Raw genomic sequence first — 43,641 nt, 5'->3', positions numbered from 1 at the left:
CGCTCTTCTTCGTCAGCTTCTCTAACTCGCATCCTCACGTATATAAATCCGATCCGGTGCTCCTTCGATCGCTTCCTCGAATAGCTTGCTTCAAATTCACTTCATATTTTACTGAATGAATTACTCATTCAAAACTGAACAAAACATAAGCGCCACACTTAATATCCTTAGAAAGGAGGTGATCCAGCCGCACCTTCCGATACGGCTACCTTGTTACGACTTCACCCCAATCATCTGTCCCACCTTAGGCGGCTGGCTCCTTAGAGGTTACCTCACCGACTTCGGGTGTTACAAACTCTCGTGGTGTGACGGGCGGTGTGTACAAGGCCCGGGAACGTATTCACCGCGGCATGCTGATCCGCGATTACTAGCGATTCCGGCTTCATGTAGGCGAGTTGCAGCCTACAATCCGAACTGAGAATGGCTTTATGAGATTCGCTTACCCTCGCGGGTTCGCAGCTCTTTGTACCATCCATTGTAGCACGTGTGTAGCCCAGGTCATAAGGGGCATGATGATTTGACGTCATCCCCACCTTCCTCCGGTTTGTCACCGGCAGTCACCTTAGAGTGCCCAACTAAATGCTGGCAACTAAGATCAAGGGTTGCGCTCGTTGCGGGACTTAACCCAACATCTCACGACACGAGCTGACGACAACCATGCACCACCTGTCACTCTGTCCCCCGAAGGGGAACGTCCTATCTCTCTAGGATTGTCAGAGGATGTCAAGACCTGGTAAGGTTCTTCGCGTTGCTTCGAATTAAACCACATGCTCCACCGCTTGTGCGGGCCCCCGTCAATTCCTTTGAGTTTCAGCCTTGCGGCCGTACTCCCCAGGCGGAGTGCTTAATGCGTTAGCTGCAGCACTAAAGGGCGGAAACCCTCTAACACTTAGCACTCATCGTTTACGGCGTAGACTACCAGGGTATCTAATCCTGTTCGCTCCCCACGCTTTCGCGCCTCAGTGTCAGTTACAGACCAGAAAATCGCCTTCGCCACTGGTGTTCCTCCACATCTCTACGCATTTCACCGCTACACGTGGAATTCCACTTTCCTCTTCTGCACTCAAGTTCCCCAGTTTCCAATGACCCTCCCCGGTTGAGCCGTGGGCTTTCACATCAGACTTAAGGAACCACCTGCGCGCGCTTTACGCCCAATAATTCCGGACAACGCTTGCCACCTACGTATTACCGCGGCTGCTGGCACGTAGTTAGCCGTGGCTTTCTGGTTAGGTACCGTCAAGGTACCAGCAGTTACTCTGGTACTTGTTCTTCCCTAACAACAGAGCTTTACGACCCGAAGGCCTTCTTCGCTCACGCGGCGTTGCTCCGTCAGACTTTCGTCCATTGCGGAAGATTCCCTACTGCTGCCTCCCGTAGGAGTCTGGGCCGTGTCTCAGTCCCAGTGTGGCCGATCACCCTCTCAGGTCGGCTACGCATCGTGGCCTTGGTGAGCCGTTACCTCACCAACTAGCTAATGCGCCGCGGGCCCATCTGTAAGTGACAGCCGAAACCGTCTTTCCGTCTCTTCTCATGCGAGAAAAGAAATTATCCGGTATTAGCTCCGGTTTCCCGAAGTTATCCCAGTCTTACAGGTAGGTTACCCACGTGGTACTCACCCGCCCGCCGCTAAATCATGGGAGCAAGCTCCCAATCATTCGCCCGACTTGCATGTATTAGGCACGCCGCCAGCGTTCGTCCTGAGCCAGGATCAAACTTTCCAAAAAGTGTTTGACTTGCTCATTTGTTTTTATAGTGTGTTCTCACTTAAATTAAAACGTTGGCGCTTTGTTTTGTTCAGTTTTCAAAGAGCAAATCAATACTTCTAAATCTCAAAAACGACTTTATTAAATTAACACGTTATCGCATGTACTGTCAACATGTTTTTTTGAAAGTTTTCTGAGATGTATCTGCGCCGCTGTGAAAGCTTGTGTCCCTCAGCGACGTATATAAATATATCATTACAAAAACATTAGGTCAACAACTTTTTTAAAAAAATTATCGTACTTTATAATTACGATGATAAACTTCATTTCCCTTAGTCTCTGTTTTAACAACTTCAATAATAGTCTTATCTATTAAGTATTCTAACAAAACACTTAAATCAACAGCATAATGAACGAGTTCAGGATGATCCATTAATTCTGATATGCTCCAGTATCCCTGTCTTTCTTTCATTATTTCTAATAAATGCTGTGAACCTGTTTTGGTTCTAGAATAGATAAGAAATTCACTAGCGAGAAACAAAAGTTCAAGCCTTTTCTCGATTGTTTCCTCACTGTTTACGAGTTCTTCATACAATTTAAAAATTTCAGGTTCCATACATTTAACCTGATTCCAGACCGTTACTTCTGGATAAAACCCTTGATCAATCACTTCTAATCTAGCGAGATGATGCAAAGAATGGACCACATGATTATATGCATCTAAATAATGACCATCTTCAAAAAATGCTTTTCCATCCATATATCTTCTTATTAACTTAGCAAACTCTATACCGATCTTAATTTTCCGTCCATAGAAAGGAAACTCCCGAAGCTCAGTCTTAAGTTTGTAGAGATATTCATTATGATCATAGAGAATTTTACCATTTTGAAGCCAATCGACTACTTTTCGGTTCGTGCCCAGCAATAGCCATTCTTTTAGTTGTTTTTCCTCAACAATATGCAGAGCTGCTTTTTGATTTTTGTATGTATAGTGCTTTAAAAAAACCGGTTCATCCGCTTCATTTACAATTACAAATAAAATATAATCGAAGGTGTCTGTATTTGAACTTGTGTTTTTCCTTTTTTCTATTAAAAGTATGCCAAGTGTTGACTTTATGCTTGCCCGCTCTTGATAAATCGGACGAAGAATATCTTCCATCTCTTAATTCCCCCAATAAATTGTGGTATGTTTATTTGTTCGACATTTCAACTATAATCCCTGCAATGGAACAATCTTTTATAGATTTTTTCCTTTACTTTATTCTCTACATTTTTACTGAATATTCTCTTCTTTCCCAGTGAAATATGATATAGTAAAATTTCAGGAGGGACAACTATGGCGAAATATTCTAGTAAAATAAATAAAATCAGGACATTTGCTCTGAGTCTGGTCTTCATCGGTTTTATTGTGATGTATGGAGGGATATTTTTCAAATCTCATCCAATAGTTATGACGATTTTCATGCTGCTTGGTCTTCTATTTATTGTAGCTAGCACAGTCGTCTATTTCTGGATTGGTATGCTCTCAACAAAAACAGTGCAGGTCATTTGTCCAAACTGTAATAAGCCTACAAAAATATTAGGCAGAGTAGATATTTGTATGCATTGTGACGAAAGTTTAACGCTTGATAAAAGTCTTGAAGGTAAAGAATTTGATCAAAAATATAATCGTAAACAAACTCAACAAGAACAATGAGAGGCGTCTCCGTCTCTTTTCTAATGCTATCAATTAACTCACTATGATCGAACCATTTAGACTGTGTAAGGTCATTATGTAGATAGTTTTACTAGTTACTACACTAAAAAAGGTTCCTGCCTTAGTTAAGGCGGAACCTTTTTTAGTGTAAGCTTTTTCCTTGGCAAGCTGGACAATCTCCGTAAACTTCTAAACGGTGGGTATTCACTTTAAATCCAGTTACCTGTGAAGCAAAGTGCTCAACTTCTTCTAACGCCGGATAGTGAAAATCTACAATTGTCCCGCACTTTTCACAAATCACATGGTAATGGTTTGTTGTGACAAAATCGAAACGTGCAGAGGAATCCCCGTACGTTAATTCTTTAACCAGGCCAACTTCACGAAATACTCGAAGATTATTATAAACTGTTGCCACACTCATATTTGGAAATTTACCTTCCAATGCTTTATAAATATCGTCTGCAGTTGGGTGAGACATCGAGTTTATTAAATACTCAAGAATTGCATGACGTTGAGGGGTGATACGTACTCCGGTATCTTTCAATGATTCCAACGCTTCTTTTAATATCTCTTGGGACACCGTTATGCACCTCTTTTTCTTATCAAGTAGATATTCTTACTTTAGAATATTTATAATTAGTGTACCTTTGGTTGGCTTACTTTGTCAATGCTTCTCGTATGAAACAATCGCATTTCCTAGGATATCGATTTAATTTTATCATACTGGCTCCTTTTCTTTACAGCCAAATCAATATCCTTTTTCTGGATCAACCTCATTCACAAAATTTGATTTTCCTTCGAGATAAATAGCCAGATTTTGTTCAAAAATCTGGAACGCCCGTGGAAGGTACTTATAAGATCTGCTTGATAAATGAGAAGTCACAGTCACATTATCCATTTCCCAGAATGGATGATCCTTCGCTAGTGGCTCAGGATCGAATACGTCGAGAACCGCATGAGCGATTTCTTGATTAGCAAGTGCTGAAAGCAGGATATTCTCGTCTACTACGTCTCCTCGGCCAATATTTACAAATACCGCAGAATTCTTCATCGCCTTAAAGTGTTCTGATTTCACGAACCCCTTCGTTTCATGTGTGGACGGTAAAATGGATATAATATAATCCGCTTGCGAAAGTTCAATTAAGATATCCTTTTTTTGGACGATATGATCCATATATTCAGTTGGCCTACCACTTCTATTCAAACCTACCGTCTTCATATTAAAAGCTTTAGCGATACGGGCAATTTCACCACCGATTGCACCTGTCCCTAGGATAAGCATCGTCTTTCCATTTAATTCGCCTACCCTAACATCACGATCCCATTTCGCATTCCTTTCATTTTCAAGCAGCAACCTTCCTTTTTTTTCGTGGAGAAGCACCATAGCGAATGTATATTCAGCCATCGGGATTTTATGTATGCCACGGGCATTTGTTACAAGAATATCTCTTTCGATAATCACCTCGAAAGGCATTTTTTCAAGGCCTGCAGACATGACCATGATCCATTTAAGCTTGGGCGCATTTCGAATATGTTGATTTTCTAAATCTTCACCGTATGTAATTAAAACTTCAGCCTCAGATAATGCACCTTTTTCAAGATCCTCTTGAAAGTGAAAGTCAATATCCGGGAACTTTGTTTCTAAATCTGTTTGAATTGTTTTTGATGGCACAATTGTTGATAATACTAACATATGAATTCCTCCCATAAATTATTGTTTTCTATTTAGAAGATTTATGGCACCATCCTTTATTTTTTTCATAAAAAACCGCGAGCACTAGGCCCGCGTAAGTTATTTCGAGGAGGTATTCCCATACTTTAACATATTCAATGATAGAAATATTGAGTTGGACAAAAGCCTTTTCCAAGAAAAATAGGCAGGCTATATTAATTGATCGGGGTTTAATCCTTCTAGCTCCGGCAACGTAAATAGGCCGTCCTTGCGGATGCAAACATCGTCAAAATAGATTTCGCCTCCACCATATTCCGGACGTTGAATTAATACCATATCCCAATGAACGCTAGAGCGATTTCCATTATCTGCTTCTTCATAGGCCTCACCCGGTGTGAAGTGAAGACTTCCGCAAATTTTTTCGTCAAAAAGAATATCACCCATTGGTTCTGTAATAAACGGGTTTACTCCAATAGCAAATTCACCAATATAGCGGGCACCTGCATCTGTATTAAAAATTTCATTCATTTTTTCCGTTTGATCAGACTTAGCTTCGATCAACTTACCTTCTTTAAAGGTTAATGATACATTCCGAAAAGTCATGCCTTGATATGGACATGGAGTATTAAAAGTAATCGTTCCATTGACACTATCCTTGATCGGAGCGGTAAATACTTCCCCATCCGGAATATTATTTGTACCTGCACAAACAACAGCTGGAATACCTTTGATTGAAAAAGATAAATCTGTTCCTGGTGATACAAGACGGACTCGATCAGTCCGTTCCATTAATTGTTTTAAAGGCTGCATAGCACGGTCCATTTTTTCATAATCAGCCGTACTTACTTCCAATAAAAAGTCCTCAAAACGACTTAAGCTCATCCCCGCTTTTTGTGCAAGACCCATTGTTGGGTAATTGAGCAGCACCCAACGACGATTATTGACATAAAAGAATGTCGACTGCTTCATCGCTTCACCACGAATTCGATGCTTCTCTGCCGGGACTTCTGAAAGCTCGGCATCATTTTCTTCTCCGTAGGCAATGATGACTGCATCTGTATCTTCATATTTTTTTAACATCCAGGATGCTAGCGTTTCAAGCTGTTCCCTTTCATACCCCATTGCTAAATGACGGTTTAATTCATCATCCATAATATCAATGTATGGATAGGCTCCTAGTTTATACGTTTCATCAATTAATTCTTTCATCAACGGTTTTGCATTGTAATGCCCTCTTATTAATACTCGCTCACCCGCTTTTAGTTTTATCGAATGTGTCAAAAGGAGCTTTGCCAGTTTATTTAGTCGTTCGTCTCTCATCGTATCCCTCGCTTATTCTGCTTTGTTTCGCAAGTATTCGAGTGCTTCTTCAACATGGCCTTTAACCTTTACTTTACGCCATTCTTTGACTAGCGTTCCTTTTTCGTCGATTAAAAAGGTCGAGCGTTCTATTCCCATATATTCTTTGCCGAAATTTTTCTTTAACTTCCATACTTCATATGTTTCAGCCACTTCATGATGTTCATCCGCTAATAATGTAAATGGCAGGCCGTGTTTGTCGATAAATTTTTTATGGCTAGCAATAGGATCCGGACTGATTCCAAGGATAACCGCATTAAGCTCTCCAAACTGTGTATGCTGATCTCTGAAATCACATGCTTCTGTTGTACATCCTGGTGTCATATCCTTCGGGTAGAAAAAAAGAACGATATTTTTCCCTAGGTAGTCAGATAATGAAACTTCCCCGCCTTCACTTGCCTGTAGTGTAAAATCCGGTGCTTTTTCTCCTACTTGTAATTTCATTTTGATAGCCTCCAGTTTCTATACTATATGTTCTATAAATTAGGGTACCTAATTTTATCAGCAAAGACAACTTTCACCTCTTATTTCGTTCATACTGATCCATCTCGCTGCTCACCGTTCGAATTACGAAGGCTACCGGTAGTGCATAGCCGACGAACGCTTGAATCGTCGCTACCATTCTTCCGATCCCGATCGGACTGATATCACCGTAACCGACAGAAAACATTGTCATCGCACTGAAATAAAATGAGGTTTGTAATTGTTGGAAGAAGTCCCCTTCTACTCTCTTGCCATTATCAAGTATGACTGAATGATTTTGCAGTTCAAATAAAAGATATATTAAAGCAAAACCAATTAAGATCGTGGCATATAGATTAATCGCCCATCCAAGTGTTTCCATCGAAAACCGTTTCTTATCACCGGTAGTCAAGAATAATGTACGAATACTCATGACCATACAAAAAATAATAGCAATGAATAATGCATAAAAAGTCATTCCCATTCCTCTTTTCACGATAAAGTGAAACTTCAATCAGTGGGTTTTTACGGGCAGTAACCCCCACCTACACTTCTTCGATTACTCTCTACACCTTAAGGTGGGGGTTACTGCCCGTTAATGCGGGATAAAGTGAAACTTTCTTCGGATATACCAGGATAAAACTCCCTCATACTATACCTACTCCTTGTCCAGCCCATATATGCGAAAAGGAACGAAATTGGGGTCAGACCCTATTTCCCAAGTTTCTAAAAACTCAAAAACCCTTGTTATATCAAGGGTTTTTGAGTTTTATGCAGGGGTCAGACCCCATTTCCCGATTTAATTCCCGGCACCTCGGTATTTGCGTACCCCTTTATTCCAGATAAGGATGGCTAGCATAAAGAAGATGATTCCGATTAATGGTGTTGCAAAGGAAAAAGCGTACCATTCTTTTTTCCCAAGGAAGTAGGCGGCTGGATATACGCCTACAAAGGCGAACGGTAGTACCCACGTTAACAGAAAGCGGATGACTTTATTGTAAATATCAACCGGATAGCGGCCATAGTTACCGATATTGTACATCATTGGCATAATGGAGGTTTTCGCATCCGACCAAAAACCAATACTCGCAATAGCAATGAAAATAGCCGCATATGCTAGTGCTCCACCAATCGCAAATAAGATAAACAAAAACGGATCGTACCAATTAATGGATAGGTTTAAAGAAGTCCCAGCATACACGACAATCACGAGTCCAGTCACAACACCAAAAAGCGATTCAAGCTCCATTCGCTCAAGAATAACTTGAAACAAACTATGTATCGGCCGTGTTAATATCCGATCCATCTCCCCTTTCACAATATATCGTTCATTGAAGTCCCAAATGTTAAAAAAGGAACTGAACAAAGCAAACGGAATAAGAAAAAAACCATAAATAAAGATAATTTCATCACGGCTCCAGCCGCTTAAAAATTGTGTATGTCCAAATACAACAAGGATAAAAACTAAGTTCACTGTCTGATTTAGCAAGTCAGAAATCATTTCTACAACAAGATCAGCTCTGTATTCTAACCGAGTTTTCATATATTGGCTCATATATTGAAAAAACATAGTTACATAAAACATAATTTCAACCTCCCTGTATGATCAGCTGTTTTTTCGCAGCTGTCCAAAGTAGTCGAATAGGTACCAACAAAACAAGCACCCAAACTGATTGTTGAAGTAGTGCATAAACGATTTCACCGCCAGTAAAACCATTGGTAAAAATCATACTTGGGATATAACTAATCCCTTGAAACGGCAAATATTTCATAATGTCCTGAGCCCAAAATGGATAAAAGCTAATCGGTAATATCAAGCCTGAAAACAGGTCAATGATAACCCTTTTGGCCCGAATTAATCCTGCGTTATTATAAAAGAAGAACGCTGTAATCCCTGTGAGTAAATTAATCTGTGTGTTAATAATAAAGCTCAACAGCAACGATAGACCGAATAACCCCCAGCTTGCCGGGTGATGAGGAACCTGAATTGGAAAAATAAGTGCAACCAAAATCATCCCTGGAATTGAAAAGAAAAAAAATCGAAAAATTCCCTCTCCCAATCCTTGCATCGTTTTCATACCTAAATAGTTGTATGGTCGAATCAATTCAATCGCTACTTTTCCCTCTTTAATTTCAAGCGCGATTTCACGATCGATATTATTAAAATAAAATGCACGTGCCATCCATGCAATCGCTACATAAGTTGTCATTTGGATGCTCGTTAATCCTTCAATAGAGGATTTTTCTCCGTAAATCGCATTCCATAAAAAATAGTAAGCACCAATATTAATGCTGTATATTAATATTCCCGTATAATAATCAGTTCGATATGCCAGCATCATTAAAAATCGCATGCGTATCATCTCTAAATACTTTTCCAAGATTTGAGCTCCTTTCTATTGAGTACGAACGAGATTTTTCACGTAATCAATTCATACCTTTTTCATAAATATTACGAACAATCTCCTCAATCGATGTTTCATGAATTTTCACGTCTTTAATTTTAAAATGAGAAATTACAGCAGAAATCAGTTGAGAGATATTTTCATCTTCTCCTTTTATATTAGCAATATAGGTTTGATTTTTTTCGTCATATTCCCAATCAGTAGAAAACTGAAGTGGAAGAGAATTAAGCTCAGATAGGTTTACATGATTCATAAACTGAAAGTGAATTTCTTTTTCTTCAGCCCAATTGTTTTTCAAAGCATCAAGCTCACCATCATACACAATTTTCCCTTCATCTAGCATAACAACACGGTTACACAGTGCTTCAATATCCCCAAGGTCGTGTGTCGTCAATAAAATGGTCGTATTGTATTTCTCATTAATTTCTTTAAGAAATTCACGGATTTTCAATTTAACGAGGACATCTAGTCCGATCGTCGGTTCATCCAAAAACAATAGCGGTGGATTATGTATCAATGCTGCAGCTAATTCACAACGCATGCGCTGACCAAGGGAAAGCTTCCGAACGGGTTTATCTAATAAAGGGCCAATGTCTAGCGTTTTTATGACATGCCCCATATGCTCGTTATATTGCTCGTCCGATACTTTATACACTTTCTTCAGTAATCTAAATGACTCTTGAACAGCAATATCCCACCATAATTGAGATCGTTGCCCAAATACAACGCCGATCGTCCGTGTAAATTTTTCCCGTTCCCGATGTGGGTTCATTCCATTTACGCGCAATTTTCCTGAGGTGGGTTCTAGGATTCCCGTCAGCATTTTAATCGTTGTCGATTTTCCCGCCCCATTTTCCCCAATATAAGCTACCATCTCGCCTTGTTTTACAGTAAAATTAATATCGTTTACTGCTGGGACAATTTTATAATTCCGTGTCAATAAATCACGAAATGCACCTTTTAATCCTGTACGGCTGGAATACGATTTGAATTCCTTCCGCAGTTGAGATACTTCAATTGCATTATTCATGTAATATTCCTCCAATTGCCTTAGTTACCCAATGAATTAGTCTATCCAATGCTCTGTTGTAAAACAATAAAAATGCCTAATAGGATGTAAAACCCGTGAAAGAGAGTTGAGTAGATTGAATGAAATCGGTTCTGTACAACAATTAATATTATCACAAGTTGAAAAGTTAGCTCAAAACAGTGGTTACGATTTTCTTTTTGAAGAAAATTACGGAGAGTTATTAGCACAAATTATCGAGAGAGATGATTCTGGTTCTATCACCGAAACTCCATTCAGTTTTAAGTTATTTGTTAATGAAGAAAAAGGTACAGGTAAAATTATACCCTACAACCCAAAAGGTGAACTACGGCACCAGGAATTCAACATCGACAAGCCACAAACCATTATCGCACTTCTCACCTTCATCCAGATGCATCTTTAGGGATCAGACCCTATTTCCCGGATTTTCTCCCCCTCGCAAACTCACTTGCAGCAAGGGTTTTTGGATGTAAATGCGGGGTCAGACCCCATTTCCCGAATTAATGGTATGATAGGAATGAAGTTATATTAGGAGGTTGATTTAAATGAATTTTACGAATTCAGAGAGTTTACATAAGGAAGCGTTAGAGCATATTGTCGGGGGAGTAAATAGCCCTTCTCGTTCATATAAGGCCGTTGGCGGAGGGTCGCCAGTAGTAATGGAGCGCGGTGAAGGTGCATATTTCTGGGATGTAGACGGTAATAAATATATTGATTACTTAGCTGCGTATGGCCCAATCATTACGGGGCACGCACATCCCCATATTACAGAAGCGATTAAGAAAGCGGCTGAGACAGGAGTCCTTTTCGGAACACCTACTCCCCATGAAGTAAAGTTCGCAAAATTGCTTAAAGAAGCGATGCCATTTATGGATAAAGTTCGTTTTGTCAACTCAGGCACTGAGGCAGTGATGACCACAATTCGTGTAGCGCGGGCTTATACAGGGCGCGATAAAATTATTAAATTTGCCGGCTGCTACCATGGCCACTCTGATCTTGTCCTCGTCGCTGCTGGTTCTGGACCAGCAACACTTGGCACACCTGATTCTGCTGGTGTAACGAAATCAATTGCAAAAGAAGTTATCACTGTCCCATTCAATGATATCGAGCCTTTTAAAGAAGCACTAAATAAATGGGGAAGCGAAGTCGCAGCTGTCCTTGTCGAACCAATAGTCGGTAACTTTGGCATCGTGGAACCGAATCCAGGGTTCTTAGAAGAGGTTCTTGAATTAACACACGAAGCCGGTGGACTGGTTATATTTGATGAAGTCATCACTGCATTCCGTTTCTGTTACGGTGGTGCCCAAGACATGCTCGGAGTTCAGCCAGATTTAACTGCGCTCGGAAAAATCATTGGCGGCGGACTGCCAATCGGAGCATATGGTGGTAAAAAAGAAATCATGGAAACTGTCGCGCCGCTTGGACCAGCCTATCAAGCTGGAACAATGGCTGGTAACCCAGCTTCAATGTTATCGGGTATTGCCTGCCTAGAAGTTCTTAAACAAGAAGGCATTTATGACGAATTAGATCGATTAGGCGCAATACTTGAAGAAGGTATCCTAAAAGCGGCCGAAAAACATGGTACGGAAATTACGATTAACCGTTTAAAGGGTGCTTTAACGATTTACTTCACAAACGAAAAAATTGAAAACTACGAACAAGCAGAAAATACAAATGGAGAAGTATTTGCGAAGTTTTTTAAACTTATGCTTCACCAAGGTATCAATCTTGCACCTTCAAAATACGAAGCTTGGTTCTTAACGACCGCTCATACAGAGGAAGATATCCACGATACTTTAATTGCAGTTGAGCATGCATTTAAAATGCTTAAGGAACAAAAATGATCCTAAGGGGTTTTCTTTAACTTCTACTATTCCTCTAAACCTTGAGGTGGGCTTTATTGCCCGTTAAAACGGGTAAAACGTAAACACCTTATTTTTAAGTCAGCTCCTCTCATTTTGAAATGATGAGGAGCTCTCATTATACTTTACCTCCTTCTTTTTATCTATCTTTCCAAATTTAGCTATACATTTACAGATTGTACTTGAAACTACACTAATAACCCTGTATATTACATTATTGTTTACTTATATTCTTTTCCGTGTAAAGTAGTACATAAACGAACCTTTACTTTCATAATTAAATAATTACCGCATACATGTATAGAAAAGAACTGAAAAAGAAAGGAATTTAACTCATGAAGTTTGGTGCCCGCATAATTAAGACGGGAATCGCAATTGTTTTGGCTTTATTTTTAGCTCAAATTCTAAACCTTCCAGCTCCAGTGTTTGCTGGGATTTCTGCTATTTTTGCTATTCAGCCGACGATTTATCGATCTTTTAAGACAGTGATGGAGCAAATACAAGGAAATATCATTGGAGCAATCGTCGCCGTTTTATTTGTAATACTCTTTGGGAATCATATATTTATCGTCGGGTTAGCTGTTGTAATTGTCATTACGATAAACTTAAAATTAAAAATGGAAAGTTCCATAGTTCTGACCATAGTTACAGTCGTCGCGATTATGGAAAATCAGCAAGGTAACTTCCTGGAATTCGCATCGTTCCGGTTTCTGTCCATTTTATTAGGAATTCTTTCTTCATTCATTGTGAACTTGGTATTCATCCCGCCAAAGTATGAAGCTAAAGTATACTCACAAATTAGTAACACAACCGAAGATATCTTAAAATGGATTCGAATTAGTACACGCCATGCCTCAGAGCATACGCTACTAAAAAAAGATATCAGCCGTATCAAGGACGAATTATTAAATATGGAACAGCTTTTTTCCATGTTTAAGGAGGAACGTAAATACAAGAAGGAAAACATCTCTACATCCAGAAAGCTTGTCGTATATCGTCAACTAATCATCACGACAAAAAAAGCCTATGAAACCTTAAGACGGATTCATAAATTTGAAAATGAAATTAGTATGATGCCTGATGATTTTCAGTTGAGGATCATTCAGCATATTGATTGCCTTATTTACAAGCACGAAGAAATGCTCCTGAAGCATATTAGGAAAATTCGAACAGGGAGTTACGCGGAAGACTGGATGGAAAATTGCTTAACTAGGGAAGAACTTCTCGATTTATTTTTCAAACAGCATAATGAAATGGATCATGAGCTGGCTGAACTCTCCACTAGATTAGTTCCACTAATCGCATATATTAATGAGTATGACGAACAACTCGAGCATCTTGAAAAGTTAATTAACAGTTTCCAATCGTTTCATAAAGACGAAAACCATGTATCAGTAAAGCTAGATGAATAAGCAGTCTTAGATTATTAGATAACGAAAAAAGAGGATGACATCTGTCGTCCTCTTTTTGGTTATCGTTAAACTTGACATCAAATTCCCCATAATCTCTGCGTCAATTTGTAGAGTAATCTATTAAGTTGAGTTGTTGAACTTGAAATAATTGGTAATAACGACCTTGTAATTTCATTAATTCATCATGTGAACCTATTTCTGCTATCTTTCCTTGATCAATTAGAACAATCCGATTCGCATGAGTGATTGTCGATAATCGGTGAGCTACGATAAACGTAGTTCGTTCTTTGGCTAATTTTTCAAGGGCTTCTTGAATAAGATGCTCACTTTCTAAATCCAATGCAGATGTTGCTTCATCCAAAATAAGTAACGGCGGATTTTTTAGGAAAACCCGGGCAATGGCTACCCGCTGTTTCTGCCCACCTGATAGCTTGACTCCACGTTCACCAACCTTCGTATCGTATCCTTCCGTAAGGTTCATAATAAATTCATGTGCATTGGCAGCTTTGGCCGCCTCTATCACTTCTTCATCCGAAGCATCTGGTTTACCCATTAAAATATTCGCTTTCACAGACTCACTAAATAAAATATTATCTTGTAGCACCATCCCAATTTTGTCCCGCAAACTGCGCACCTTAAAGTCACGAATGTCTTTTCCATCGATTAATATTCTTCCTTTACTAACATCATAAAAACGTGGAATCAAACTAATCAGCGATGACTTCCCTCCTCCACTCATTCCAACTAAAGCAATCGTTTCACCTGCAGTTACATCAAGCTGGATATTAGTCAGTACTTCCGGCTCATTGTCTGCGTAAGCAAATGAGACATGATCAAAGGTAATGTTACCATTAACGTATTTTAATTCAGTAGCCCCTTTTTTATCATCAATATCATATTTTTCATCTACCAATTCAAACACTCGATCCATCGATGCTAATGTTTGCGTCATAGTCGTTGAAGAATTGACGAGACGACGCAACGGATTATAAAGACGATCAATAAAGCCAATAAATGCGACCATCGTGCCCAATGTCAAATTCCCATGAATCACCTCATAGCCTGCATAGCCGATTACAATAAGCGGAGAGATATCAGTAATTGTGTTCACTACAGCAAACGATTTCGCATTCCACCCCGTATGCCGAAGGGCTTTATCAAGGAAATTCTTATTTTGTTTATTAAATCGCTCTTGTTCATAATCTTCGATGGCAAAACTTTTTATCACCGGCATCCCCTGAACTCTTTCGTGTAAATGACTTTGAAGATCCGCAAGAGCCTGAGAACGAATTCTTGTATAACCACGCAATCTACCAAAAAAATACTTGATTGAGAAAACATAGAATGGCAACATAATTAAACTGACAATTGTTAACTTCGCATCCATTGTAAACATAATCGCCACAGAAAAGAATATCGTCGCAATATCAAGCCATAAATTCATTAACCCAGTTATGACAAAATTCTTCGTTTGTTCTACATCATTAATCACCCGGGAAATCACTTCCCCAGCTCTTGTGTTGCTATAATACTTAAAACTGAGCTTTTGAATATGGGTGAATAGGCTATTGCGAATATCATAGAGAATCTTTGTACCGGCCCATTGTGCAAAATATTGCCGATAATATTCAATCGGTGGGCGCAGCACAACAAAGACAAACAGCATAATCCCAATGACCCAAAACAGCTGATTTGTTTTTTCATCTACAGACTTAGAACCAGCAATAATGTCATCTACAACATACTTAGATAAAAGCGGAATCAATAACGGAATGGCAAATTTCAGCAAACCAATTAATATTGTACCTGCGATTTGCCACTTATAAGGTTTTACAAAATGCAAATATCTTTTTATACTCTCCACAGAAATCCTCCATTTTTACTATAGTGTAGTTTTCATAAAACCCACACTGATTGTTGATTCGAAAGAAAAACCTGTTGGATAGGCAACAGGTTAAGCTCAACGGTAGGTCAAATATCTTTCATACCACGAATCGATAAATTCTGCAGAGAAAGGACCTTTTCGTTGACGAATCATATAGATCAAATAATCAACATTCGTTCTCAATATTTGATCGATTTCTTCCGGGTAATTCATTTCTTTCCGATGTCTCTCATACTCATCCTCATCCAGCAGATTAAAGGTCATATCTGGAAACACCTTAATATCCAGGTCATAATCAATGTACTTAAGCGCTTCCGAATCATAAATAAACGGCGAGCTAATATTACAATAATAATAAACACCGTCTTCTCTCAGCATGCCGATCACATTGAACCAATACTTCGAATGGAAGTAACAAATAGCCGGCTCTCTTGTAATCCACGTTCTTCCATCAGACTCTGTTACCATTGTGCGATCATTAGCAGCGATGACAAGATTCTGTGTCCCTTTCAATACGGTGGTTTCTTCCCAGATTCGGTGGATATGACCGTTGTGCTTATAACTCTGAATTTGGATCCTTCCTCCTTCGGTGGGAATCTCCATATTAATTTTCCCCTACTTTCTTTTAACAACATCTGATTTAAGTTCATTTGTATATACCCTGTCAAGTTTCCTATATCTCCTTATTATAGCGATTTATCGCAAATTTTAAAACAAAAGAGATTAATCATTCAGTAAAAATGTGTAAAAAAACGGCGAAAGCAGTGAAAAACATTGATTTTCCATGTTTCTACTGCTTTTATTCGTTTTTACTCATCTTGACCAATAATTAATCTCTACATTATTATTTCACGGTTGCTAGTTCATTTTGATAATATTGGATAACATCTTCGGTTTGTTTTTCAAACTGACTTTGAATATCATTTAGCTCTTGTTTCATTTGCTCTATTTCGTCTTGTAGAGTACCTAACTGCGATTTTCGTTCTAAGTCATATAATTCTTTCTCAATCTCTTGGCATCGTTCCAATTCTGTTTGTATAAATAATAATTTATCCATCGTTTTTAATTGCTCATTAATCAGCCTGTCAAATTCTCGCATTTAGGATCCCACCTCACCGAAAGAATTTTTATCTATCGTAATGTATTCTTGGTTCATAGGCAATTTCCTTTAAAAGATTATGTAGAGTTAATAGAAGTTTTGTCGTTAGATTATTTATGTGGATAATCGGATTTTATCGAAATATAAACTTACACTTTTTGTTTAAGACTATTTTCCGTATACATTGTGATTTCTGTTACAGCTACTCGCTTTCCCCGAGCGGTCTCTAAAGCCTACTCAATGCTTCACGACAGGAGTTCCGTATCTTCCAATCAACATCTGTTCGAATTTGTTACTTGCTAAAAACACAATAGAGCCTTGTTTAAAAAGGAAAAGACATCCTCGAATAAGGATGCCTTTTCACAGATGCAAATGATTAGCTTAAAATTGGTTTTTGTTTTTTTGAGCTTCAGCTTGTTGATTTTGCTTTTTAACTTCTTGAACATTCGTTTCACTTGCAAATTCAGTACCATATTGTCCTGAACCTTGAGCGCCGCTGCTTTTACCAGCTGCCGCTTGTTGATTTTGTTGCTTTACTTCTTGAACATTCGTTTCGCTTGCAAATTCAGTACCGTATTGTCCTGAACCTTGAGCACCGTAACTTTTACCAGCTTCCGCTTGTTGATTTTGTTGCTTTACTTCTTGAACATTCGTTTCGCTTGCAAATTCAGTACCGTATTGTCCTGAACCTTGAGCACCGTAACTTTTACCAGCTTCCGCTTGTTGATTTTGTTGCTTTACTTCTTGGACATTCGTTTCGCTCGCAAATTCAGTGCCGTATTGCCCAGAAGCTGCACCACTATTTTGTTTTTGTACATGTTGAACATCTGTGCCTGCTTTTGTTTTCTTTGCCATTCGTAATCACCTCCACGAATAATAAGATAACCAGGAAGGCTGTTAGATATCCATAATTTTAAAACTAAATTTATCCAATTACTGTTTTCTTGTACACTAAGGCTCTGTTAAACTTGCCTGTTGGATTTCCAGTTCATGCGTTCGCTTACTGCTCCAATCAATATAGTGCCAAAATCAACAATGAGCTTTAACAAAGCCTACACTAAAAGAGAGATTCCACCATCTACAATAATAGTTTGACCGCGAATCATACTTGCATCTTCAGAAATCAAAAACATGATTGTTTTGACCATATCATCCATTGAAACAATTCTTCCAGCTGGCGTTTCAGCAGCAGCTTCTGCCAATAATTCCTCGCGATTCGGAAAATGCTTAAGTGCATCCGTATCAATAACACCACCTGATACCGCATTAACGCAAATATTCATTGGTGCCAGTTCAACAGCAAGATAACGGGTTAGTGCTTCCAATGCAGCTTTGGACACCCCAACAGCTGTATAGTTTTTTAAATAACGTATCGAACCGAGAGAACTGATACTAACCATCTTGCCACCGCCGTTTTTCTCCATAAGCTTTGCAGCTTGTTGTGCGCAGAAAAGAAAAGCTTTACTATTAATATCCATCGTCCAATTCCAGTGGGACTCCTCAAGTTCCATGACAGGTCTCTGAACGCCCGAAGCTGCATTGTTAATAAATACATCCAATCGACCAAACACTTCTTCGATTTCTAAGAACATTGCTTTAATTTTTTCAACATCGCCAACATTCGCCTTCACAACCAATGCCTTTCTGCCGATTGCTTCAATCTCTGCTGCTACTTCCAGTGCTTTCGATTTACTACGTGCATAATTAATCACTACATCATAGCCTGCCAATGCAAGCGCTAATGCAGTACTTCTTCCAAGTCCTTTACTACTTCCTGTTACAAGTGCTACTTTTTGTGTCATAAATTGATTCATCCTTCCAAAGTTAAGAATAAAGTTTGCGTTTAATATAAAAAATAGAATGATTTGCAAATCAAATATGGCGGTAAAACACCACCATTTACCAAAAAGGATCGACCCTGTAGCACGCTACACTCATTTATTCATAATGGGAGCGGCGCGAAGCAGGATTTCGGGGACCTTCTAAAGTAAAAAAGTCTACCTGCTAATTAGAGATTATTAGCAAGTCGAGAAGCCCCGTCCCATGTCCTTTATACAATACAATAAGGAGGTTGCAAATATGTATGTTGGTCGTGATATGACAGAATTATCGATGCTGCCAAAGTCAGAGTGGGAAAAAGATGAACTTGCTTTTTTTCATCACTCTCTTCAACAAATGGTACCTTATTTAAACCAAGAAGGACAAGTGATTCATCGAGAAATTGTGGAGGAAATCGTAAATCGCGGCGGACTGAATAGTCAGAACATGTGAAGAATGCGTTCTGTGCAATACTTTATGTTCCCTAATCACTTACAACTAGGAAGGTGCCTCAAAAAGGGGCTGACCTCGCACTAACTCACTTGGAGTCTGACCCTTCTTCTTGGGACGCCTTCTTCTAGTTTACTTTTTTTGCTCTTTATAAGCCGCCATCATTTTCTGATGTGGGACAGGAAATGCATACTGTTCAATGTCGATCTCACTTACCCACTTGAATTGATGTTTTATCATAAGATCCTCGTCCATTTCTGTTGAAATAACTCCAGTAAATGTATCAACATTCCAAACAAGATGTGAGAAAACATGCTCTATCTTTACTAAAAGCTCGCCCAGCTCTGATGTTACACCTAGTAATTCTTCCAATTCCTGATTGAAAAAATCGCGCTTTGCCAAAAGACCGGTGTGAATTTCAAAGTTAGGGAATTCCCAGAGATTAGCCAATAAGCCGTCACTTGGACGTTTATGAATTAAAAATTCACCATTATGATTCGTAAGTATTGCCGCTACAAGTGGTACCTTACGAGTTTTTTTCTTTTGAATTTTGATTGGTAGCTCTGATTGGACACCTTCTTTGAATGCTTCGCAATGCTCCTGTACCGGACATAATAAACAGGCAGGCTTTCCTGGCGTACAAATTAATGCACCTAGCTCCATAAGAGCTTGATTGAAAAAAGATGTATTATCATGGTCAATCAAATCTCGAACCGCTGCTTCGAAAGTCTTCCTCGTTTTTGGCTTAGCAATATCTTCACGAATTAGTAAAATACGTGAAAATACGCGCATCACGTTCCCATCTACAGCTGGTTCTGGTTTGCCATATGCTATGCTTAAAATCGCACCTGCTGTATATGGTCCTACTCCTTTTAATTTTGCAATTTCTTCAGGCGTATCCGGAACAACACCGCCATACGATGCCTTCACTTCTTTTACAGCGCTATGCAAATTTCGAACACGGGAATAATAACCTAAACCTTCCCATGCCTTTAAAACACGTTCTTCATCTGCTTCTGCGAAATCATCAAGTGTAGGAAACCAATCCATAAACCTATTAAAATAAGGAATCACGGTGTCTACACGAGTTTGCTGAAGCATAATTTCAGAAACCCAAACTCGATATGGATCTTTGTTCTCACGCCATGGCAAGTCTCGATGTTCACTAGCAAACCAAGAAATTAAGTCATGTTGAAATTGCTTTCTATCTATTGTCTTTAATGCAGGTATTTCTTCTTTCACATTTATGCCTCCAAGATGTTAACCTCATAAAAAAAGGGGAATATAAATAAAGATGAACGTACATTTTATTTCTAACAAAGTATATCATGTGATTGAATGATGTATAGTAGGATTAATGGGAAACTTCCCACCAGACGTTTTTATCCCCTCCAATTATTTAAAACTGGGATAAATACGTTTTGAAATATTCTGTGATAAAATAACGGTATATGATCATCGATAATTTAAATCCGGATGTTATTAATAAGCGATTCATCACACGTAAGCTACTACAATCAAATACAAAGGGGTTGGCTTTTTGGATACAGGTACTCACTTTGTCATGGGAATCGCTCTTGGAGGACTGGCCACTTTAGATCCTATCGTGGCAGACAACGCACTCACTGCTCAAGCAGTTATGTTTGGTACAATTATTGGTTCCCAGGCTCCAGATATCGATACCATACTTAAATTACGGAACAATGCTGTCTATATTCGAAATCATCGGGGAATTACCCATTCCATTCCAGCTGTATTACTTTGGCCAATATTAATTACCGGCTTTCTTTATAGTATATTTTCTTCTTCTAATCTTCTACACCTTTGGCTCTGGACCTTTTTTGCAGTATTTCTTCATGTATTTGTTGACATTTTTAATGCCTATGGGACGCAAGCCATTCGGCCGATTTCGTCAAAATGGGTAGCATTTGGCATTATCAATACATTTGATCCATTTATTTTCGGGATTCATGTTGCCGGTCTTATTCTTTGGGGCTTCGGTTTTCCGCCTGGCTACACATTTCTTACGATCTACTTTATACTGCTCATCTACTACATCGCTCGCTTCCGAGAACAACGTTTCATAAAGGCAGCGGTCAAAAAAGAAATACCAACTGCAACAAAGATTATTTTATCACCTACGATGCGCTACCATCGCTGGAAAGTTGCAGTTATCTCCGAGAAACATTATTATGTAGCTCGTGCAGAAAATGGAATTGTGACAATTCTCGATACATTTGACAGAATTCCGCTACCCGATAGTGATATTCTCCACGCAGCGAAACATGATAAAAATTTAGCCGCTTTCTTGTCTTTTTCACCAGTATATCGCTTCGAAATTGCTGAAATCGATGAATTTTTCGAGGTTCGGTTTATAGACCTTAGATACCGTAGCAACGGATTCTACCCTTTTGTGGCTGTTGTTCATCTGGACCATGATCTTCAAATTAAAAATTCCTATACAGGCTGGATATTCAGCGAAGATAAATTGCGCAAAAAATTGAAGCTCATTCCACTTTAAAAAAGAATGATCCAAAATGCAAAGGGTCAACCCCCCGCGACTACTATACACAGTGATTGCGAGGTCAGACCCTTTTTTTGACCTTCTATTTCGTGAACATCAAATCTCATTTTCCCCCTGCAGCAAATGACGATATTTCGGATTTTTCGCAACAAAATCATGTAGTCGCTCACCATAATTGTCAATCCATTGTGTGACAACCTTCAAAGTCATTTCCGCTCCTGCATATTCATGTCCAGCTTTCGCATAAGTTGCTTCAAAATCTTCCCAAAATAACTCTACCCAAGTTAATGCTTGATCATATGTGATTTGATTATTTTTTTGTAACAATCGTTCAATTAATTGTTCTTTATATTCTTCCATCAATCTACTCTCCTTTACCAATTTTTTAATTATAGAATTAATCATACTTCCTAGATGTTTGCCAATACTATTCTTACGCGCTTAAGAAGCGCGACGATAACTACTGTTTGAAGGAGAAAAAATATGAGAAATAAAGCGAGTAATTTCCAAAATCAAAACAAAAATAGGTTCGAAGGTGGACCTCGAGCAAAATCTGAATTTTCGTCAAAGCGTGCAGATGGAACGATTAATGACCATCCTCAGGAACGCATGAGAGCCTCAAATGAAAGAACCTCTGATAGCCTAGATAATTTTTAAAAAGCTGTTACATCCTTCTCAGTGGTGGGACTAACCTTGCATTTGCTGCGCGGAGAGATTAGCGACTCTAGAACGTGACTAACCATCAGTGGTGGATGAAGCACCGCCACTGATGGAAATTTCTCCTTATTTAATTGGTGTTAACATTGAAATTGGCAAAGCTTCATCTTGCTTTGTTCCGCTTAATCGATAGCCCCAGGCAAAGACCCCATTTAGATAATCAATTTTGAAATACGTTCCTGGATCCCCTTCAATGCTGTACATTTCACCAGGTATATAGTCTTTTGGATTAAGAAGGTAAGCTTTTGCCATAATCGCTTTCCGTTCAAGGACTGCAAATTCATTAACCATTCCAAGCTGCTCCGCTTTACGAGCTTTCTCATGTAAACTAGCAATTTCTTGTTGAAGCTCATACGCTGACATTTGGCTATATCTAGAATCACTCATCATTAGCACCTCTTTAAATACCATCCTCAATAATTTTTGGCATATTTTCTAAAAAATTGTGTACTCACTTTAAAAACTTTACTCTTCATCGGCTAAGTACCGTTCTATTATTTCAATTGCAAAGCCCTTACGAAATAACGCTTGCTTCATTCGCTGCTCATATTCATATCCGGTATACCCTTGATATTTTCGTTTAAGTTTTTCAGCCTGATACATGATAGATTGCCACTCTTCGTCATCATCTTTCTCAATTGTAATCTCTTGTAAAGCAATCGAGATTACATCCCTTGAAAACCCTTTACGAGATAATAGTTGGTCCAACTTTTGCTGTAAGGCCCGCAGAGAAAGCTTTGTCTCTTTCTTAATTGCTTTCTCAGCCATCACAACAGCATGTTCAATTTGCTGCTCACTCGGATATTCCATCAACGCTTGCTCAATAAGCGATTGCTTGATTCCTTTTTCGATTAATTCTTGCTGAATGATAATCGGCCCTTTATTACCACCATTCACATAGGTTCTTACAAATGCACGAGCAAACTCGAGGTCATCTAAATACTTATATTTATATAGTTTCAAAACTGCTTCTTGTATAATCGGTTCATCCACTTCTTTTTTCTTTAAATACATTCGAATTTCTTGCTCTGAGCGCATACGGTGCGATAAATAATTCAATGCGCTTGTAAAACTTTTCTGAATTTCATCGTACAGTTGAATATCGGCAAGGTCATATTCATTAATTTCCATACCTTTTTTTAATTGAAATTTCAATAATACTTCTTCATCAACACTAAAGGCGTACTCCTCACCTTTTCCTCTTCCATAGTCCATGAAGACATTATATCGGTCAGTTCGTTTTTGTTGAGTTGTTATTTTCGTAATAACCGCCAAGAATACCACCTCTTCATCTAATGTACCATATTTTAAAGAAGGGATATGCGAAAAAGAATCGAAATAAGTATAAGAATCTTCCATTATGGGAGGGTTTTACTGCTTGAAAAACTAGGATCAAGCTTGCAACGAGGAGGCTTATGATGAAAATTGCTATAGCAGGTGGAAGCGGCTTTGTCGGAATGGCTCTTATTCAAGAGCTTAGAAAAGAAAACCACGAAATTTATATACTTACAAGAAATCCAGAAGACAAAAAAACAGTTACTGGTGTTAAATATGTGAAATGGCTTGTACAATCTGCAAGGCCTGAAATTGAGCTTGCAGGTATTGAAGCATTCATCAATCTTTCTGGGGAATCCTTAAACAGCGGGCGTTGGACAGATAAACGAAAGCGTCAAATAGTCGAGAGTCGGGTTGAGACAACGAGAGAAATGATTCGAATCCTTTCGATGCTTACAAAAAAACCAGCGGTTGTCATTAATGCCAGTGCAATCGGATATTATGGAACGTCAGAAAAAGAGGTTTTTACTGAAAAGAGCGGAACCTTTGAAGAAGATTTTCTATCACGCACAGTTCAATTATGGGAAAAAGAAGCGTCAAAGGCAAAAGCATATTGCCACCGGTTAGTATTTGCACGTTTCGGGGTCATACTTGGCAAGAGTGCAGGAGCGCTCCCTATGATGGTCACCCCTTATCATTTTTTTGCTGGTGGGACAATTGGAACAGGACGACAATGGCTTTCTTGGATTCATATTACAGACGTAGCTAGAGCACTTTTGTTTTGTGTGAAACATGACGAGATTAAAGGACCTGTTAACTTTAGCGCCCCATCCCCCCGGCAAATGAAAAACTTCGGAGAAACAATTGGTACCGTGCTCAATCGACCTCATTGGTTTCCTGTGCCATCGTTTTTGTTAAAAATAATGCTTGGCGAGATGAGTGCCCTCGTATTGGAAGGACAAAAGGTGATTCCAGACGTTTTACAACGTCATGAATTCACCTTCACTTTCCCCAATCTAGAAGTAGCACTTCACGATTTATTAAAATAATTTATAAAAGTTAAGGACCATTTTGGTCTTTTTCTTTTCTTGTCATTCCAGACAAATTTCTACCTACTTATGATTAAATAAATAAATAGATCCGAGCATGAGCACGATTGCTACTGCTTTCTTTCCATCAAGGGCGAATCTCTCCCCTCCAAACAGGCCAAAATGGTCGATAATTGCCCCCATAATAATCTGCCCTGCAATAACCGCAAAGAGAGCTGAAGAAACTCCAAGCTTTGGAACAGTTAGCACCATGATCACTACATAAAAAGCGCCAAGCAGTCCGCCAACTAATTGCCCTTTCGGAACCTCAGAAATCGCCAGTAAATTCCCTTTGCCCAAAAAAAGCACAACGAAAAATAAAGCGGCTGTGCCGACAGAGAATGAAATAAACGAAGCTTCTATCGTCCCAACTTTTTTCCCAAGCCCTCCGTTGACCACTGCCTGGATTCCTACAGCAAGTCCACCAGCTAGTGCCATCAACAGGTATATCCATTTCACAAACTTCATCTCCCTTATGTACTCTAATTATGTTCTTTATAGAAAAGATATACTACATGATACAGCATAAAGAACATCTCATCCCCACTGATAGTTCGTCCGATTCCCAGTCGAAAAATGGTTAGCAAACGTTTTGATAATGTGACACAACGCACCCGATTAAGGGAACACAACTAAAAACGCCGCTGTATGATATGTTTCACAACAATAGGTTAATTAAACTTCTGTAGCGTTTAGTTACATTGAGTCTTATCATTCGGAGATTGTCGGTTCGGTCTTTTAAACCTTCAAAAAATGGCATTATTCCTAACAATTCCAATTATGCAGGAATCAATAGAAAATGTGAAGTAGTACTTCTGAATATGCACTTTAAGGACTAGTGAATCGATCCAATTCTTATTCTTCTTGATCTGTTACCTCTTCTAATCATTTTGAACAAAAGGCCGAGCATTAGCCGCCGAAGTAGACTACTTTTTCTTAATCCGGTAGACAAATGAAGTTATCCAAATTTCATTTGTTTCTCCTAAAAAACTCCTGAAGACAAGACCGCATATAATCTCGTCAAAAAGCTTTTGATCTTTTTTAAAGTTAAATTGGTAGTTCTAATAATTTTCTGAAGAACATGGAATATCACTGCGGATTAAGGATGGTAGGTAAGATGAGGACGATGGCGAACTTATTATTTTTCCGCAAAAAAAAAGCAATATTCATTAAGCTTTTTGCTTTTGAATATTGACCACTATTGGTTTAATCGTTTTATTACCACACTCTTTACAAATCTCATTCTTCTTTGTCAGCGTTAAACAATAATTGCAGTAGTATCGTTTCATAATTACCCTCCCTTTCATATGCTTAGTCTAATCCAGTATTATTTTATCTGTGTATGAATCTTGTAAATAAATTCTAAACTTTGTTTACTTACACAATACGCTTAAAAAGTTCATCGTATAAAATCAATTTGATTGGAAAAAATATGAACAACTGCTAATTAGGAGCTGATGAAGATGGGAAGCAAAAGAAAAGAAAAATTAATCAAGAACAAATTAACATCCACACAAGAATTTCTTTATTCAAGGGACTTTAAGAAAGCGGATCGTGCTGGTGGATACACGTCAAGCAAACTATATTAGACTGGATAAATTCCCCTATCATATTCTCATGATTTCTACAAAAGCTAAATGGGAAACAACCTTTATGAGGTGTTTCCCATTTAGCTTTTTGGGGGGAATAAGGATGGATAAACAGCAGAACCAACAGCCACATCAACACTTTAAAAATCAAATAAGCGATGGACTTGATATCGAATTTTCCCAAGAGCTAGCTGACCATGATGACTTAGAAGCACAAAAGCGCTCAGAAGCAGCAGATAAACGGGCAAAACAGAAACGCAATAAGCAATAAGAAAAGAATGTTCCAAAACAAAAAGGTCAGACCCCATATCTACTTTACATCGGATATATGACATATATATGATGTTAAGAGTGTGAGGTCTGACCTTTACGACATCCTTGCTATCTTAATGAGCAATTTCTCTTTTTCGATAAACCTTTCCCTTCCCCTTAAATTTACCCATCCCTGCTTTAATGAAAGGAAGTACAAAGCGGTCTACACCATAGTTGTATGCCCCGGTCCCCGCAAAAAGCAGAATGATTGCAATTGTGTAATAAACTGGGTTCGTGCTAACTGTCCCTGCCAATAGGAAGTTAAGATTCATGAAGGCTCCTGCAATTAATGCTGGAATTGTCGCCACTCCAAGAATTAGGCCAATACCTACTAGTAATTCCCCCCATTGAACGAAGAAGCTAAATAGATCTGCGTTCGGCAAAGCCACATTTTCTAAGAAACTTGCGTACCAACCTTGTACTGCCGGGTGGTCTCCTCCAGCATTCGCTATCGCTCCTTGAATAAATCCACCTGCATTAAATTCACCACTAGTAAGTTTGCTCCAACCACCCATTACCCATTGAATACCTAACCATACTCTTAACACTGTCCAAACTCCACTTATAAACGGACCGCTTTTCCAATTTCTTTTCATTGTAAACCACTCCTTAAACTGGATTTAATAAAAGTTTGTGAAATGTTTCACATAATTAATTAAAAAAATATTTCTCGTTCTATGGATTGTTTGTCTAGAAGTTTATTTGTGAATGTTTTCACTAACTTTCTATATCTTCATCATACTACCTCCAATCCACTTTTGCAATAACGTTCACAAAGTAGTAACAATCATCCTTTTTTCAATAAGTTGATTGATATATATTGCAAAATAATATCACATACGTATCGCGCTCAATTCGAGTCCCATAGTGTCATATCGAAAATATAATACTTAATCTTAAGTTCTTCGTATATTGAGCGCATCTAAATTCAAAACTTTCCTCTAACAACTGAACCTAAACTCAGACTCCACACCATCTAACAACCATTAGATGTATAAAATCAGCTAGATTTAGTTTTTTTAAGTTTTCTTTTCCGTAAGACAGCTATCACCAACAAAAACAGCGGAATAATTGTTTGAACGATTACTCCCAAAAGCGGGAAGACTCCAACACTATTACGTTCTATTTCCATTGTATTAGGTATCGACCAAAAGCCGAATACTACTAACAGAATCCCTAATGGCCATACAATAGGACGATATTCGGAAAGATTTAGCCATTGTGTAGTGCCTAAAGTAGCCACATAATAAAACACTGATATTTTGATAAACGTTCCTACTATCCAAATAGCCATGACAACAGACTCAAAATGTTCAAAAAATTCCGCGATACTGATGTATCTTGCTACGTTCATCAGCGGATAAACCTTTGAGGATGTTGCTGGACCGAGTACAAATAGGACGACCAGATTCACCACAACCAACGTCATCATTACGGCAAATGCCGTTATCATTCCATATTTCATTCCCCTTTTTTTATCCATTAAAAAAGGTAAGAGAAAAATAATCATAAAAAATTCCGTGAACCATCCACCTGGCACAATCGCCCCCTTCATTGGAGGCCAAATTCCATCCCCTAATATTGGGAATATATTCTTAAATTGGAAATCAGGTAATACTAAAATGATTAAGATGAGAAGCGGGAAGACAAAAAGAGGAAAAAATATTTGAGCTGCTCTCGCTATTACTTCTAAACCGCCGTATACAATATAAGCACATAAGAATACCATTAATACCATGATAACGATAATTGGGGTACGAACTAGAAACGAATCGACAATAAATTCTGCGTACTCTCTAAGAATTTCTCCCGCGGACTTGATATAAAAAAATAAAAATAATAAACCAAGAATTTTCCCAAGAAACCTACCTATGATAAGTTCACTAAATTGGATAACCGTTTGTTTTGGATAAAGTTTATGCAGTTTATAGGCGATGTACACCGTCACATACCCGATGAAGGATGCGAAGATAGGGGACAGCCATAAATCCGTTTTAGCATATTTCGCAGTAATGCTCGGCACACCAAGAATGGCAGAAGCTACAATCGTTGGATACATTATGATTGCCATCTGAAGAGCTGAAATTTTACCTTTCTCCATCTTCTTCCTCCTTTTTATAATAGGCTCTTTTCGTAAAGATTGTTGTTTTTAGCAAGAAACCAATTCGAACAGATGTTGATCTTCGTTACAGGTGCGAGACTCCTGCGGGAAAAGCGTGTTGAGGGAGACCCCGCAAGTGCAAAGCACTGAGGAGGCTTCTGAGACCGCCTCTACAACGGAAATCAACCCGGGTTATTAGTGTAAAAATGATTGAAAAGCAACAAAGTATGTGAAAACAGCCTTATAATAATATATAAGCGAAATCATGCCATTTACTAATACAATTACTTTTCCAAAAACCCAAAAGGTGGTTAAAAGAATGTCCATCCATGAAGTGGTCGGACATTCTTTCGAGATCGAATATGGATCGTAGCCAGTTGATGAACGCAGTGTAAAAATTGCTTTATTTCTGCTAACAATTCACCGATTTTTATATAGCCCTGTCTACAAACATGAGCCTTAATGATTGTACACTTTTTCGATTTAAGCCTTCACCGCTCCTAAATAGTCAGCTTTCATATCATCTTGCATTCGGTCAACTTGACATGCTTTTTTATACTCTTTTTCCAAACAATTTTTTATTTTTAAATTAAATATATCTACTATGTCATACGGTTTCTTTACTTTTTCTTTTCCGGAAAACTGCCATCACCACCAATAACAACGGAATAATCGTTTGAACGATAAATCCGTATAGGGGGAAGACCCCGATATTAAAACGCTCTATTTCCAATGTATTAGGAATTGACCAAAAGCAGAATACTACTAACAGAATCCCTATCGGCCATACAATAGGACGATAGTCCGAAAGATTTAGCCATTGTGCAGTACTTAATGCAGTCACATAATAAAACACTGATATTTTGATAAACGTTCCTACTATCCAAATAGCCATGACGACAGACTCAAAATGTTCAAAAAATTCTGCGATACTGATGTATCGTGCTACGTTCATCAGAGGATACACTTTTGAGGCTGTTGCTGGACCGAATACAAATAGGACGACCAAATTCACCACAACCAACGTCATCATTACGGCAAATGCCGTTATCATTCCATATTTCATACCTTTTTTTCTATCTTTTATAAAAGGCAGGAGAAAAATGATCATAAAAAATTCCGTGAACCATCCACCTGGCACAATCGCCCCCTTCATTGGAGGCCAAATTCCATCCGCCAATATCGGGAATATATTCTTAAATTCAAAATCAGGCAATACTAAAATGATTAAGATGAGAATCGGGAAGACAAAAAGAGGAAAAAACAATTGAGCTGCTCTCGCTATTACTTCTATACCTCCGTATACTATAAAAGCACATAAGAATGCCATCGATGCCATGATAACACTAATTGGGGTACGAACTAGAAACGAATCGACAATAAATTCCGCGTACTCTCTAATAATTTCTCCCGTGACCTGGATATAAAAAAATAAATATAAAAAACCAAGAATTTTCCCTAGGAATCTACCTATGATATATTCACTAAATTGAATAACCGATTGTTTTGGGTAAAGTTTATGCAGTTTATAGGCGATATACACCGTCACATACCCAATGAAGGATGCGAAAATGGGGGCCAGCCATAAATCATTTTGGGCATATTTTGCTGTAATGCTCGGCACGCCAAGAATAGCAGTAGCGACAATCGTTGGATACATCATAATTGCCATCTGAAGCGCAGATATTTTACCTTTCTCCATCGTCTTCCTCCTTCCTTTGATAGTATAAAAAAATAAGATGCCTCCACTGATACAATTACTTTTCCATAAACTCGCCAAACGGCTTGAAAAGCGTTTCAAGCCATGTAGTCGGTCCTGCCATATGGGATAGATCGAACATGGATAGCACCAAGCCGATGAGGAGCAATGTAAAAAAAGCCACTTTGTCTTTTTTAGGGTTTTGTTTCATTTTCGGCCATTCATACAAAATGATAAGTACCACGATGATCGTTGTACTTACAAAAACTCCCCATCTCATTGTTCTTTCACCTCTTTTTCAGGCATTCCACCTGGTTTGGTTATATAGCCCTGTCTACGAATATGAGCCTTTATTTCTGTTTCTAATTCTATCTCGGGGAATATCTCATTCCAGCGACCTTTGTTTTTTTTCCATTTATCAGGATATTTACGTGAGAACTCTTCACCGAAACCTAGAATATCGGTTTTCAACTCTTGTTGTGTTTGTTGAAAAGCTAGTTCAATACGCTTTTCTATTTCTTTTTCAAACGCTTTTTCTACAACCTTTATTGATTTTGGACTTGAAAGGTTCAGATTCGTTCCATTCTGGATTATAGTTCCTTCTGTATCAATCTTCACAACCATTATCCATTTCTTATTTCGAATTTCAGGAACCAACTTTACAGAAGCCTTAATGGGATTTATTGATATCTCCCCTTTTTCAGCACCTGGTTTAAAGGTAACTGTATATGCCTCTATTTCATTTCTTATCCACAATATTCCTCTTGTTTCTTTTTCCGTCAGATTACCTATCATTTTATCTTTTTTAAACACTGCTGTTCCGGCAATGTAAGGCTCTCCTTGTAATTTCTCTTGCCCCTTCCCTGGGGGGTGGATATCGACTATTGGAAGTGCGGCTGCTTGAACAATACCGATTAACTTTTCATCTAAATCCTGTAATGTTACCTTCATTCCGATATGTAAATCAGAAAGTTCCCGAAGTCCTTCCGCCGAATAGCGTTCAAGGGGAGCAAGTAATTCGAGAATAGGCTTTGCTTTCCCTTCACTGACATACACATACGCTCTCTCTCTTGGCTGCGGATGACGGAGCAAAAAATCCAAATGTTCTTGGATTCCTGCCTTTGCTAACTTTTCGCCGAATATAAACACTTTACAATGTCCCCAAAAAACTCTGCGTGGAAACTCACTTTGAAGCTTGGACAATGCATCTGAAATATTTGATCCTTTATGAGAAGCCACCATTGTAACAGCTCCTCCTCCGCTCATACCTCCCCCTCCTTCACTGCCTCCTCCACTTAATGCTTTAGGGATAAACACTTGTAGAGATAGTTCGATTTGATTGTCATCTTTTTTATCGATGGCTGCAGCTGTAACAATGGCCAAATCATTAACTTCCACTCGATCCCAGCAACCGCTTACTATTAAGGTTACACCGCATATTAAGATCAAAAGAAGGATGTTCTTCATGAAGAGACGCCCCTTTCCTTTCTCCAATTTTTAACCCGACTCCAACTTTTACTCCGTTTCACTTCCCCTTTTGGGATTGGGTGCCTGTTCTGGGGCCTGACGGTATAAGTTAGATTCCCCAGTGAGGCGTGGTCGTGTATCCATCATCCACCAAGGAGCTCTCCATAACACATCTTTCAGCTCACGGCCTTTTAATGGTGCTAGTGGTGATAAATAGGGAATTCCGAAAGAGCGTAAACTGCATAAGTGAATGACTATAGCGATAACGCCCATCATAATGCCGAGCAATCCTAATGTACCTGCAAGTAGGATCATCGGAAATCGCAGCATCCTCAACGCAATTCCTGCAACATAACGAGGCATCATGAAAGAAGCAATTCCCGTAATTGCGACCACAATGACCATCGGTGCTGAAACCAATCCTGCTTGAACGGACGCTTGGCCAATTACAAGCGCTCCAACAATGCTGACAGCCGAGCCTATTTGCTTCGGTAATCGAACCCCAGCCTCTCTCAGTGCCTCAAACGTAATCTCCATGATTAACGCCTCTACTATGGCAGGAAAAGGAACCGCTTCTCGAGACGCTGATATGCTAAGCAGTAGCGATGTTGGTACTGCCTCATGATGGAAGGTCAAAATAGCAACATAAAGTGAAGGAAGCAAAAGAGAAATTCCAAGAAAGACAAAACGTAACCATCTAATAAAGGTGCCCACCATAAAGCGTTGATAATAATCCTCATGTGATTGAATCAAAGAAAAGAAGGATATGGGTGCAATTAAAGTAAAAGGAGTACCTTCTACAATAATGACGGCCCTCCCCTCCAACAAATTAGCACAGGCGATATCCGGCCGTTCTGTTGACATAATCTGAGGGAATGGTGAATACGGATTGTCCTCAATCATTTCCTCAATGTACCCACTTTCTAAAATGCCGTCTATTTCAATTTTCTTCAATCGATTCGTTATCTCTTCAATTAATGTTTGATCTACAAGTCCATCGATATACGCTACAGCAACTGTCGTCTTCGTATAATTCCCGATTTTCATTGATTGGATTTTAAGAGCAGGGCTTTTAATAATACGTCGTAATTGAGACGTATTGATCTCTAAAGATTCATTAAATCCCTCTCGAGACCCCCTGATTCCCCCTTCTGCAATCGGTTCTTCAATCCCCCGTTTTTCCCATTTGGCCAATCCTAAGGAAAACCCCGCACTCTGCCCTTCAATGAGAAGAATCGGATTCCCAGAAGAGATTGATTCGATGCAATCCGCCAGCATATTCACTCTTATTACTGTAGAAACGGGCATTTTTTTCTCAAGAAACTCGTTTATTGAACTTGGCACATTATTTGGTTCATTCATGAGTGGAGAAAGGACATATTCTTCAATACCTTCAATATTTGTAAGACCCTTAATATAAATAATTGTTGCTTTCGTTTTTCCGAAAAGTAAGAATGGACGGAACATGACATCAGAACAATTATTGTAAACGGAGCGAAATGTCTCGACATTTTGATAATAATTTTTACGAAGGGTATCCTGTGGCTTAGAATCGTCGTGATTCTTTTGTACATGAGGTTTCTTTTCTTTAGTTTTCCTTACTAATCTACTCACATTACGAATCAAGTTGATCCCCCTCTTTTTCTGGTGACCCTATCTCCTTTTTTCTATAATTCTACATTTAGGGGATTCTATACAAGTAATCCTAAAATTGGTGTAAACAAATTTTTAAAGGCTCTTTCGTAAAGATTATTTTTATTAGCAAAAACAAATTCGAGCAGATGTTGATTGGAACGGATATGCGAGACTCCTGTTTAGAAAAGCGTGTTGAGGGAGACCCCACAAGTGCACAGCATTGAGGTGGCTTCTTTAGACCGCCCGCGGAAAGCGAGTACCTGCAACGGAAATCACCCCAGGTTGTTCGTGTAAATATAATTGAAAAGCAACAAAGTATGCGAAAACAGCCTTTTTAAAAGGGAAAAAATTCGTATCGGAATATTAACTCTCACTCCAATACATAAATTTCCTGTATGGGGATATGATATTTATTGTGATATATAAAATTTAAGTTGATCGTGGAGAATTGATATGTCGAACCTTTTATATTATTTTACTTTTGCAATGATAGCCGTAATATTTGTTTTCATTTTAGTTATGCTCATTGGTTGGCGATGGATCATAAAACAAATTGTGAAAAAGACGGGGAAAATCATTTTAACAGATAGTTATCAAGAAAATATTATCGAGTTGATGCCTGGTATTCGCCATATGGGCATACAAAATGTGTTTGAAAATAGCTTACGTGCAGAAACAGGCGATCTTCTTCACCGCCCATTAGGTTCTTCAAAAAAATGGCCCCATTTAGATCCAATTACCTTTATTCCTGCACAAACGACACCGTTTCCTATTGATGGTAAAGAAGAAGTTGATGTGAGCACAACCATTGGTCCAAAAGCAAAAAAACCGCTAAAGATAAAAATCCCACTCATGATCAGCGGCATGGCCTATGGAATCGCTCTAAGTGAACAAGTAAGACTATCGTTAGCAGGAGCAGCTAAAAATGTAGGAACTGCGATTAACTCTGGAGAAGGAGGCATCTTACCTGAAGAATTAGATACTGCAGGAAAGTATATTTTGCAATTTTCCAAAACAGAATGGTCCAAAGAAGAAGAACTTATTCAGCGTGCTGACATGATTGAAATTAAACTTGGGCAAGGAGCATTACTCGGGATGGGCGGGAAAATATCTCCCAAAAATTTAACAGGCCGCGCTCGTGAAATTATGGGACTTAAAGAAAACGAAGATGGAGTCATTTTTGAACATTTTTTTGAAAATCAAACACTAGCAGATTTAAAAGAACTTGTCTTGGAACTTCGTGACATAACTGGTGGTGTTCCAATTGGTGTAAAAATCGGTGCAGGTGGAAAAATTGAAGAAGATATTGATCATTTGATTGAGATTGGGGTTGATTATATTGCGATTGATGGAGGACAAGCAGCCACACACGGCGCCCCGCCTATTTTATCAGATGACTTCGGCATACCAACATTACATGCAGTTGTCCGGGCTGCCAATCATTTAGAAAAAAGAAACATGAAAGGACAAATAAGTTTAATTATTTCAGGAGGGCTTTTAGTACCAGGTCATTTTTTAAAAGTACTTGCCCTTGGTGCTGATGCAGTATATTTAGGCTCTACGTTATTATTTGCTGTTGCGCACAGTCAAACATTGAAGGCACTTCCATTTGAACCGCCTACACAAATCGTTTGGAATCAAGGTAAATTCAAAGACAAATTTAATGTAGATGAAGGAGTAAAAGCTGCAGAAAAATTTTTAACAGCGAGTATAGAAGAAATGAAAATCGCACTAAGAGCAATGGGAAAACGCTCTTTACAAGAGTTGTCTAAAAACGATATCGTATCTTATGACGAACTAACGGCTAAAATGATTGGCATTCCATTTTCCTTTGAACCTTGGAAAGGCAAACAAGAAAATAAATAAGTATGAGCAATCAACAAGATAGTAAACGCAGTGATTTTCTATTGCGAATTGGACAATACCTCGCTGCCAATAAGCCCTTAGTCATTTTGGATAGAGCAAGTATTAATGGAGATTCTAATAAGATATCGAAGTTTTGAAAAAGGGTGAAATCATGATATTTATCTATAATGATTATGCCGGCACACATAGTACAGCACTTGCGGCAGCATATCATTTAAACAAATTACCTACTGATCGAACATTAACAAAAGCAGAAATACTAAATGTTGATTTTTTTAATAAATTAACTAACCGCGATATGGGCAGAATCATTTTTCATGGGGTAGATGAAGAGGATAATTCTGTCTATACCCTGGGCCGAAAGAATGATAAGCTTGTCGTCCCAGCACTAAAAAACTTAGGTGAAATATTGCAGGATGTATATCAGGGAGATGAAAAAATTATTTTTTCCAACACTTCCCATACCGTACCATTTGCGATGACAATGGGAGGGCTATTTTCCAGGCGACTAAAAATAGATCGTATCGGTGTCCCATTATTAGTCTTAGGAGCAAAGCAATGCTATCCTAATATTATTCAATTGGTAAATTACACGAAACAAGCAGGACATTTAGCAAAAACTAAGACTGTTATTTTAGAAAATAAGAGTTTTAGCTAATGAGCTATCCCAACCTAAAACTGGTATATATAGGAAAAGTTATCCACAACTTTGTGGATACTGTGAATAAAAATTCTGATTATTTAAACAACTATTGAAAAGCACAAAGAGTTATCCACTTCCTTTTTACGTAATTATTGGATAAGTTTGTGGGTAATGTGGATAAGTTAGACTATTCCCTATTATCAGATATTTATAGATGTGGATAAGCATATTCCCTATATATTAGCTCTTACAAGAAACACTTCCCCCACTAGAAAATTTATTAGTACTATATTAAAACAGCAACGAAGCACATAAATACCTATAATTTGATCAAGCTAAAATAAAAAGAAAGGAGATTGAAGAACGATGAATACATGTGATTTTTCACCGATGAAACAAAGCATTGAAGCAGATATTAAGGGAATTATTAAGCAACTCGAGAAATCATTGAGCTTACTTCAAAAGGAAAGTAATTGTATATTGGGGAGCTTTGAGGAGATTAAAAATCGATTTGTTCAAGTACAATCAAGTGCAGCTGGCTTTTATATGAATTGTTATTTATCTGAATACACAGCAAAGTATGAAGATATTTCAAGAAGTATTCAACAACTTTCCTTGATTCGTCACGGGGCTCTTATTGTTATTGAACGATCAATCGCTGTAGATCGTTTCATCCAAAAAGGAACGATGATTCGTGCTGAACTGACACCACAATTATTAGCTACCATCTTTTATCCTGGAAATCCGTTACATGATGGGGCTGTCCTTATTCGCGGTAATGAAATTTTCTCAGCTGCCAACATCCTTCCTTTAACAAAACAACAGGTTGGAGATAAGAAAATGGGTACAAGACATCGTGCCGCTTTAGGATTGTCCGAACAATGTGATGCAGTAATTCTTGTTGTATCTGAAGAAACAGGGAAAATTTCCTTCGCTCTCGATGGTGAGTTTTACCCGCTAAGTACAAGCATCATCTAATATAAGGCCTTATTCTATTTTTCCTTCTTCTTTTAGGACAGATTCCAATGCCTCTACGACATTGATATCATAATGGGTTCCGGTTAACCCTTTAATTTCTTCCATTGCAAATTGGGCAGAGAAAGCTTTACGATATGCGCGATCCTCTGTCATCGCATCAAACGTATCGGCAACACCAATAATTTTAGCTGGCAAAAGGATTTCATCTTCCTTAAGAGCGTTTGGATAGCCTGAGCCATTTAACCGTTCGTGATGCTGCTCAATGATATCGGCTAAATACTTATAACTTGTCTCACTGACTATGTCAGCACCATCTTTGGAATGCTTCTTAATAATATCAAATTCTTCCTTCGTCAGCTTGCCAGGTTTCTGTAAAATTTCAAGCGGGATATTGATCTTTCCTATGTCATGAAGTTCAGCAGCTAAATATAAATCTTTCATTTGATCTTTAGAAAAATTCAATTTACTAGCAATTTTCACAGAGTAATTTGCTACTCTTATTCCATGATTATATGTATATTTGTCTTTAGATTCCACATTTAAGACAAGTTTTCTTAAGTTTTCAATGTCTTCACTTATGTGATGAAATGTAGGCTCAGTTATAATCCATAAATAACTCACATCTGTTTTAGCTTCAAATAAAATAGGCTTTTTAATATTTTTTGCTGAAAAATAATCATTCTTTTTTAGATTCGTTTTTCTTCCATTCTCTACATACTCTATTTGCCCTGACAAAATGTAGATAAATTCAAATACTTTTGGATTATCACTTGGATAAAGATAAAATACGCGATCTTTAAAAACGGTTTGTAACATAACTTCAACATTACTATTACTCTCTAAAAGACTAATAATCGTGGAATTATTCGTCACTTGTCCGATATATGAGCCCTCTTTCATTAATCTAAGACCTTCCACAATTGTTCATCCTTTCAAAAACAAAAATAGAGGGTGTCCCCATAAGAGTCTAACCTCGCACTCTAAATCAGTATGTTGTGTTTCGTATACTGTCTTTAGTTGTTGCGGGGTCTAACCCTTTACTTTTGGGACACCCACTTGTTTAATTTTACTCCACTACGAAGGATAAACTCAAGACAAATTTATGATCCAACCACTTGAATCGGATCAATCCATGCCCACTTATGAGCGAAATTTACATATTTCCAAACACATTCTGCTTTGACGCCTAATTCAGCGGCTTTTGCAATTCCTTCAGCAGATAGTTCTCTAGTCAGCACGTCGACATCATGGATAATTAAATTCAATGATTCGTTGTATGTAAGCGTGAGCTCTGCAAACTCTGATGATTGTTCACTAAGTACTGCCTCAAGACTAGTAACTTCAGCTGTTAATGTAGCTACTTGCTCTGAAAGACTAGCAATCTCACTTTCTTCCGTTGCAAATTTCAGTGCCTTTTCAAGATTTATTAATTCACTTCTTAATGCAATAATCGCTTCTGTACCTTCTATTGATTGTATATCAGCGAAATATGCGTCTTGAAGTACTCCAGCAGAATTTTGCGCTTGGACAATTTCCGCATCGATTACCGCGTTCGTTTCATCAATGATACGCAATGCCTTTTCTACATTTTCATTATCTGTTTCTGCTGCAAAAACACTGGTTCCGACAGTTAATGATAATAAGAATAGCAATACGCTTACACTTCTTTTTAACATTTTTGTTCCCCCTGTTGAAATTTTTCATGACGAGCTTAACAATTGCTCTCGACATTTATTAGTATTAATTCCCATTATATCTGGTATTTGGACATTTTTCTACATTTTTGTAGTAAAAGGAGGGGAACTATGATTATTTTTGAATGCTAGCGAAAATCAATAGATGAAGATAAGCCCCAGATCACTTACCTACTCACCTAGAACTCATTTTAATTACTGGATCATTGAAAAAGGATCGTATCAAGTAGACGGAAATCCACTTGATACGATCCTTTTTTCATTTGACTCTGTTTTCCTTAACGTTTGGTTTTTCGATATTTTTTGGTATTTCCAGCATATCAATCACAAAGATAAAGATTGGGATCCCAATGATCAATCCCCAAGCACCAAGGAAATGTTCAGATAAAAGCAATACGGCTAGAGTGAAAAATGTAGGTAAGTTTGTCTTGACTGACATGAACTTAGGATTAAGAACATAAGCTTCAATTGCATGAATTACAGCAATCATCACTAGAACCGCGATAACCTTTGAAAGGTCCCCAATGCTATAGGCGATCATGCAAAGAGGAATTAAGGAAATAATTACACCTGCTACCGGGATTAAACCAAGAAAGAATATCATAATTCCTAGCCCCAGTAACTGCGGAAAACCTAGAATCCATAAAAACAAAACAGACAGAACGGAATTCGTTATCGCAATCAAAAATTGTACTTCAATAACTTTTCCAAACGAATTCGTAAATTTTTTCCCAAAGTGTTCAAGATTTACGAAAAACTCGCCGAACTTCCCATACTTAAATTTTGAAGTGAAGCGGATTATTTTATCTTTTTCAAGCAATATAAATAAGCTTAAAATGATGGAGATAAGTACTTGAATGGCGAGTGAACCTATTCCAGATAAATAACCGTATAGGGCATTGAATTGCTTCGGAATATCAAAAGACGAGTCAGGACTATTAATGATATCTTTTATATAGCGAATCACTTGGTTATCTGGTGGGTGCTGATAAAAATGAAAAATTTGGCTAATTAATTCGGAAATTTGCATTGATATGACAGGCAGATATTTGTAAAGCACATAGGCGAGCGCAAGTACAAATAATGTGTATAATACGGCTAGAATCAGCTTAGGGTTTATTCTTACGTATTTATTTGCATAGGCTGACAAAAGGTTTTGAAGACGCCCCATAAGAAAAGTAAAGATAAACGTAAATAAGACGAGATTTACCATACTTCCCATACTATAGAGCACAATAATCAATATTAATAATGTTAAGAACCTGGTAAAACCTTTACTTTTTAAAAAATTCATTACTTCATTCACTTATCTATCTCCTTATCTCTACGGTGCTTACTAGTTTTTCCATTTTCATATTTTTTACACATTTTATGGATTTAGAACTGTATGTAGTACAATTCGATTATATGTTAAAAGCTGATTTCCGTTTTACTTGTTTAGCAGCAGGCTTGTATTTTCGCATCGGCCCGCGTTTAAGTATTTCCTGCAAATATAAGTCACCGTAAGGATTCTGTTTTTTGATAAGTTCTAGTAAATATGTAATGTCATCCATTGCTCTATGAGATTGAAAGTCCGAAATAGAGTGATGTTTCAATAATGTCAATAACTTACTGTTATACATGCCATAATCTTTCCAGGCGACACCTCTCATTGTGCAGTACCACTTCAGTTCATTAACATCCGGATACATTCGAACTAAAAAACTGCGATCAAACGATGCATTATGGGCAAAAACTGCATTTGCATGATTAAAGTATGTCTTAATCTTTACATCATAAAAACTTTTTCCACGGACCAGCTCGAACGGGATTCCGTGGACTTCATAAGCATAATCGTAGTTCCGCCTTGCACTCGTAGACATGGGCTCCCTAAGGAAGGTGTCTTCATCAATCACTTCCAAGACTTCCCCTGTTAACTCATTAAAAGAAAACAGCTTCATGGCAAGCTCAATCATTTCATCTTCATTTGGACTTAACCCAGTCGTCTCGACATCTAGAACCAAACCTACCTTTTTTTGAATGCTCAAACTAGACCCCCCTCGTATTTAATCTTCGTCCTTAATATCCAAATCCTCATGGATCGGTTCACTCAAATATTCCTCATACTGTTTTTTGTATGTCTCAAGCTGTTCGAAATGAGTCTTGAACTGATCCTTATATATTAAATATTGCTGACCGTCATGTACGGTTCGAATTTTATTTTGCGAAATCAAACTTTCAATATAAGATTCAGGCATTGATAAATATTCAGCTGTCTCTTTAATCGTTAAATACATGGCCTTCACCTCTTAATTTTCTATATTACTACTATACTAAAAATTATAGAGTAGGACTAAATATTTTGAACAAAAACTTTCTGGAAAATCGAAAACTCGCTATCTTTTATAGGTCATTTTATGCCCTCTCTTAGTTTAAGCAGACAAATGTAACTATTATTCTTTTTCAAAATAAGCATTGGCGTTCACCTCTGTTTTATTTTTCACCCTTCATGTAAACTTGCAAGTAGCTGCTTCAGCTCTTCGTTTGTTAGCTCACGATAGTCCCCGCGCTCTAATCCAGTTAATGTAAGATTCATAATTCGTATCCGTTCAAGCTTCGTTACTTTATATCCAAGCGCCTTGGACATTCTCCGTATTTGCCGGTTAAGTCCTTGTGTAAGAATGATTTTAAACTCATAATCATTCATTCGTGTTACTTCACATGGCTTCGTCTTAACGCCTAGAATTTCGACACCACTAGCCATTTTTTTAATAAAATCGTTTGTAATGATCCGATTAACTCTGACCAAGTATTCCTTCTCATGGGCATGTTCCGAGCGCATCATCTTATTCACGATACCGCCATCATTCGTTAAGAGAATCAAGCCTTCTGATGCCTTATCCAATCTTCCTACTGCAAAAATCCTTATCGGATAGTTGACGTATTCAATAATATTACCTGCTACATCGGGTGCAGCAGTACAAGTAATACCGATTGGTTTATTCAGCAAAAGATAGACCGGATCTTCTTTTTGCGGTATAGCCTTTCCATCAATCAACACGATATCACCTGGAGCTACCGTATCTCCTGGCTCACAAACTACATCGTTAATCGTAATTCTCTTTGCAGCAATTAATCGATCCGTTTCCCGTCTTGAACAGAAACCCGTTTCACTTATATATTTATTAATTCTCATTTCAGAGTAAATTCCCCCTAATCAGGACCTTTTTAACATATATCAGCCGTTTCTGAACATATATCGGCCGATTTTTTATTATATCAGGCATTTCACATAAATATCAGCCGTTTTACTATTATATCAGCCATTCTCATTGTTCAAATGATAAACCCTTCCTTTATTTAATCCTGAAAATGGTACACTCATTGAAATCAGCAGTTTGCGTGCAATTGAATCAGAAGATAGATTTAGATAAACACGACATTGACTATTTTTAATTGAGGAACCGATGAGGAGATTGTAATCTTGGAGTGCCTGTATATGCGCGTCCTTCTCTTTCGTTAAACATAATGGACAATACCAACTACCCTTTTTCCGTTCCATTATTGAATATGAGCATGTAGAACAGAAAACACCTGTAAGAACATCGGAGATCGGTACCGAGTAATTTCCCAATACATCCATTACAAGTGGCGTATCTTTTTTCATAAAAGATCGGGCAAGTTTTTTCATCTCTTTCCATTCGGCTTTTTCTTCATGATATATCCGTTCCAGATCGGCCCATTTATTCAGTAGATTAGCTGCATGGATGATTTGATCTTTAATCCGGTAATTGTGAGATGACGTTTTAATGATAGTAGCTGGATTGCTGATGATGATATACGATTTAATTGGCAAAACAGACATATGTTCTATCAGCCTGTTGGTCAACTGTTTTTCCTGACGCTGGATTTGTAGGAATGGATCTGGAAATGCGGTTTCCTTTTCATTATATGTTCGAATCATTTGTTGAAAATTTTCATCAAAATACAAGGTACCTGATATATTTTTAATTTCAAGTAAAAGGATAAAGTGATACTTCAATCAGTGGTTTTTTTTCATCCCCCACTGATTGTTAGTCCCGTTCTACTGTCGCTAAGATCTTCGCTTTCGCTTCGATCAATCGACAGTATAAACCCGATTGGTTCAACTAAACCGCTGAAGATCACAGCGGTAAGTTTCACTGTATCTCACCAATCGGGGTTTTACTGCCCGTTAATGCGGGATAAATGATTGCGTGAGAATAATGGTATCAAGTTGGAAATAGTGGGTGCTAGCCTTCAAGCGGAGGTCATGTAATATGAGGGATAGTTTATTCGAAACTTCTGTTAAATGGTAATCAACAGCCTTTTCGCCACGATAACCTGCCAGTCGTTTCGCCAAATCCTTTTCTACTAGCGGTCTTTTCGGATGATTTTCTGGCAATCTTCTTACTAAAGCATCTAATTTTTGCACAATCAGCGGTAGTTGTCTTTTTTTTAAAATCAATTCAACACGTCTATCTACATCAAATATTTGTTTTCCTGCTTTTTGAAATAATTCCCCAATTTCATTTCCTTTTAAAAAAGCGAAACTTCAATTAATCGGAATGAAGATGTCCCCCACTGATTGAAGTTTCACTTTGTTTATCTTACCTGTTTCACCAAATTTATTAAACTATCTTTATACGGAGGATAAGCAATTCCTTTTTCGGTAACAATCCCAGTAATCAGTTCATGGTCGGTTACATCAAAGGCTGGATTGTATGCTTTCACATTTTCAGGTGCCATTGGCTTTTCATACCATGACTTTGTTATTTCATCTGGATTTCGAAGCTCGATCGGGATGTCATCTCCCGTGTCACACTCGATATCAACTGTAGAGAGCGGGGCGCATACATAAAACGGAATCTGATAATGCTTAGCTAAAATCGCCAAGCCAGATGTACCTATTTTATTAGCTGTATCACCGTTAGCAGCTACTCGATCACAGCCTACTAACACAGCCTGAACTTTTCCTTCCTTCATAACAATTGAAGCCATATTATCACAAATTAAAGTTACATCTACTCCCGCTTCTTGCAATTCCCATGCAGTTAATCGAGCACCTTGCAGGAGGGGTCTTGTTTCATCTGCAAAAACTTTGAACTCATACCCCTGTTCCTTTCCTAAATAAATAGGTGCCAGCGCCGTACCATATTTGGCGGTCGCTATTGTTCCTGCATTG

47 protein-coding genes and 1 rRNA gene (1 of these 48 cut by a window edge) are annotated in these 43,641 nt (G+C 38.1%); 13 read left to right on the top strand and 35 right to left on the bottom strand.

Features of this window, described 5'->3' with window-relative positions; genetic code table 11:
- Nucleotides 1–171 precede the first annotated feature (171 nt).
- A 16S ribosomal RNA gene (locus tag V179_RS0103590) occupies nucleotides 172–1,724 on the bottom strand.
- Between the two features lie 271 nt (nucleotides 1,725–1,995).
- Nucleotides 1,996–2,862, bottom strand: a complete 867-nt coding sequence (locus V179_RS0103585; RefSeq protein WP_028390316.1) for a nucleotidyltransferase-like protein — start codon at nucleotides 2,860–2,862, stop codon at nucleotides 1,996–1,998.
- Nucleotides 2,863–3,039: 177 nt separating this feature from the next.
- Here V179_RS0103585 and V179_RS0103580 point away from each other — a divergent pair, with 177 nt between their 5' ends.
- Nucleotides 3,040–3,399, top strand: coding sequence for a YgzB family protein (locus tag V179_RS0103580; protein ID WP_028390315.1), 360 nt, complete (start codon nucleotides 3,040–3,042; stop codon nucleotides 3,397–3,399).
- A gap of 142 nt (nucleotides 3,400–3,541) precedes the next feature.
- On the opposite strand, the gene perR is transcribed toward V179_RS0103580, so the two are convergent.
- The 8 genes from perR to V179_RS0103540 all read right to left on the bottom strand — a co-directional run bounded on the left by perR (nucleotide 3,542) and on the right by V179_RS0103540 (nucleotide 10,327).
- Entirely contained in the window at nucleotides 3,542–3,979 is a 438-nt protein-coding gene (perR, locus tag V179_RS0103575; protein ID WP_152534688.1) for a peroxide-responsive transcriptional repressor PerR, read from the bottom strand.
- Between the two features lie 168 nt (nucleotides 3,980–4,147).
- On the bottom strand, nucleotides 4,148–5,092 hold the full coding sequence (locus V179_RS0103570; RefSeq protein WP_028390313.1) for a D-2-hydroxyacid dehydrogenase: 945 nt from the start codon (nucleotides 5,090–5,092) through the stop codon (nucleotides 4,148–4,150).
- Between the two features lie 189 nt (nucleotides 5,093–5,281).
- Nucleotides 5,282–6,391 carry an aminopeptidase gene (locus tag V179_RS0103565; RefSeq protein WP_028390312.1) on the bottom strand — a complete coding sequence of 370 codons (1,110 nt, stop codon included), beginning with the start codon at nucleotides 6,389–6,391 and terminating at the stop codon, nucleotides 5,282–5,284.
- A gap of 12 nt (nucleotides 6,392–6,403) precedes the next feature.
- A complete protein-coding gene (bcp, locus tag V179_RS0103560) occupies nucleotides 6,404–6,874 on the bottom strand; it encodes a thioredoxin-dependent thiol peroxidase (protein WP_028390311.1) in 471 nt (156 codons plus the stop codon).
- A 73-nt stretch (nucleotides 6,875–6,947) separates the two neighbouring features.
- A complete protein-coding gene (locus V179_RS0103555) occupies nucleotides 6,948–7,370 on the bottom strand; it encodes a potassium channel family protein (protein WP_028390310.1) in 423 nt (140 codons plus the stop codon).
- A 321-nt stretch (nucleotides 7,371–7,691) separates the two neighbouring features.
- A complete protein-coding gene (locus tag V179_RS0103550; RefSeq protein WP_028390309.1) occupies nucleotides 7,692–8,477 on the bottom strand; it encodes an ABC transporter permease in 786 nt (261 codons plus the stop codon).
- A gap of 4 nt (nucleotides 8,478–8,481) precedes the next feature.
- Nucleotides 8,482–9,273: an ABC transporter permease gene (locus V179_RS0103545; protein WP_028390308.1), complete on the bottom strand. Its 792-nt coding sequence runs from the start codon at nucleotides 9,271–9,273 to the stop codon at nucleotides 8,482–8,484.
- Between the two features lie 46 nt (nucleotides 9,274–9,319).
- Nucleotides 9,320–10,327: an ABC transporter ATP-binding protein gene (locus V179_RS0103540; protein ID WP_028390307.1), complete on the bottom strand. Its 1,008-nt coding sequence runs from the start codon at nucleotides 10,325–10,327 to the stop codon at nucleotides 9,320–9,322.
- A gap of 115 nt (nucleotides 10,328–10,442) precedes the next feature.
- On the opposite strand from V179_RS0103540, the gene V179_RS0103535 reads away from it, so the two are divergent.
- The 3 genes from V179_RS0103535 (at nucleotide 10,443) to V179_RS0103520 (ending at nucleotide 13,619) form a co-directional block, all read left to right on the top strand.
- Nucleotides 10,443–10,748, top strand: coding sequence for a hypothetical protein (locus tag V179_RS0103535; protein WP_028390306.1), 306 nt, complete (start codon nucleotides 10,443–10,445; stop codon nucleotides 10,746–10,748).
- A gap of 142 nt (nucleotides 10,749–10,890) precedes the next feature.
- A complete protein-coding gene (locus V179_RS0103530) occupies nucleotides 10,891–12,189 on the top strand; it encodes a glutamate-1-semialdehyde 2,1-aminomutase (RefSeq protein WP_028390305.1) in 1,299 nt (432 codons plus the stop codon).
- Between the two features lie 353 nt (nucleotides 12,190–12,542).
- Complete coding sequence (locus V179_RS0103520) at nucleotides 12,543–13,619, top strand: FUSC family protein (RefSeq protein WP_028390304.1); 1,077 nt, start codon at nucleotides 12,543–12,545, stop codon at nucleotides 13,617–13,619.
- 100 nt (nucleotides 13,620–13,719) lie between these two features.
- Here the strand turns inward: V179_RS0103520 and V179_RS0103515 are convergent, their stop codons facing one another.
- From V179_RS0103515 to fabL, 5 genes are all read right to left on the bottom strand, one after another.
- On the bottom strand, nucleotides 13,720–15,483 hold the full coding sequence (locus V179_RS0103515) for an ABC transporter ATP-binding protein (RefSeq protein WP_028390303.1): 1,764 nt from the start codon (nucleotides 15,481–15,483) through the stop codon (nucleotides 13,720–13,722).
- A 96-nt stretch (nucleotides 15,484–15,579) separates the two neighbouring features.
- Nucleotides 15,580–16,107 carry a nucleoside tri-diphosphate phosphatase gene (gene ntdP / locus V179_RS0103510; RefSeq protein WP_028390302.1) on the bottom strand — a complete coding sequence of 176 codons (528 nt, stop codon included), beginning with the start codon at nucleotides 16,105–16,107 and terminating at the stop codon, nucleotides 15,580–15,582.
- A 241-nt stretch (nucleotides 16,108–16,348) separates the two neighbouring features.
- Entirely contained in the window at nucleotides 16,349–16,603 is a 255-nt protein-coding gene (locus V179_RS0103505; RefSeq protein ID WP_028390301.1) for a YgaB family protein, read from the bottom strand.
- A 381-nt stretch (nucleotides 16,604–16,984) separates the two neighbouring features.
- On the bottom strand, nucleotides 16,985–17,458 hold the full coding sequence (locus V179_RS29010) for a gamma-type small acid-soluble spore protein (RefSeq protein ID WP_051404809.1): 474 nt from the start codon (nucleotides 17,456–17,458) through the stop codon (nucleotides 16,985–16,987).
- Between the two features lie 197 nt (nucleotides 17,459–17,655).
- On the bottom strand, nucleotides 17,656–18,405 hold the full coding sequence (gene fabL, locus V179_RS0103495) for an enoyl-[acyl-carrier-protein] reductase FabL (protein WP_028390300.1): 750 nt from the start codon (nucleotides 18,403–18,405) through the stop codon (nucleotides 17,656–17,658).
- Between the two features lie 277 nt (nucleotides 18,406–18,682).
- On the opposite strand from fabL, the gene V179_RS0103490 reads away from it, so the two are divergent.
- Nucleotides 18,683–18,874: a hypothetical protein gene (locus tag V179_RS0103490; protein ID WP_028390299.1), complete on the top strand. Its 192-nt coding sequence runs from the start codon at nucleotides 18,683–18,685 to the stop codon at nucleotides 18,872–18,874.
- A gap of 129 nt (nucleotides 18,875–19,003) precedes the next feature.
- On the opposite strand, the gene mutY is transcribed toward V179_RS0103490, so the two are convergent.
- A complete protein-coding gene (gene mutY, locus V179_RS0103485; protein ID WP_034300283.1) occupies nucleotides 19,004–20,113 on the bottom strand; it encodes an A/G-specific adenine glycosylase in 1,110 nt (369 codons plus the stop codon).
- Between the two features lie 298 nt (nucleotides 20,114–20,411).
- Here mutY and V179_RS0103480 point away from each other — a divergent pair, with 298 nt between their 5' ends.
- On the top strand, nucleotides 20,412–21,392 hold the full coding sequence (locus V179_RS0103480; RefSeq protein ID WP_028390297.1) for a metal-dependent hydrolase: 981 nt from the start codon (nucleotides 20,412–20,414) through the stop codon (nucleotides 21,390–21,392).
- A gap of 99 nt (nucleotides 21,393–21,491) precedes the next feature.
- On the opposite strand, the gene V179_RS0103470 is transcribed toward V179_RS0103480, so the two are convergent.
- Nucleotides 21,492–21,755: a YfhJ family protein gene (locus V179_RS0103470; protein ID WP_028390296.1), complete on the bottom strand. Its 264-nt coding sequence runs from the start codon at nucleotides 21,753–21,755 to the stop codon at nucleotides 21,492–21,494.
- Nucleotides 21,756–21,878: 123 nt separating this feature from the next.
- On the opposite strand from V179_RS0103470, the gene V179_RS0103465 reads away from it, so the two are divergent.
- Nucleotides 21,879–22,052, top strand: a complete 174-nt coding sequence (locus V179_RS0103465) for a small, acid-soluble spore protein K (protein ID WP_028390295.1) — start codon at nucleotides 21,879–21,881, stop codon at nucleotides 22,050–22,052.
- A gap of 126 nt (nucleotides 22,053–22,178) precedes the next feature.
- On the opposite strand, the gene V179_RS0103460 is transcribed toward V179_RS0103465, so the two are convergent.
- Nucleotides 22,179–22,499, bottom strand: a complete 321-nt coding sequence (locus V179_RS0103460; protein ID WP_028390294.1) for a YfhH family protein — start codon at nucleotides 22,497–22,499, stop codon at nucleotides 22,179–22,181.
- Between the two features lie 78 nt (nucleotides 22,500–22,577).
- The gene (recX, locus tag V179_RS0103455; protein ID WP_326929531.1) at nucleotides 22,578–23,396 is read right to left on the bottom strand and encodes a recombination regulator RecX; all 819 of its coding nucleotides are present in this window, start codon (nucleotides 23,394–23,396) and stop codon (nucleotides 22,578–22,580) included.
- A 134-nt stretch (nucleotides 23,397–23,530) separates the two neighbouring features.
- Between recX and V179_RS0103450 the strand changes: the two genes are divergently transcribed.
- Complete coding sequence (locus V179_RS0103450; protein ID WP_028390292.1) at nucleotides 23,531–24,436, top strand: TIGR01777 family oxidoreductase; 906 nt, start codon at nucleotides 23,531–23,533, stop codon at nucleotides 24,434–24,436.
- 63 nt (nucleotides 24,437–24,499) lie between these two features.
- Here the strand turns inward: V179_RS0103450 and V179_RS0103445 are convergent, their stop codons facing one another.
- Complete coding sequence (locus tag V179_RS0103445) at nucleotides 24,500–24,934, bottom strand: DMT family transporter (RefSeq protein ID WP_028390291.1); 435 nt, start codon at nucleotides 24,932–24,934, stop codon at nucleotides 24,500–24,502.
- Nucleotides 24,935–25,938: 1,004 nt separating this feature from the next.
- Between V179_RS0103445 and V179_RS29580 the strand changes: the two genes are divergently transcribed.
- On the top strand, nucleotides 25,939–26,064 hold the full coding sequence (locus V179_RS29580; protein WP_084552178.1) for a YfhE family protein: 126 nt from the start codon (nucleotides 25,939–25,941) through the stop codon (nucleotides 26,062–26,064).
- 103 nt (nucleotides 26,065–26,167) lie between these two features.
- On the top strand, nucleotides 26,168–26,335 hold the full coding sequence (locus tag V179_RS29575; protein ID WP_084552177.1) for a YfhD family protein: 168 nt from the start codon (nucleotides 26,168–26,170) through the stop codon (nucleotides 26,333–26,335).
- Nucleotides 26,336–26,450: 115 nt separating this feature from the next.
- Here V179_RS29575 and V179_RS26965 read toward each other — a convergent pair whose 3' ends face one another.
- From V179_RS26965 to V179_RS0103400, 6 genes are all read right to left on the bottom strand, one after another.
- Nucleotides 26,451–26,972, bottom strand: a complete 522-nt coding sequence (locus tag V179_RS26965) for a DoxX family protein (protein WP_034300279.1) — start codon at nucleotides 26,970–26,972, stop codon at nucleotides 26,451–26,453.
- Nucleotides 26,973–27,376: 404 nt separating this feature from the next.
- Nucleotides 27,377–28,477: a GerAB/ArcD/ProY family transporter gene (locus V179_RS0103420; protein ID WP_028390290.1), complete on the bottom strand. Its 1,101-nt coding sequence runs from the start codon at nucleotides 28,475–28,477 to the stop codon at nucleotides 27,377–27,379.
- A 607-nt stretch (nucleotides 28,478–29,084) separates the two neighbouring features.
- Entirely contained in the window at nucleotides 29,085–30,179 is a 1,095-nt protein-coding gene (locus tag V179_RS0103415; RefSeq protein ID WP_028390289.1) for a GerAB/ArcD/ProY family transporter, read from the bottom strand.
- Nucleotides 30,180–30,234: 55 nt separating this feature from the next.
- Complete coding sequence (locus V179_RS0103410) at nucleotides 30,235–30,456, bottom strand: hypothetical protein (RefSeq protein ID WP_028390288.1); 222 nt, start codon at nucleotides 30,454–30,456, stop codon at nucleotides 30,235–30,237.
- On the bottom strand, nucleotides 30,453–31,643 hold the full coding sequence (locus tag V179_RS0103405; RefSeq protein WP_034300276.1) for a Ger(x)C family spore germination protein: 1,191 nt from the start codon (nucleotides 31,641–31,643) through the stop codon (nucleotides 30,453–30,455). The genes V179_RS0103410 and V179_RS0103405 overlap by 4 nt, the downstream gene beginning before the upstream one ends.
- A gap of 48 nt (nucleotides 31,644–31,691) precedes the next feature.
- Complete coding sequence (locus V179_RS0103400) at nucleotides 31,692–33,269, bottom strand: spore germination protein (RefSeq protein WP_034300273.1); 1,578 nt, start codon at nucleotides 33,267–33,269, stop codon at nucleotides 31,692–31,694.
- A 462-nt stretch (nucleotides 33,270–33,731) separates the two neighbouring features.
- Between V179_RS0103400 and V179_RS0103395 the strand changes: the two genes are divergently transcribed.
- The 3 genes from V179_RS0103395 to cdaS all read left to right on the top strand — a co-directional run bounded on the left by V179_RS0103395 (nucleotide 33,732) and on the right by cdaS (nucleotide 36,765).
- A complete protein-coding gene (locus tag V179_RS0103395) occupies nucleotides 33,732–35,144 on the top strand; it encodes an FMN-binding glutamate synthase family protein (RefSeq protein ID WP_028390285.1) in 1,413 nt (470 codons plus the stop codon).
- A 151-nt stretch (nucleotides 35,145–35,295) separates the two neighbouring features.
- Nucleotides 35,296–35,802 carry a DUF3189 family protein gene (locus tag V179_RS0103390; protein WP_028390284.1) on the top strand — a complete coding sequence of 169 codons (507 nt, stop codon included), beginning with the start codon at nucleotides 35,296–35,298 and terminating at the stop codon, nucleotides 35,800–35,802.
- A gap of 351 nt (nucleotides 35,803–36,153) precedes the next feature.
- Entirely contained in the window at nucleotides 36,154–36,765 is a 612-nt protein-coding gene (gene cdaS / locus V179_RS0103385; RefSeq protein ID WP_028390283.1) for a sporulation-specific diadenylate cyclase CdaS, read from the top strand.
- Nucleotides 36,766–36,774: 9 nt separating this feature from the next.
- On the opposite strand, the gene V179_RS0103380 is transcribed toward cdaS, so the two are convergent.
- From V179_RS0103380 to mtnA, 9 genes are all read right to left on the bottom strand, one after another.
- Complete coding sequence (locus V179_RS0103380) at nucleotides 36,775–37,683, bottom strand: HD domain-containing phosphohydrolase (RefSeq protein ID WP_028390282.1); 909 nt, start codon at nucleotides 37,681–37,683, stop codon at nucleotides 36,775–36,777.
- Nucleotides 37,684–37,865: 182 nt separating this feature from the next.
- On the bottom strand, nucleotides 37,866–38,441 hold the full coding sequence (locus V179_RS0103375; RefSeq protein WP_028390281.1) for a hypothetical protein: 576 nt from the start codon (nucleotides 38,439–38,441) through the stop codon (nucleotides 37,866–37,868).
- A gap of 277 nt (nucleotides 38,442–38,718) precedes the next feature.
- Entirely contained in the window at nucleotides 38,719–39,753 is a 1,035-nt protein-coding gene (locus tag V179_RS0103370; protein WP_034300435.1) for an AI-2E family transporter, read from the bottom strand.
- 109 nt (nucleotides 39,754–39,862) lie between these two features.
- Nucleotides 39,863–40,486, bottom strand: coding sequence for an exonuclease domain-containing protein (locus V179_RS0103365; protein WP_028390279.1), 624 nt, complete (start codon nucleotides 40,484–40,486; stop codon nucleotides 39,863–39,865).
- A gap of 18 nt (nucleotides 40,487–40,504) precedes the next feature.
- Nucleotides 40,505–40,735, bottom strand: coding sequence for an excisionase family DNA-binding protein (locus V179_RS0103360; protein WP_028390278.1), 231 nt, complete (start codon nucleotides 40,733–40,735; stop codon nucleotides 40,505–40,507).
- A 203-nt stretch (nucleotides 40,736–40,938) separates the two neighbouring features.
- The gene (locus V179_RS0103355; RefSeq protein ID WP_028390277.1) at nucleotides 40,939–41,634 is read right to left on the bottom strand and encodes a pseudouridine synthase; all 696 of its coding nucleotides are present in this window, start codon (nucleotides 41,632–41,634) and stop codon (nucleotides 40,939–40,941) included.
- A 123-nt stretch (nucleotides 41,635–41,757) separates the two neighbouring features.
- On the bottom strand, nucleotides 41,758–42,480 hold the full coding sequence (locus V179_RS0103350; RefSeq protein ID WP_028390276.1) for an NERD domain-containing protein: 723 nt from the start codon (nucleotides 42,478–42,480) through the stop codon (nucleotides 41,758–41,760).
- A 171-nt stretch (nucleotides 42,481–42,651) separates the two neighbouring features.
- On the bottom strand, nucleotides 42,652–42,924 hold the full coding sequence (locus V179_RS0103345; protein WP_028390275.1) for a nuclease-related domain-containing protein: 273 nt from the start codon (nucleotides 42,922–42,924) through the stop codon (nucleotides 42,652–42,654).
- 137 nt (nucleotides 42,925–43,061) lie between these two features.
- A protein-coding gene (mtnA, locus tag V179_RS0103340) for an S-methyl-5-thioribose-1-phosphate isomerase (protein ID WP_028390274.1) crosses the window boundary here: on the bottom strand, nucleotides 43,062–43,641 show its 3' portion. The gene runs 488 nt beyond the window's last position; only the last 580 of its 1,068 coding nucleotides appear in the window; its start codon lies beyond the right edge, outside the window — the gene reads right to left on this strand; the stop codon is at nucleotides 43,062–43,064.

The sequence above is a fragment of the Bacillus cihuensis genome (assembly GCF_000504145.1).
GTDB lineage: Bacteria > Bacillota > Bacilli > Bacillales > DSM-1321 > Peribacillus > Peribacillus huizhouensis.
The sequence above is the reverse complement of the archived record's forward strand: the minus strand, read 5'-3'. Positions and strand labels throughout refer to the sequence as shown.

Coding starts and splice junctions, on each gene's coding strand:
- V179_RS0103585 (WP_028390316.1), bottom strand. CDS start 2,862: ATGGAAGATATTCTTCGTCCGATTTATCAAGAGCGGGCAAGCATAAAG.
- V179_RS0103580 (WP_028390315.1), top strand. CDS start 3,040: ATGGCGAAATATTCTAGTAAAATAAATAAAATCAGGACATTTGCTCTG.
- V179_RS0103570 (WP_028390313.1), bottom strand. CDS start 5,092: ATGTTAGTATTATCAACAATTGTGCCATCAAAAACAATTCAAACAGAT.
- V179_RS0103565 (WP_028390312.1), bottom strand. CDS start 6,391: ATGAGAGACGAACGACTAAATAAACTGGCAAAGCTCCTTTTGACACAT.
- bcp (WP_028390311.1), bottom strand. CDS start 6,874: ATGAAATTACAAGTAGGAGAAAAAGCACCGGATTTTACACTACAGGCA.
- V179_RS0103555 (WP_028390310.1), bottom strand. CDS start 7,370: ATGACTTTTTATGCATTATTCATTGCTATTATTTTTTGTATGGTCATG.
- V179_RS0103550 (WP_028390309.1), bottom strand. CDS start 8,477: ATGTTTTATGTAACTATGTTTTTTCAATATATGAGCCAATATATGAAA.
- V179_RS0103540 (WP_028390307.1), bottom strand. CDS start 10,327: ATGAATAATGCAATTGAAGTATCTCAACTGCGGAAGGAATTCAAATCG.
- V179_RS0103530 (WP_028390305.1), top strand. CDS start 10,891: ATGAATTTTACGAATTCAGAGAGTTTACATAAGGAAGCGTTAGAGCAT.
- V179_RS0103520 (WP_028390304.1), top strand. CDS start 12,543: ATGAAGTTTGGTGCCCGCATAATTAAGACGGGAATCGCAATTGTTTTG.
- ntdP (WP_028390302.1), bottom strand. CDS start 16,107: ATGGAGATTCCCACCGAAGGAGGAAGGATCCAAATTCAGAGTTATAAG.
- V179_RS0103505 (WP_028390301.1), bottom strand. CDS start 16,603: ATGCGAGAATTTGACAGGCTGATTAATGAGCAATTAAAAACGATGGAT.
- V179_RS29010 (WP_051404809.1), bottom strand. CDS start 17,458: ATGGCAAAGAAAACAAAAGCAGGCACAGATGTTCAACATGTACAAAAA.
- fabL (WP_028390300.1), bottom strand. CDS start 18,405: ATGACACAAAAAGTAGCACTTGTAACAGGAAGTAGTAAAGGACTTGGA.
- V179_RS0103490 (WP_028390299.1), top strand. CDS start 18,683: ATGTATGTTGGTCGTGATATGACAGAATTATCGATGCTGCCAAAGTCA.
- V179_RS0103470 (WP_028390296.1), bottom strand. CDS start 21,755: ATGGAAGAATATAAAGAACAATTAATTGAACGATTGTTACAAAAAAAT.
- V179_RS0103465 (WP_028390295.1), top strand. CDS start 21,879: ATGAGAAATAAAGCGAGTAATTTCCAAAATCAAAACAAAAATAGGTTC.
- V179_RS0103460 (WP_028390294.1), bottom strand. CDS start 22,499: ATGAGTGATTCTAGATATAGCCAAATGTCAGCGTATGAGCTTCAACAA.
- V179_RS0103450 (WP_028390292.1), top strand. CDS start 23,531: ATGAAAATTGCTATAGCAGGTGGAAGCGGCTTTGTCGGAATGGCTCTT.
- V179_RS29580 (WP_084552178.1), top strand. CDS start 25,939: ATGGGAAGCAAAAGAAAAGAAAAATTAATCAAGAACAAATTAACATCC.
- V179_RS29575 (WP_084552177.1), top strand. CDS start 26,168: ATGGATAAACAGCAGAACCAACAGCCACATCAACACTTTAAAAATCAA.
- V179_RS26965 (WP_034300279.1), bottom strand. CDS start 26,972: ATGAAAAGAAATTGGAAAAGCGGTCCGTTTATAAGTGGAGTTTGGACA.
- V179_RS0103420 (WP_028390290.1), bottom strand. CDS start 28,477: ATGGAGAAAGGTAAAATTTCAGCTCTTCAGATGGCAATCATAATGTAT.
- V179_RS0103415 (WP_028390289.1), bottom strand. CDS start 30,179: ATGGAGAAAGGTAAAATATCTGCGCTTCAGATGGCAATTATGATGTAT.
- V179_RS0103410 (WP_028390288.1), bottom strand. CDS start 30,456: ATGAGATGGGGAGTTTTTGTAAGTACAACGATCATCGTGGTACTTATC.
- V179_RS0103405 (WP_034300276.1), bottom strand. CDS start 31,643: ATGAAGAACATCCTTCTTTTGATCTTAATATGCGGTGTAACCTTAATA.
- V179_RS0103395 (WP_028390285.1), top strand. CDS start 33,732: ATGTCGAACCTTTTATATTATTTTACTTTTGCAATGATAGCCGTAATA.
- V179_RS0103390 (WP_028390284.1), top strand. CDS start 35,296: ATGATATTTATCTATAATGATTATGCCGGCACACATAGTACAGCACTT.
- cdaS (WP_028390283.1), top strand. CDS start 36,154: ATGAATACATGTGATTTTTCACCGATGAAACAAAGCATTGAAGCAGAT.
- V179_RS0103375 (WP_028390281.1), bottom strand. CDS start 38,441: ATGTTAAAAAGAAGTGTAAGCGTATTGCTATTCTTATTATCATTAACT.
- V179_RS0103370 (WP_034300435.1), bottom strand. CDS start 39,753: ATGAATTTTTTAAAAAGTAAAGGTTTTACCAGGTTCTTAACATTATTA.
- V179_RS0103360 (WP_028390278.1), bottom strand. CDS start 40,735: ATGTATTTAACGATTAAAGAGACAGCTGAATATTTATCAATGCCTGAA.
- V179_RS0103355 (WP_028390277.1), bottom strand. CDS start 41,634: ATGAGAATTAATAAATATATAAGTGAAACGGGTTTCTGTTCAAGACGG.